This is a genomic window from Kocuria rhizosphaericola, assembly GCF_044462205.1.
GTDB lineage: Bacteria > Actinomycetota > Actinomycetes > Actinomycetales > Micrococcaceae > Kocuria > Kocuria rhizosphaericola.
In genome coordinates this window covers 1-56,707 of the sequence record NZ_JBISWK010000033.1, presented here as the reverse complement: position 1 = coordinate 56,707, position 56,707 = coordinate 1, and the positions used below count along the sequence as shown (strand labels likewise).

At 71.9% G+C, this 56,707-nt stretch carries 54 protein-coding genes and 1 pseudogene (1 of these 55 cut by a window edge); 33 read left to right on the top strand and 22 right to left on the bottom strand.

Annotated elements, in window-relative coordinates; all coding sequences use genetic code 11:
• From ACH9D2_RS03225 to ACH9D2_RS03205, 5 genes are all read left to right on the top strand, one after another.
• Window positions 1–110 carry the final stretch of a hypothetical protein gene (locus ACH9D2_RS03225; protein WP_396361312.1) on the top strand. 850 nt of this gene lie to the left of the window's left edge, so the window shows 110 of its 960 coding nt (coding positions 851–960); its start codon lies beyond the left edge, outside the window; it ends in the stop codon at window positions 108–110.
• An 83-nt stretch (window positions 111–193) separates the two neighbouring features.
• The gene (locus tag ACH9D2_RS03220; protein ID WP_396361311.1) at window positions 194–1,246 is read left to right on the top strand and encodes a zinc-dependent alcohol dehydrogenase family protein; all 1,053 of its coding nucleotides are present in this window, start codon (window positions 194–196) and stop codon (window positions 1,244–1,246) included.
• A gap of 33 nt (window positions 1,247–1,279) precedes the next feature.
• Complete coding sequence (locus ACH9D2_RS03215; protein ID WP_396361310.1) at window positions 1,280–1,783, top strand: hypothetical protein; 504 nt, start codon at window positions 1,280–1,282, stop codon at window positions 1,781–1,783.
• Between the two features lie 114 nt (window positions 1,784–1,897).
• The gene (locus tag ACH9D2_RS03210) at window positions 1,898–2,089 is read left to right on the top strand and encodes a CsbD family protein (protein ID WP_396361309.1); all 192 of its coding nucleotides are present in this window, start codon (window positions 1,898–1,900) and stop codon (window positions 2,087–2,089) included.
• Between the two features lie 170 nt (window positions 2,090–2,259).
• Entirely contained in the window at window positions 2,260–3,927 is a 1,668-nt protein-coding gene (locus ACH9D2_RS03205; protein WP_396361308.1) for an NERD domain-containing protein, read from the top strand.
• A gap of 55 nt (window positions 3,928–3,982) precedes the next feature.
• On the opposite strand, the gene ACH9D2_RS03200 is transcribed toward ACH9D2_RS03205, so the two are convergent.
• Complete coding sequence (locus tag ACH9D2_RS03200; protein ID WP_396361307.1) at window positions 3,983–5,005, bottom strand: DUF368 domain-containing protein; 1,023 nt, start codon at window positions 5,003–5,005, stop codon at window positions 3,983–3,985.
• A 162-nt stretch (window positions 5,006–5,167) separates the two neighbouring features.
• Between ACH9D2_RS03200 and ACH9D2_RS03195 the strand changes: the two genes are divergently transcribed.
• From ACH9D2_RS03195 to ACH9D2_RS03160, 8 genes are all read left to right on the top strand, one after another.
• Complete coding sequence (locus ACH9D2_RS03195; protein WP_396361306.1) at window positions 5,168–6,610, top strand: sodium/glutamate symporter; 1,443 nt, start codon at window positions 5,168–5,170, stop codon at window positions 6,608–6,610.
• Window positions 6,611–6,616: 6 nt separating this feature from the next.
• Window positions 6,617–7,375 carry a dienelactone hydrolase family protein gene (locus tag ACH9D2_RS03190; protein WP_396361305.1) on the top strand — a complete coding sequence of 253 codons (759 nt, stop codon included), beginning with the start codon at window positions 6,617–6,619 and terminating at the stop codon, window positions 7,373–7,375.
• Window positions 7,376–7,641: 266 nt separating this feature from the next.
• Window positions 7,642–7,863 carry a hypothetical protein gene (locus ACH9D2_RS03185; RefSeq protein ID WP_298584530.1) on the top strand — a complete coding sequence of 74 codons (222 nt, stop codon included), beginning with the start codon at window positions 7,642–7,644 and terminating at the stop codon, window positions 7,861–7,863.
• 103 nt (window positions 7,864–7,966) lie between these two features.
• Window positions 7,967–8,839, top strand: coding sequence for a BadF/BadG/BcrA/BcrD ATPase family protein (locus tag ACH9D2_RS03180; RefSeq protein ID WP_396361304.1), 873 nt, complete (start codon window positions 7,967–7,969; stop codon window positions 8,837–8,839).
• 33 nt (window positions 8,840–8,872) lie between these two features.
• Entirely contained in the window at window positions 8,873–9,787 is a 915-nt protein-coding gene (locus tag ACH9D2_RS03175; protein ID WP_396361303.1) for an EamA family transporter, read from the top strand.
• A gap of 45 nt (window positions 9,788–9,832) precedes the next feature.
• Window positions 9,833–10,039 carry a hypothetical protein gene (locus ACH9D2_RS03170; RefSeq protein WP_396361302.1) on the top strand — a complete coding sequence of 69 codons (207 nt, stop codon included), beginning with the start codon at window positions 9,833–9,835 and terminating at the stop codon, window positions 10,037–10,039.
• 55 nt (window positions 10,040–10,094) lie between these two features.
• Entirely contained in the window at window positions 10,095–11,213 is a 1,119-nt protein-coding gene (locus ACH9D2_RS03165) for an FAD-dependent oxidoreductase (protein WP_396361301.1), read from the top strand.
• 87 nt (window positions 11,214–11,300) lie between these two features.
• The gene (locus ACH9D2_RS03160; RefSeq protein ID WP_396361300.1) at window positions 11,301–12,329 is read left to right on the top strand and encodes an ion channel; all 1,029 of its coding nucleotides are present in this window, start codon (window positions 11,301–11,303) and stop codon (window positions 12,327–12,329) included.
• Here ACH9D2_RS03160 and ACH9D2_RS03155 read toward each other — a convergent pair.
• Together ACH9D2_RS03155 and ACH9D2_RS03150 are read right to left on the bottom strand one after the other, a co-directional pair.
• Entirely contained in the window at window positions 12,272–13,150 is an 879-nt protein-coding gene (locus ACH9D2_RS03155; RefSeq protein WP_396361299.1) for a hypothetical protein, read from the bottom strand. The genes ACH9D2_RS03160 and ACH9D2_RS03155 overlap by 58 nt on opposite strands.
• A complete protein-coding gene (locus tag ACH9D2_RS03150) occupies window positions 13,147–13,941 on the bottom strand; it encodes a ferritin-like domain-containing protein (protein ID WP_396361298.1) in 795 nt (264 codons plus the stop codon). Before ACH9D2_RS03150 ends, ACH9D2_RS03155 begins: the two co-directional genes overlap by 4 nt.
• 161 nt (window positions 13,942–14,102) lie before the next feature.
• Between ACH9D2_RS03150 and ACH9D2_RS03145 the strand changes: the two genes are divergently transcribed.
• Window positions 14,103–15,065, top strand: a complete 963-nt coding sequence (locus ACH9D2_RS03145; protein ID WP_396361297.1) for an ABC transporter ATP-binding protein — start codon at window positions 14,103–14,105, stop codon at window positions 15,063–15,065.
• On the top strand, window positions 15,062–15,856 hold the full coding sequence (locus ACH9D2_RS03140) for an ABC transporter permease subunit (RefSeq protein WP_396361296.1): 795 nt from the start codon (window positions 15,062–15,064) through the stop codon (window positions 15,854–15,856). Before ACH9D2_RS03145 ends, ACH9D2_RS03140 begins: the two co-directional genes overlap by 4 nt.
• 85 nt (window positions 15,857–15,941) lie before the next feature.
• On the opposite strand, the gene ACH9D2_RS03135 is transcribed toward ACH9D2_RS03140, so the two are convergent.
• The 3 genes from ACH9D2_RS03135 to ACH9D2_RS03125 form a co-directional block, all read right to left on the bottom strand.
• Window positions 15,942–16,748 (bottom strand): alpha/beta fold hydrolase, encoded by an 807-nt coding sequence (locus tag ACH9D2_RS03135; RefSeq protein ID WP_396361295.1) that lies wholly within the window; start codon window positions 16,746–16,748, stop codon window positions 15,942–15,944.
• 73 nt (window positions 16,749–16,821) lie between these two features.
• Complete coding sequence (locus ACH9D2_RS03130) at window positions 16,822–17,004, bottom strand: PspC domain-containing protein (RefSeq protein WP_396361294.1); 183 nt, start codon at window positions 17,002–17,004, stop codon at window positions 16,822–16,824.
• 84 nt (window positions 17,005–17,088) lie between these two features.
• Complete coding sequence (locus ACH9D2_RS03125) at window positions 17,089–17,574, bottom strand: pyridoxamine 5'-phosphate oxidase family protein (protein ID WP_396361293.1); 486 nt, start codon at window positions 17,572–17,574, stop codon at window positions 17,089–17,091.
• Window positions 17,575–17,771: 197 nt separating this feature from the next.
• Here ACH9D2_RS03125 and ACH9D2_RS03120 point away from each other — a divergent pair, with 197 nt between their 5' ends.
• Window positions 17,772–18,380: a flavodoxin family protein gene (locus tag ACH9D2_RS03120; protein ID WP_396361292.1), complete on the top strand. Its 609-nt coding sequence runs from the start codon at window positions 17,772–17,774 to the stop codon at window positions 18,378–18,380.
• 25 nt (window positions 18,381–18,405) lie between these two features.
• Here ACH9D2_RS03120 and ACH9D2_RS03115 read toward each other — a convergent pair whose 3' ends face one another.
• The 3 genes from ACH9D2_RS03115 to ACH9D2_RS03105 all read right to left on the bottom strand — a co-directional run bounded on the left by ACH9D2_RS03115 (window position 18,406) and on the right by ACH9D2_RS03105 (window position 20,909).
• Complete coding sequence (locus ACH9D2_RS03115; protein ID WP_396361291.1) at window positions 18,406–18,993, bottom strand: hypothetical protein; 588 nt, start codon at window positions 18,991–18,993, stop codon at window positions 18,406–18,408.
• Window positions 18,990–20,009: a bile acid:sodium symporter gene (locus ACH9D2_RS03110; protein WP_396361290.1), complete on the bottom strand. Its 1,020-nt coding sequence runs from the start codon at window positions 20,007–20,009 to the stop codon at window positions 18,990–18,992. The genes ACH9D2_RS03115 and ACH9D2_RS03110 overlap by 4 nt, the downstream gene beginning before the upstream one ends.
• Before the next feature lie 318 nt (window positions 20,010–20,327).
• Window positions 20,328–20,909 carry a TetR/AcrR family transcriptional regulator gene (locus tag ACH9D2_RS03105; protein ID WP_396361289.1) on the bottom strand — a complete coding sequence of 194 codons (582 nt, stop codon included), beginning with the start codon at window positions 20,907–20,909 and terminating at the stop codon, window positions 20,328–20,330.
• 583 nt (window positions 20,910–21,492) lie between these two features.
• Between ACH9D2_RS03105 and ACH9D2_RS03100 the strand changes: the two genes are divergently transcribed.
• From ACH9D2_RS03100 to ACH9D2_RS03090, 3 genes are all read left to right on the top strand, one after another.
• A complete protein-coding gene (locus tag ACH9D2_RS03100; RefSeq protein WP_396361288.1) occupies window positions 21,493–21,948 on the top strand; it encodes a hypothetical protein in 456 nt (151 codons plus the stop codon).
• 724 nt (window positions 21,949–22,672) lie between these two features.
• Window positions 22,673–23,437 carry a CPBP family intramembrane glutamic endopeptidase gene (locus tag ACH9D2_RS03095; RefSeq protein WP_396361287.1) on the top strand — a complete coding sequence of 255 codons (765 nt, stop codon included), beginning with the start codon at window positions 22,673–22,675 and terminating at the stop codon, window positions 23,435–23,437.
• A complete protein-coding gene (locus ACH9D2_RS03090) occupies window positions 23,434–24,885 on the top strand; it encodes an AMP-binding protein (RefSeq protein WP_396361286.1) in 1,452 nt (483 codons plus the stop codon). The genes ACH9D2_RS03095 and ACH9D2_RS03090 overlap by 4 nt, the downstream gene beginning before the upstream one ends.
• A 140-nt stretch (window positions 24,886–25,025) precedes the next feature.
• Here ACH9D2_RS03090 and ACH9D2_RS03085 read toward each other — a convergent pair whose 3' ends face one another.
• From ACH9D2_RS03085 to ACH9D2_RS03065, 5 genes are all read right to left on the bottom strand, one after another.
• Window positions 25,026–25,811 carry a hypothetical protein gene (locus ACH9D2_RS03085; protein ID WP_396361285.1) on the bottom strand — a complete coding sequence of 262 codons (786 nt, stop codon included), beginning with the start codon at window positions 25,809–25,811 and terminating at the stop codon, window positions 25,026–25,028.
• Between the two features lie 251 nt (window positions 25,812–26,062).
• Window positions 26,063–26,872, bottom strand: a complete 810-nt coding sequence (locus ACH9D2_RS03080; RefSeq protein WP_396361284.1) for a CPBP family glutamic-type intramembrane protease — start codon at window positions 26,870–26,872, stop codon at window positions 26,063–26,065.
• 45 nt (window positions 26,873–26,917) lie between these two features.
• A complete protein-coding gene (locus ACH9D2_RS03075; RefSeq protein ID WP_396361283.1) occupies window positions 26,918–28,498 on the bottom strand; it encodes a DUF4389 domain-containing protein in 1,581 nt (526 codons plus the stop codon).
• A 123-nt stretch (window positions 28,499–28,621) separates the two neighbouring features.
• A complete protein-coding gene (locus tag ACH9D2_RS03070) occupies window positions 28,622–28,789 on the bottom strand; it encodes a hypothetical protein (protein WP_396361282.1) in 168 nt (55 codons plus the stop codon).
• Window positions 28,790–29,422: 633 nt separating this feature from the next.
• A complete protein-coding gene (locus ACH9D2_RS03065; RefSeq protein WP_396361281.1) occupies window positions 29,423–30,322 on the bottom strand; it encodes a hypothetical protein in 900 nt (299 codons plus the stop codon).
• 634 nt (window positions 30,323–30,956) lie between these two features.
• Here ACH9D2_RS03065 and ACH9D2_RS03060 point away from each other — a divergent pair.
• The 3 genes from ACH9D2_RS03060 (at window position 30,957) to ACH9D2_RS03050 (ending at window position 34,307) form a co-directional block, all read left to right on the top strand.
• Complete coding sequence (locus ACH9D2_RS03060; RefSeq protein WP_396361280.1) at window positions 30,957–32,762, top strand: MBL fold metallo-hydrolase; 1,806 nt, start codon at window positions 30,957–30,959, stop codon at window positions 32,760–32,762.
• A 241-nt stretch (window positions 32,763–33,003) separates the two neighbouring features.
• Window positions 33,004–33,741, top strand: a complete 738-nt coding sequence (locus tag ACH9D2_RS03055; RefSeq protein ID WP_396361279.1) for a hypothetical protein — start codon at window positions 33,004–33,006, stop codon at window positions 33,739–33,741.
• Window positions 33,738–34,307 carry a flavodoxin domain-containing protein gene (locus tag ACH9D2_RS03050; RefSeq protein WP_396361278.1) on the top strand — a complete coding sequence of 190 codons (570 nt, stop codon included), beginning with the start codon at window positions 33,738–33,740 and terminating at the stop codon, window positions 34,305–34,307. The genes ACH9D2_RS03055 and ACH9D2_RS03050 overlap by 4 nt, the downstream gene beginning before the upstream one ends.
• Before the next feature lie 292 nt (window positions 34,308–34,599).
• Here ACH9D2_RS03050 and ACH9D2_RS03045 read toward each other — a convergent pair whose 3' ends face one another.
• From ACH9D2_RS03045 to ACH9D2_RS03030, 4 genes are all read right to left on the bottom strand, one after another.
• Complete coding sequence (locus ACH9D2_RS03045; RefSeq protein ID WP_396361277.1) at window positions 34,600–35,301, bottom strand: hypothetical protein; 702 nt, start codon at window positions 35,299–35,301, stop codon at window positions 34,600–34,602.
• A complete protein-coding gene (locus ACH9D2_RS03040) occupies window positions 35,189–36,964 on the bottom strand; it encodes a M28 family peptidase (RefSeq protein WP_396361276.1) in 1,776 nt (591 codons plus the stop codon). The genes ACH9D2_RS03045 and ACH9D2_RS03040 overlap by 113 nt, the downstream gene beginning before the upstream one ends.
• Before the next feature lie 256 nt (window positions 36,965–37,220).
• Complete coding sequence (locus ACH9D2_RS03035) at window positions 37,221–37,616, bottom strand: hypothetical protein (RefSeq protein WP_396361275.1); 396 nt, start codon at window positions 37,614–37,616, stop codon at window positions 37,221–37,223.
• Between the two features lie 371 nt (window positions 37,617–37,987).
• The gene (locus ACH9D2_RS03030; protein ID WP_396361274.1) at window positions 37,988–39,637 is read right to left on the bottom strand and encodes a serine hydrolase; all 1,650 of its coding nucleotides are present in this window, start codon (window positions 39,635–39,637) and stop codon (window positions 37,988–37,990) included.
• Window positions 39,638–39,722: 85 nt separating this feature from the next.
• Here ACH9D2_RS03030 and ACH9D2_RS03025 point away from each other — a divergent pair, with 85 nt between their 5' ends.
• The 4 genes from ACH9D2_RS03025 (at window position 39,723) to ACH9D2_RS03010 (ending at window position 43,567) form a co-directional block, all read left to right on the top strand.
• A complete protein-coding gene (locus tag ACH9D2_RS03025) occupies window positions 39,723–40,292 on the top strand; it encodes an FG-GAP repeat domain-containing protein (RefSeq protein ID WP_396361273.1) in 570 nt (189 codons plus the stop codon).
• A gap of 279 nt (window positions 40,293–40,571) precedes the next feature.
• Window positions 40,572–41,204, top strand: a complete 633-nt coding sequence (locus tag ACH9D2_RS03020; RefSeq protein ID WP_396361272.1) for a dihydrofolate reductase family protein — start codon at window positions 40,572–40,574, stop codon at window positions 41,202–41,204.
• Window positions 41,205–41,687: 483 nt separating this feature from the next.
• Window positions 41,688–42,803: a ribosome small subunit-dependent GTPase A gene (gene rsgA, locus ACH9D2_RS03015; RefSeq protein ID WP_396361271.1), complete on the top strand. Its 1,116-nt coding sequence runs from the start codon at window positions 41,688–41,690 to the stop codon at window positions 42,801–42,803.
• A 17-nt stretch (window positions 42,804–42,820) separates the two neighbouring features.
• Window positions 42,821–43,567: an SAM-dependent methyltransferase gene (locus tag ACH9D2_RS03010; RefSeq protein WP_396361270.1), complete on the top strand. Its 747-nt coding sequence runs from the start codon at window positions 42,821–42,823 to the stop codon at window positions 43,565–43,567.
• Here the strand turns inward: ACH9D2_RS03010 and ACH9D2_RS03005 are convergent.
• Window positions 43,554–44,126, bottom strand: a complete 573-nt coding sequence (locus tag ACH9D2_RS03005) for a hypothetical protein (RefSeq protein ID WP_396361269.1) — start codon at window positions 44,124–44,126, stop codon at window positions 43,554–43,556. The two genes, ACH9D2_RS03010 and ACH9D2_RS03005, sit on opposite strands and share 14 nt — an antisense overlap.
• 685 nt (window positions 44,127–44,811) lie before the next feature.
• On the opposite strand from ACH9D2_RS03005, the gene ACH9D2_RS03000 reads away from it, so the two are divergent.
• Window positions 44,812–46,035, top strand: a complete 1,224-nt coding sequence (locus ACH9D2_RS03000) for an FG-GAP repeat domain-containing protein (RefSeq protein ID WP_396361268.1) — start codon at window positions 44,812–44,814, stop codon at window positions 46,033–46,035.
• Window positions 46,036–46,106: 71 nt separating this feature from the next.
• Window positions 46,107–47,381 carry an FG-GAP-like repeat-containing protein gene (locus ACH9D2_RS02995; RefSeq protein WP_396361267.1) on the top strand — a complete coding sequence of 425 codons (1,275 nt, stop codon included), beginning with the start codon at window positions 46,107–46,109 and terminating at the stop codon, window positions 47,379–47,381.
• A 634-nt stretch (window positions 47,382–48,015) separates the two neighbouring features.
• Here the strand turns inward: ACH9D2_RS02995 and ACH9D2_RS02990 are convergent.
• A complete protein-coding gene (locus ACH9D2_RS02990) occupies window positions 48,016–48,378 on the bottom strand; it encodes an STAS/SEC14 domain-containing protein (protein ID WP_396361266.1) in 363 nt (120 codons plus the stop codon).
• A 353-nt stretch (window positions 48,379–48,731) separates the two neighbouring features.
• A pseudogene (locus tag ACH9D2_RS02985) lies at window positions 48,732–49,226 on the bottom strand (recombinase family protein); the annotation flags it as partial.
• Window positions 49,227–49,673: 447 nt separating this feature from the next.
• Between ACH9D2_RS02985 and ACH9D2_RS02980 the strand changes: the two are divergent.
• A complete protein-coding gene (locus tag ACH9D2_RS02980; protein WP_396361265.1) occupies window positions 49,674–51,002 on the top strand; it encodes a serine hydrolase domain-containing protein in 1,329 nt (442 codons plus the stop codon).
• On the opposite strand, the gene ACH9D2_RS02975 is transcribed toward ACH9D2_RS02980, so the two are convergent.
• Window positions 51,003–51,863, bottom strand: coding sequence for an LssY C-terminal domain-containing protein (locus tag ACH9D2_RS02975; protein ID WP_396361264.1), 861 nt, complete (start codon window positions 51,861–51,863; stop codon window positions 51,003–51,005). It lies immediately after the preceding gene.
• A 408-nt stretch (window positions 51,864–52,271) separates the two neighbouring features.
• Here ACH9D2_RS02975 and ACH9D2_RS02970 point away from each other — a divergent pair, with 408 nt between their 5' ends.
• The 4 genes from ACH9D2_RS02970 to catA form a co-directional block, all read left to right on the top strand.
• A complete protein-coding gene (locus tag ACH9D2_RS02970; RefSeq protein ID WP_396361263.1) occupies window positions 52,272–53,243 on the top strand; it encodes a helix-turn-helix domain-containing protein in 972 nt (323 codons plus the stop codon).
• A gap of 182 nt (window positions 53,244–53,425) precedes the next feature.
• Window positions 53,426–54,007, top strand: coding sequence for a flavin reductase family protein (locus tag ACH9D2_RS02965; RefSeq protein WP_396361262.1), 582 nt, complete (start codon window positions 53,426–53,428; stop codon window positions 54,005–54,007).
• An 81-nt stretch (window positions 54,008–54,088) separates the two neighbouring features.
• Window positions 54,089–55,729: a 4-hydroxyphenylacetate 3-hydroxylase N-terminal domain-containing protein gene (locus tag ACH9D2_RS02960; protein WP_396361261.1), complete on the top strand. Its 1,641-nt coding sequence runs from the start codon at window positions 54,089–54,091 to the stop codon at window positions 55,727–55,729.
• 133 nt (window positions 55,730–55,862) lie between these two features.
• Window positions 55,863–56,707: catechol 1,2-dioxygenase (gene catA / locus ACH9D2_RS02955; protein ID WP_396361260.1), on the top strand; the 845-nt coding region annotated here is incomplete at its 3' end.

Here is a 56,707-nt window from a genome sequence, read left to right as displayed (position 1 = left end):
AGGGGATCCGGATGGCGTGGAAGAACTTCTACGACGAGGACACGCCCACCTTCACGCCGGAGGAGACGTCCGCGATCGAGCCGCAGCCATGGTTCGTCTCCTACCAGTAACCCCTCGGCCCCCGGCGCCTCCCTGCCTACGATGAGCACGAGCGGCCCGGCAGCCCGCCGGACCGCCGACCGAGGAGGACCCCATGAAGGCACTCGTCTACCACGGACCCGGCAGCAAGGCGTGGGAGGACGCCCCGGACCCCACCATCCAGGACCCCACCGACGTCATCGCGAAGGTCGACACGACCACCATCTGCGGCACCGACCTGCACATCCTCAAGGGCGACGTCCCGGCCGTCACGGACGGCCGGATCCTCGGCCACGAGGCGGTCGGCACGATCACCGAGGTCGGGGACGCCGTGACCGGGCTCGAGCCCGGAGACCGGATCATCATCCCGGCCGTCACCAACTGCGGGAAGTGCTCCTACTGCAGGAACAACCAGCCCTCCCACTGCCAGACCCTCGGCGGGGTCGGATGGGTGTTCGGGCACCTCATCGACGGGACGCAGGCCGAGTACGTGCGCGTGCCGTTCGCGGAGACCTCCGTGCACAAGGTCCCCGAGGGGCTCGACGACGAGGACGTCCTGTTCCTGACCGACGCCCTGCCCACGGGCTTCGAGATCGGGATCCTCAACGGCAACACGAAGCCCGGCGACACGGTCGCGATCGTGGGCGCGGGGCCCGTGGGCCTGGGCGCGGTGATGACGGCGAACCTCTGCGGCGCCGGACGGGTCATCACCGTGGACCTCGACGAGAACCGGATGGACAAGGCGCTCGAGCTGGGGGCCACGGACAAGGTCAACGCCGGGGACCCGGACGCCGTCGAGCGGATCAGGGCGCTGTCCCCGGACGGTCTCGGCGTGGACGTGGCCATCGAGGCCGTGGGCGTGCCGGAGACCTTCCGGACCTGCCTGGACGTGGTCCGGCCCTACGGCACGGTGGCCAACGCGGGGGTGCACGGCAAGCCGGTGGAGCTGCCCCTGGACCGGATGTGGATCTCCAACGTCCGCATCAACATGGGTCTCGTGGACTGCCGCACCGTGGGCAACCTGCTGAACATGGTGCGGTCCGGCCGGCTGGACGCGAAGGCGATGGCCACCCACCGCTTCACCATGTCCCAGATGGAGGAGGCCTACGAGCTGTTCGGCAACGCGGCGCAGCACCAGGCGGTGAAGGTGGTCATCACCGCCGACTGAGCAGCCCGGCCCGGCGCTTGCTAGCGTGTGGCCGTGCGGACCGACAGACTCCAGAGCCCCCGGCAGCGGAGGACCATCGACCGGCTGGCCCGGTGGCTCGTCCGCGCCCACGGGGCCGAGCCGGGCTGGGACGCGCTCGTGCTGGACGTCCTGAGCGTGGGCCGGGACCTGCGCCTGCAGGTGCGGGAGGTCCGCGGTGATCGCACGGTCCGGCGCCCCGTGGCGGTCGAGGGCCTGCGCAACGCCCCGCGGCGGCTGACCCGGGCCCTCCAGGACGACTACGCCGATCTCGTCGACGGGTCGTGGTTCTCCGCCGCGCTGATCGTCACCGTGGCCGAGCGGCGCTGGCAGCACCCCCGAGTGGAGCTCGTGCTCAACTACGAGGACGACCCCGTCCTTCCGGCGCACGCCCCGCACCCGGTCGCCGCGGAGGACTGGCGGAGGCACCTCGGTCACTACCGGCGGATGGACCGCAGGATCCCGGGCTGGCTGCGGGACCGCCTGGCCCGGGCCGGGCTCGACGTCCCGGAGCGCTGAGCGCGCGCTGTTCGCCCTGGGGGAAAGCCCGTTCCCGGAGCGCCTCCCCTGTTCCCTCAGCATGCTGACCGGTCTACGCTGGGAACACCTGTTGACCGACCGGAGGGAGAGCCCATGGGACTCGGAGACAAGATGAGCAACGCCGCGGAGAAGGCGAGCGGCACCGCGAAGGAAAAGGTCGGCGACGCCACCGACAACCGCGACCTCCAGGCCGAGGGCCAGGCGGACAAGCTGTCCGGCAGCGCCAAGCAGGCCGGCGAGAACGTCAAGGACGCGGGCAAGAACTTCAAGGACGGAACCAAGTAGCACGGTTCAGCCGTCGAACCACCCGGAGGGCCTCGGTGTCGCAGTCGACACCGGGGCCCTCCGCCGTGCTCCGCCTTTCGCTCCGGGAGCGCGGGCCGCTGGTCGCGCCCCGTCACACGGTGGCGCACCACCTCCCGGTTGCAGTGGCACATCCCGGATAGCCTGACGCCATGCCACAGACCTTCCCGGAGTCCCCCGAGTTCCCACCAGGGTCCGGAGCGGAGCAGTGCGTCTGGGAAGCGCTGCGGGCACAGCTGCCGGAGGACGCGGTGCTGATCTCAGGACAGCGCATCACCGGGGACGAGACCGAGGCGGAACTGGACCTGCTCGTGCTGTGGCCCGGCGTGGGCAACGCGGTGGTCGAGGTGAAGGGAGGCCGGCTCTCGGTCCGTGACGGACAGTGGTACCAGTCCGGCAGGGATGGGGCACACCGGCTGAAGCGGTCCCCGCTGGAGCAGGCCCAGTCGGGGATGCACGCCCTCCTGGACTACCTGGCCCCGCGGCTGTCCCGCGGGGGCGGGCGGACCACGTTCTTCGCGGCGCTGCCCTACACCCGCCTGCCCGAGGACTGGGACGTCCCCGACGCCCCGCGGGACCGGTTGCTCGACAGCACCGACCTGGACGGTATCGCGGGACGGTTGAACCAGGTGCTGCGGCGCAGCACGCAGGCCTACCGGCCCCCGGACCCGGCCACCGTGGCGCTCGTCGTCAAGAACCTGCGCCGCACCCATCTGTCCCTGCGGAACGTGCAGGACCTCGCCCGGGAGCTCGAGGACTCCGGCAACCAGCTCACCCGGGAGCAGGAGCGCACGCTGTCCCTGCTCCGCCGGCAGCACCGGGCTCAGATCACCGGAGGCGCCGGCTCCGGCAAGACCCACCTGGCCATGCTCAAGGCCCGCCGGCTCACCCGCGACGGGCACCGCACGGCGCTCGTGTGCTATTCCCGGGGGCTCGCACGGTATTTCCAGCTGATGTCCCGGGCGTGGCCGGAGGAGGAGCGTCCGGCGTACATCGGGCTGTTCCACCGGCTGCCCCTCGAGTGGGGTGCGGAGCCCGGCGAGGACGACGACCCCGACTACTGGGAGCAGCGGCTCCCCCAGCAGCTGCGGGAGCTGGCCGTCGCCCGCCCGGACGGGAGCCGGTTCGACGCGATCGTCGTGGACGAGGCCCAGGACTTCGGGGAGCTGTGGTGGGAGGCGCTCGTCCAGTGCCTCGAGGACCCGGACCAGGGCGTGCTGTTCGTGTTCGCCGACGAGCACCAGCGCATCTTCGACCGGGACGGGCACGCCCCGATCGATCTCAACCCGTTCCCGCTGGACGACAACCTGCGCAACACCTCGGCCATCGCCCGGGCCTTCGCCCCGCTCGCCCGCGAACCGCAGCGGTGCCGGAACGAGGAGGGGCCGGCGGTGCGGTTCGTCGACGTCGAGCCCGGGGCGGTCCTGGATCTCGCCGACGACGCCGTGGTCGCCCTCCAGGGAGAGGGGTGGGACCCGGGCCGCATCGCCCTGCTGACCACCGGCAGGCGCCACCCGGTGCAGCGGGAGGTCGTGGAGACGGAGGGCTTCGGCGCCTACTGGGACGGGCACTTCGCGGAGGAGGACGTGTTCTACGGACACGTCCTGGGCTTCAAGGGCCTCGAGCGTTCGGCCGTGGTCCTGGCGGTCAACGGGTTCCAGGACATGGCCCGGGCCCAGCACATGGTCTACGTGGGCATGTCGCGGGCGAGGTCGCTGCTCGTCGTCGTCGGACCCCGGGAGGTCGTGGGGGAGGCCGCCGGCCCGCAACTGCTGGCCGCGCTCGACGCCGGCCAGGCGTGGCGTCCGCCCCCGGGATGACCCGGAACCGCGTCGGCCCGCAGCAGCCCTCTGCGGCTGAGCGGCCCGCGGCCGACTACCGGGGGCTGTCGGTGGCCTCGTCGCCGGACTCGACACCGGCGAGCTCCTCCTGGGACCCGTGCCCGGTGCGCGCCCGGGTGCGGGCGTCGACGGCCAGCAGGGCGAGGACGACGACGCAGCCGGCCGCGGCCGCGAGCAGCTGGACCCACCAGTCCCCCTCGGGGGAGAGCAGCGTGCGGTCCTCGAGCTGCCAGGGCCACAGGGTGCGCAGGGCGCCGAGCATGAGCCCGGTGAGCGCCAGCATGGTGACGCGGTGGTGGTGGTCGAGGAGCCACTGCAGGCCCTTGACGATGACCACCATGCCCAGGGCGGCGCCGAGGAAGAACAGGGACAGGTAGCCGAGGTCGAGCTCGTCGACGGCCCGCAGCGTCGGCTGGTAGAGCCCGATCGTCAGGAGCAGGAAGGAGCCGGAGAGCCCGGGCAGCAGCAGCGCGGACACCGCGACCATGGCCGCGAGCACGACGAGCAGCGGCGCGGGCGCGACCGTGGTGGGCGGGACGGACACGAGCACGAACGCGACCGCCGCCGCGAGCGCCACCACGGCCGCGTCCCGGGCCCGCAGAGCCCCGCCCGCCAGGCGCAGGGGCACCCCGATGGAGGCCATGACCATCCCGAAGAACAGCGCCCGCATGGTGACCGGGTACTCCTCGACGAGGTGGCTCATGGGACCGGCCACGGTGAGCAGGGCCGCGACCATGCCGATCACCACGGGCAGCACGATCCGCCAGTGGACCAGGGCGAGGTGGTGCCGCACCCCGGCGGCGCGGTCGGGCCCGAGGAGCGCCCGCTTGCCGGCGGACACCACGTGCCCGGCGGAGTTGATGAGCTCGTCGTAGATGCCGACCACGAGGGCCACGGTGCCGCCGCTGACGCCGGGGACGGTCTCCACCACGCCGATGAGGGCGCCGCGCACCACGTTGCCCGGGATGCTGCGGCGGGGCTCCCCGCCGGCGGTGGCGGTGGGCGTGGTGGTGGTCGGCGGTGTCGAGGGACGGTCCGGGGGCGACGAGGGCGTCACGGGTGCTCCTGGGCGGTGGAAGAGGGGTGGACAGGGCAGGGAAGAGGGGACGCCTGCCAGGGTACCGGGGCGGACGCCCGTCCCACCGGCTCCTGGTGTGCCGTCGGCCACTCGTGCATAGACTGGGCCCGACCGCCCGCGCTGTCGACCCAGGAGTCCGCCATGAGCCCCGACCACGTCGGTTTCGCCCTGATCCTGCTGGCAGCGCTGTTCCTGGTGGGGAAGTGGTTGCGGGTCCGGGTGCGGTGGATCCAGAAGATCTTCCTGCCCAGCTCGATCATCGCGGGCGTCCTCGCCCTGCTCGCCGGCCCCCAGGTCCTGGGCCGTCTCGGCGAGGCCGCCGGCGTCGACGGGCTCGCGGACGGGGGCGTCTTCACCCCGGAGATCCTCGAGGTCTGGTCCACGCTCCCCAGCCTGCTCATCAGCGTGGTCTTCGCGACGCTCTTCCTCGGGGCGTCCATCCCCGGCCCCCGCCGCGTCGCCCGGCTCGCCGGTCCGCAGCTGTCGGTGGGTCTCGCCCTCGGCTCCGGCCAGTACGTGGTCGGCCTGCTGCTGGTGATCATGGTCCTCGGGCCCCTGTTCGGGATCTCCCCCATGGCCGGCGCCCTCATCGAGATCGGCTTCGAGGGCGGCCACGGCACCGCGGCCGGGATGCGCCCCGTCATGGAGGAGCTGGGCTTCGAGGACGGCGCGGACCTGGCCCTGGGCATGGCCACCGTCGGCCTCGTGAGCGGCATCGTCATCGGGATCGCCGTCATCAACTGGGGCGTGCGCACCGGGCGCACCAAGGTGATCAAGGGCAACGTGGAGCAGTCCATCGAGGAGCAGAAGGGCCTCTACCGCCGGGACGAGAACATCCCCGCGGCCATGATGACCTCCCGGCCGGCCTCGATCGAGCCGCTCACCCTGCACGTGGCCGTGGTGGGCATCGCCATCCTCATCGGCTACCTCATGCTCACGGCCCTGCAGTGGATCGAGCAGGCGCTGTGGGCGGACACCGTGGAGCTGCTCGCGTTCGTGCCGCTCTTCCCGCTCGCCATGCTGGGCGGCGTGGTGGTGCAGCTGGTCATGGACCGGCGGGGCATCGGCCACCTGCTGGACCACCAGATGATGCTGCGCATCCAGGGGCTCGCCCTCGACTTCCTGATCCTCGCCGCCATCGCGACCCTGTCCCTCACCGCGATCGCCGCGAACTGGGAGGCCTTCCTGATCCTGTCCCTCTCCGGCGTCGTCTTCTGCACCGGCTTCCTGATCCTGTTCGTGCCCAAGATCATCCCCGACTACTGGCTCGAGCGCGGCATCGCGGACTTCGGCCAGTCCATGGGCGTGACCGCCACCGGCCTCATCCTGATGCGCATCGCCGACCCGCACGACGAGAGCCCGGCGATGGAGGCCTTCGGCTACAAGCAGCTGTTCTTCGAGCCGTTCTTCGGCGGCGGACTGATCACCGCCGCCTCGGTGCCGCTGATCTACCAGTTCGGCCCGTGGCCCCTGCTCGCCGTCATGTCGGTGCTGTTCGTGGTCGCACTGGCCGGCGGCATGGCCTACCGCCGCCGGCTCGTGGCGGCCGGCACCGCCGACGCCGTCCACGCCCGGCAGGCCTGAGCGGTCATGAGCGACGTCGTCGTCGCCACCGACCACGGGGAGATGCCCGTCCACGTGGCGGTGCCCGACGGTCCGGGGCCCTGGCCCGGTGTGGTGCTCGTGCACGACTTCACCGGGATGAGCCAGGACCTGCGCCACCAGGCGGAGTGGCTGGCGGGCGAGGGCTTCCTCGCGGTCGCCCCGGATCTCTTCCACTGGGGTGGCCGGCTCCGCTGTCTGCGCACGATCATGAAGGACATCGGCGCCCGCCGGGGACGCACGTTCGACGACGTCGAGGCGGCGCGGTCCTGGCTCGCGGCCCGCCCCGACTGCACCGGCCGGATCGGGGTCATCGGTTTCTGCATGGGCGGCGGCTACGCGCTCGCGCTGGCCGCGGAGCACGGGTTCTCGGCCGCGAGCACGAACTACGGCGGGTGCCCCGAGGGCGCCGAGCAGTGGCTCCCGAGCGCCTGCCCGATCGTGGGCAGCTACGGCGGGGCGGACACCACGCCCCTGGGCGGGGACGCCGGCCGCCGCCTGGAGGGGATCCTCACGGAGACCGGGGTGGAGCACGACATCAAGATCTACCCCGGCGTGGGCCACGGCTTCATGAACGACCACGACCCCGAGGACCTCTCCCCCATGCTGCGGGTCCTCGGCCGGTTCAGCCGCACCGCCTACGACGATCCCGCCACCCAGGACGCCCGGCGCCGGATCACCGCGTTCTTCGACCGGCACCTGCGGGAGCAGACCGGCCCGGACGTCCCGCAGGACTCGGCCGGCTGAGCCGCCGGCGGGCGCTCGCGACACGGATGACGGCGTGCGACGACGCCTGTCCGACGTGTTGATGTTCACGCTCCCGGCCGGGACGCCCGTCACAGATCACGGCCCTCCACGAGCACGGACAACCGGTGCAGGTTGCCGACCGGGCGGGGGTGTGACGAAGGTCAAGACGAACGAGGCGTTTGTCAAATCGGACCGGCCGCCCAGGTCGCCCCGGACAGTGCACCATGGAGGAGTACACAGACAAGAACGTGATGGGAGGTGGCGACATGACCGCTGCTGAGAAGTGGATGACCGATCTGAGCCGGATCCAGCCCGGTGACCGGCTCGAGATCTGGGACGAGTTCTACGAGAGCTGCATCGGCACCGTGGGGCAGGTCTCGCACCCCCTGGGAGTCCTGTGGATCCTCGAGGCCGGCACCGGCGTCCGCCGGCTGTTCTCCTTCGAGGGGTGCCGCCTGCGCCCCGCGCCCCTGGCCCTCGCGGCCTGACCGGACACGGTCCACGACGCCCGATCGGGCCGGTTCGCACCGGCGTCCGGTCGGGCGTCGTCGTGCCCGGGGTCCGCTCGGCCGCGCACGGCAGGATGGACCCATGAGCATCCTCATCGGCCTGGACATCGGCGGCACCACGACCCACGGCCTGCGGGCCGAGGACGGCCGCCCGGCGCGGGAGGCGGTCGGCGGCAGCGCGAACGTGCAGAACGTCAGCGCCGGCGAGGCCTCCCGCGCCCTGGCGCGCGTCCTCGGGGAGCTGGACGCCTCCGAGGCCGACGTGGTCGTGGCGGGGGCCGGCGGGGTCGACACCCCCGCGGACGCCGAGGCGCTGCGCGCGCTCATCGCCCCGCACGCCGGCGCGGCGCGGATCGTCGTCGTGCACGACACCCGGCTGGTCCTGGCCGCCGGCGGGTGCAGCACCGGCATCGCGGTCATCGCCGGCACCGGCTCCGCCGCCTGGGGCGCCGCCCCGGACGGCCGGGAGGCCCGCGCCGGAGGGTGGGGGCACCTGCTGGGCGACGAGGGCAGCGGCTACTGGCTGGGCCGCGAGCTCGTGCGCCGCGCTCTCGCCCGGCTCGACGACGGCCTGCGGCCCGACGCCCTGGACCGGGCGGTGCTGGCCCACTGCGGGCTCACCGAGCCCGGCCAGCTCATCGAGCGGTTCCACGGCGGCGCGGACCGCGGGTTCTGGGCCGGGCTGTCCCGGGTCGCCTTCGAGGCGGCGCCGCACGACGGCGACGCCCTGCAGCTGGTGGACCGCGCGGCCGGAGCACTGGCCGACCTCGCGGCCACCGTGTCCCGGCGGCTGGAGCTGACCGGCCCGGTGGTGGTGGGCGGTGGCCTGGCGCGGCACCAGCCGCTGCTGCGGCACCGGCTGCGGGAGGCCGCCGCGGCCCGCGGGCTCGGGGAGCTGCGGGTGCTCGACCGCGATCCCGTGCACGGCGCACCGCGCCTCGCCGGCCGGCGGTGAGCGAGTGGCGCGGCGGAGCCCTACCCTGAACGGGTGACCGCCCTCGCTCCCTCCCGCAGCCCCAGGCTGCGCCCGACCGTCTACGTGCTGGCCGCCGTCGTGTCCGTCCAGTTCGGCGGGGCCCTCGCCGCCGTCCTGGTGCCCCTGATCGGGGCGTCCGCCACGGTGACCATGCGGCTGCTCATCAGCGCGGCGATCATGCTGGCCGTCATCCGGCCGCGGCTGCGCGGCCGGAGCCGGCAGGCGTGGCGGTCCGGCCTGTTCTTCGGGGCGGCCCTGGCGGGGATGAACTTCGCGTTCTACCAGTCCCTGGCCACCCTGCCGCTGGGCGTGGCCGTGACCATCGAGTTCCTGGGCCCGCTCACCCTCTCGGCGGTGCTCTCCCGCCGCCCCCGGGACGTCCTCGCCGTGGCGGCGGCCCTGGCCGGGATCGTGCTCATCTCCCAGGCCCTCACCGTGCCGTGGGCGCAGCTGGACCTCACCGGCATCGCCTGGGCGGCACTGGCCGGGGCGGGCTGGGCCGCCTACATCCTGGGCAGCCGGTCCGCGGGCCGGCACTTCGACCAGCTGGACGGTCTCGCCGTCGCGCTGGTCGTGGCGGCCGCCCTGGTCACCCCGGTGGGCGTCCTCACGGCGCACGCCCCCGCCCTGACGTGGGGCGTGCTGGGCGCCGGGGTGGGGATCGCGATGCTCTCCTCCGTGGTCCCCTACTCCCTCGAGCTGCTGGCGCTGCGGGCCATCCCGCCCAAGGTCTTCGGGATCCTGCTGAGCCTGGAGCCCGCGGTCGCGGCCCTCGCGGGACTGCTGGTGCTCGGCCAGGGACTCACCGGCCTCCAGCTCGTGGGCATGGGCCTGGTGGTGGCCGCGAGCGCCGTGGTCATGGTGGGCGGCGGCACGCCCGAGCTCGGCACGGACGCCGCCGCCGGGGCCGAGCCCCGGCAGAAATGATCAGCCCCCTGTTCAACCACTGACGTCTCGTGATGGGATGGACCCATGGAAGCCAACGAGATCATGGACCGCATCCGCTCCGCCCGCGACCACGCCCTGGAGCAGGAGCGCGAGGAGCGCAGCAACATCGCCGACGCCGACACCGCGGACAAGCAGGGCGCCGCGAGCGTGCGCCTGGCCACCCGGCAGGCCGTGCGCGAGGCCTTCGACGACATCCTCGGCGAGAGCTCCGACCCCGAGCAGGACGGCTGAGCACCCGGACGGCCGAGCGTCCGCACGCCATGACGAGCATCCCCGGAGCACCCCGATGACCCGCACGGCCGTGGTGGGCGCCGGCATCGTGGGCCTCGCCGCCGCCCACGCCCTGCGGGCCCGCGGCGCCGACGTCACCCTTTACGAGTCCGGGCCGCCGGGCGGCGGACAGTCCGCCGGGCAGTCCCGGATCTTCCGGCACGCCCACGAGGACCCGCGGCTCGTGGCGCTGGTCGCCCGCAGCCGGGCCCTGTGGCGGGAGTGGGAGCAGGAGTTCGACGTCGAGCTGGTCTCCCGCGACGGCGCCGTGGCGATCGGGGACGGGATCGAGGACAAGCTGCGCACCCTGGAGCCGTTCGCGGAGATCCCCGTGCGGCGCCTCCCGCCCGAGGAGCTGCACGACCGGCTGCCCCTCCTGGCCGACTGGACGGGCCCGGCGATGCTCGACGTCGACGGCGGCGCCATCCGCACCCTCGCCGCCGTCGGCGCGCTGACGCACCGGCTCGAGGGCTCGATGCTGCGCGAGCACGTGCTCTCGGTGCGGCGCACCGAGGGGCAGAAGATGGAGGTGCGCACCGGGACCACCTGCGAGACCTACGACCACGTGGTGCTGTGCGCCGGCCGGGGCACCGCACCGCTGGCCCGCGGCGCCGGGCTCGACCTGCCCGTGGAGGTCGGCGCGCACGTCCGCCTCACCTTCGCGATGACCTCCGGCGGGCCGGCCCCCGACCGGCCCGGGACCGGCCGCGGACTCCCCACCTTCCAGGACGGCAGCGGGGCCTTCGGGGAGACCGGCGTCTACGCCGCCCCGTACCCGGACGGCCGCCACTACTCCGTGGGCCTCAGCGCCGACACCCCGGCCCACCCGGACGGGGGCCTCGGCGATCCCGCGGCGCTCGCCGCCCTGGCCGACCGGACCGTGGCCTACGTGGAACGCGCCCTGCCCGGACTGGACCCCCACCCGGTCGACCACGTGCACTGCTGGGTCACCCGGCTGCCGTGGGGCGACGACGGGGTGGGCGTCTGGTCCGAGGACGGGCTCACCGCCCTGGCCGGGCACAACCTCTTCAAGCAGGCCCCCGCGCTCGGCGAGGCGCTCGCGGAGACCGTGCTGACCGGCACGGCCCCCGGGCACCTCCACCACGAGGAGCGGCTGGGCCGCTCGGCCGGCTGACCACCGCCCGGCCACGTGGTGGTGGCCACCGGCGCGGATCGGCGTAGGGTCACGGGAGGTGCCCCGCGATCAGACAGGAGACCACCGGTGCCGATCTTCCTGTTCCGCCTGGTCCGCAGGCTCGGCCGTGTGCAGGCCTGGGGGCTGCCTCTGCTGATCATCCTCACCGTGTTCCTGACCAGCTGGCCCCTCATGGCCTGGGCGGAGCCGTCCGAGAACACGATCACCGCCGCGGAGAACTACTGGTGGTGGTTCCTGGTCACCGCGTCCACCGTGGGCTACGGCGACTTCTTCCCCACCACTCTCGGCGGCCACCTGGTCGGCGTGTACGTCATCATCGGCGGCATCGCCACGCTGACCATCATCTTCACCAGGATCGCCACCGCGATCGAGACCGCGAAGGGACAGCGCATGAAGGGCCGGATCGAACTCGGCATGTCGGACCACCTGGTGATCCTCGGCTACACGTCCGGCCGCACCGAGCGGCTCGTCCAGGAGCTCACCGGGGACGGCACCGCGTCGATCGCGCTGTGCGCGTGGGAGGACGTGCCGCAGCACCCGATGCCCGAGCACCCCGGCGTCGAGTTCGTCCGTGGCGACCTCGCCGACGAGTCCGTGCTGCGCCGCGCGGGTCTGCACCGCGCGGCACGGGTCCTCGTGGACGCGCGCGACGACAACGAGGCGCTCACGCTCACCGTGGCGGTCACGCACGTGACCCCGGACGCCCACGTGGTCGTGACCCTGCGCGACATGGGCCGGGCCCGCAACTTCTCCTACGTCGACGACGACGTGCGGTGCGTGCAGTGGCACTCACCGCGCCTGGCGACCGAGGAGCTCCAGGACCCGGGCATCGCCGCGGTCTACGCCGAGCTGATGACCCACGGCGGGCGGAACACCTACAGCGCCCGGCTGCCCTCGGGGCTGGCCGGCAGGGCCTTCGGGCGGGTGCAGGAGGCCATGGGACGCGGTCTCGGCGCGACCGTGCTCGCCGTCCAGCACGACGGCGGGCTGCTCGACCCGGACTGGGAGGCCCCGCTGCCGGAGGGCTCCGTGCTGTACTACGTGGGCCGGCGCCGGCTCTCGCCCGAGGAGATCGCCGACTGCTGCTCGGCCTGAGGCCGACGCCCGGGGCCCCGGCCGGCGCCGCATGCCCGGTCGAGGCGCCCCAGCGCCGCGGCGACCGGCCGGGCGCCGGCCAGACCGGGAAGGACCGCGAGATCCTCGTCGAGCCTCAGCAGGTCGGCACGGGCGGCGGGATCGGCGAACAGCCGGCGGACCCACGCGCCGGCCGGACCGGGGGCGCAGTAGCGGGTCCCGGGCCAGCGCCACCTGGCCGAGCCGGAGCGCGCGAGCCGGCGCGCGCTCGCGCTGCCGGCCAGCCGGGCCCCGGCCTCCTCGGCGAAGAACGCCAGGTGCCGTTCCTTGAGGCGCACGATCTCCTGCGCCGTCCCGGCCAGCCGGGGTTCGGCGGCCCCCAGCCGGCGGTAGACCGCGGCGAGCACCGCGGTGTCGAGCCCTCCGGTGGCCATCTGCCCCCCGGTGAGGTCGGCGCCCAGGAGATTGCTCGCCACCGCGCCCAGCGCGGGCCGGGCCCGCTCGTCCCAGGTCCGCCACAGCCGCCCCCCGGCCGTGCCGGCAGGCTCGCGGGGTGTGCGCCCGTGCGCGGCCAGGATCGCGCCGAGGGACTCGGCGAGCCAGTGCTGCTCGTAGGCCCACGTGGTGAGGAAGGCGGTCACCCGGGACTCGGCGTGGGTGGGGGTCACCAGGATGTCCCGCAGCCGGTCCAGCTGCCCGCGCTCGACGCACCACAGGTGCGCCAGCACGTCGAGCGTCTCGGGCGCGAGTCCGCGCAGGGTGTCCGGGTCGAGGTCCGCGGGGCGCAGCGCGTGCGGGTCGCGCAGATAGGCCCGCACGTCGAACCCGGCGGTCGCGCTCACGCCGGCACGCCCCGGGCGTCCAGGGCGTCGGCCACCACGGCCAGGCCCGCCATGCCGGGCAGCTTCGCGATCTGGCAGTCGATGGCCTCGATCTCCTTGCGGCCGTCGGCGCCGGAGAAGAGGTGGCCCATGACGTGGGTGACCTCGTCCTCGGGCGAGACGCCGGAGCCGACCGGCTGCCAGGCCGTGCGCAGGGCGAGGCGGGCCAGCTTCTGCGCCTTGGGGTTGTCCTGCAGCCGGGCGCGGGCCTGGGTGGTGTAGAACGCGATGTGCTTGGTCTCCTGGGCGGCTATCCGCTGCAGCAGCGGGGCGAGCACGGGGTGGTCCTCGAGCGCGGCCAGACGCCGGTACGCGGCGGCGGCCGACCGCTCGTTCACGGCGCCCCAGAGCATGTGCACGGCGACGAAGTCGTGTCCCACGATGTTGGACAGCAGCGACTGCTTGACCGGGCCGACGCGGTCGCGCCAGCCGAGCTTGACCCGCTTCGCCTTGACCTCGTCGAAGGCCACCGTGATGCCGTGCAGGGACAGGACGTGCGCCAGGGCCTCGCCGTGCCAGAACTCCTCCCGGTTCCACATGGTCATGAAGGTGCTGACCTCCGGGTCCTTGCGGGAGGGGCTGACGAGCATGTCGCGCAGGTAGCAGACGGTGTGGAACTCGACGTCGCACATGTACCGCAGCGTGCGCAGCGTCTCCGGGGGCAGGGGGGCCTCGCGCAGCGCGTCGAGCCCCAGGTCCTCCCAGTGCAGGCTGGTGGACTCGTCGGCGAACCGGTCGATGTCGAAGGCCATGGCTCCTCTTCTCCTCGTCGATGTGGTGCTCTCGCGAGGTTGTTCGGCACCGGTGGCCGAGCGGACGGGTCGGCCGGGCCCCGAACCGTTCGGGAACCCCCTGCTCTAGGATGTGGTCATGCGGTCAGCCGGGAGCGTGCGCGAGGTCGGGGAGCGCTGACATGACACCGGCCGTCCGAGCGCGCGGACTCGTCAAGGACTACGGGCGCACGCGCGCCCTGCACGGCGTGGACCTCGAGGTCCAGCCCGGGGAGGTGTTCGGCTTCCTCGGACCGAACGGCTCCGGCAAGTCCACCACCATCCGGTTGCTCATGGACCTGCTGCGCCCCACGGCGGGCAGCGTCGAGATCTTCGGCACCACCCCCGCCACCGGCGGACCCGGGCTGCGGGCACGGATCGGCTACCTGCCCGGTGAGCTCTCCTTCCCCGCCCGGATGAGCGCCGGGGAGTACCTCGGCTACCTCGCGGCCCTGCGCGGCGGCCGGGGCGGACGGCGCACCGGCGAGCTCGCCGAGCGGCTCTCCCTGGACCTGTCCCGTCCCCTGCGAGCGCTCTCCAAGGGCAACAAGCAGAAGGTCGGGCTCGTCCAGGCCTTCATGCACGATCCCGAGCTGCTCGTCCTGGACGAGCCGACCAGCGGCCTGGACCCCCTGCTCCAGCGGGAGTTCCTGCTCCTCGCCCGCGAGGCCAACGCCGGCGGCGCCACGGTCTTCCTCTCCAGTCACATGCTCCAGGAGGTCGAGGACGTCGCCGGACGCGTCGCCATCATCCGCGAGGGCCGGGTGGTCGATCTCGACGACGTCCGCGCCCTGCGCGCCCGTGCCGGGCAGCACGTGCTCCTGCGCTTCGCCGAACCGGTGCCCCTGGCGGAGTTCGCGGACCTGGCCGGGGTGCAGGACGCGGTCCTCGACCCCTCCGACGGTGTGACCCTGAGCTGCCTGCTCCGCGGTGACCCGATGCCGCTGCTGACCGCGGCCACCCGGCACCGCGTGGTCCGCTGGCAGGCCGAGGACCGTGAGCTCGAGGACCTGTTCCTGGACTTCTACCGGCGGCCCGCCGAGCCCACCGCCCCGGACCGCCCGGCGCCGGGCTCCGGGACCACGGGCCCGGAGGTCGTGCGATGACGGCTCGCGGGACCGTCCTGGGCGGAGTGCTGAGGACCAGCCGCCGGTCGCTGGTGCTGTGGGCGCTCGCCGTCGCGGCCGTCACGGCCCTGTACACGGCGTTCTATCCCAGCGTCGGCGGCGGCCAGATGGATGCGATGCTCGAGTCCATGCCGTCGGAGTTCATCACGGCGATGGGCTTCGACAGCATGACCACGGCGGCCGGCTACGTCACCTCGACGGTGTACTCGCTGCTCGGCGCCGTCCTCACCCTGGTGTGCGCCATCGGGCTGGGCGCACGCCTGATCGCCGGGCAGGAGGAGGACGGCACGCTCGAGCTCGAGCTCAGCGCCCCCGTCTCGCGGCGGAGGATCTACGCCGAGCGGCTGGCGGCCCTGTGGCTGACGGTCCTCGTGCTGGTCGTCGCCCTGAGCGCCGCCCTCGGCGTCCTCTCCGCCGCGCTGGAGCTCGGCCTGTCGGCCACGAACGTGGCCGCGGCGAGCACCGGGCTGCTCCTCTTCGGCGGCGCCCTGGGCACCGTGGCGTTCGCGGTGGGGGCCGCGACCGGCCGGCGCGGGACCGCGCTGGGGGTTGCCGCTGCGGTCGCGGTGGCCGCCTACCTGCTCAGCTACCTCTCCCCCATCGCGGAGGCGCCCTGGATGGAGCAGCTCTCCCCCTTCCACTGGTACATCGGCGCCGAACCGCTGGCCACCGGCTTCGACTGGCCGGGCCTGGCGCTGCTGGCCGCCCTGGCGGCACTGGCGGCGCTCGGCGGGGCCCTCTTCTTCACCCGGCGCGACCTCATGGTCTGAGGCCCAGCATCGTCGCGCTCCGGCTCGAAGGTCGTGGCCACCATGGACCACAGGGCCTTGAGGGTGCCGGAGACGACGCCGGCGGTCAGCTGGAAGACCGTGCTGAACGGCCGCCGGCAGGTCCTTGCGGGCCGCCGGACCGGGCGTCCCGTCCGTGCACGGCGACGAAGCGGGCGCAGGCGGCGGCGACCTCCTGCGGGCTGGTGTGCTGGACGGCGTGCGCGGCCCCGGGAATCTCCAGGTACCGGGCGTCGGGGGCGGAGCGGGCCAGGCGCAACGCCCAGTCCCGCCGGGAGACAGGGTCGTCCTTCCCGCGCACGACGAGTCCCGGGGCCGCGCACCGGCGGATGTTCTCCTCGATCCGGTCGTGGAGCAGATAGCGGGCGGTGCGCAGGAATCTCACCAGGCCCATCCGCAGATAGCTGCGGATCACGACGGCGACGGTGTCCAGGGGTTCACGCAGTGCATCCCGCAGCAGTCGGCCCGCCTGCACCAGCAGGCCACGGGCCTCCGGATCCACGGCCGGGCTGAGCAGGACGTACGCCGAGCACAGACCGGGATGGTCCTTGACGGTGTGCACCGCGATCTGGCATCCCATCGAGTGCCCGACGACGACGGGCGAATCCAGCCGCAGCTGCGCGATCACGGCCGCGACGACGTCCCCGAGCTGGGCGACGGTCAGCGGACGCCGCGGCTTCGGCGTGGTCCCGGAGCCCGGCAGATCCAGCGCGTACACGTCGTGGGACCCCGCGAGCTCCCCTGCGAGGCGCAGGAAGTAGCGCCCTGACACCCCGATACCGTGCACGAGCACGACCGGGGGCAGCGCGGGGTCGAAGGATCCGCGCACATCGACCGCGAGAGGCCCCACGGCGACGCGGCGCTCCACGAACACCGGGTGCCTCCGGGCCTCTCCGGTGCGGTCGCCGGGTCCGGGGACGCCCCGGCACCGGTGGTCGCCGACGAGGTCAGCCCTCCTTGGGGATCATGATCCACAGCGCGATGTAGACCAGCTCCCCCACGCCCACGAGGCCGAAGATGACGAATCCGAGGCGCACGAGGAACTTGGGGAGGCCGAAGCGGGCCGCGAGGGCCGCGCAGACGCCGGCGATCAGCTTGCCGTTGCGGGGTCGGACGAGTGCAGTGCTCATAGCTCGAAGTCTACCCGCGGGCTCCGGGACACGCCCGGGCCGGGGCCGCCCGGGCCGGGCGGAGCGGACGGCCCCGGGGAGGCGTCAGAGGTCGACGACGCCCTTGTCGCCCTTGATCGTGTCGCCGGTCACCTTGGCCTTCACGAGGTTGGCCACCTGGGTGACCTTGCCGCCGCCGGGGGTGTCCCAGTACTCGGCGGAGCGGCCGGTGACCTCGATGAGGACGTTGTCCGGGTTCTCGGGCCCGCCCTCGAGCCAGGCCCCGGTGAAGCTGTCCCACAGCTCCTTGAGCTTCGCCTCGTCGTTGAGCACCAGCGCCGTCCCCGTCAGGGAGACCCAGGCGCCCTCCCCGGCGTAGGCGACGTTCACGGCGGGGCGCTGCTGCAGGTCCTGGACCTGGTCCGAGGTGCGCTCGGCGATGAAGTAGACGGTGCCGTCGAAGTCCACGTCCTGGGTGGCCATCGGCTTGGAGATCAGGTTCCCGTGCTCGTCCGCGTGGGTGAGCATGGCGATCCGGGTGTTCTTGATGAGCTCGCGCACCTTGGCGGTGCCGTCGTCCTGGTCGGTCATGGGAAGGTCCCTTCTCTCTTCGGCTGCTGAACTGGTCGACAACTGAACTTCTCGACATCCGAACTGCGGGTCCGCGGCGCGGAGGGCCAGTCTACGAACGCGGGGCGCCTCGCACGAGGGGTGCTCCGGTGATCGGTCACGGATAGGTTGGAGCGGACACCCGCCCGACGCCAGCTCCGTCCCGGAAGGACGTTCCCATGCACCAGCTCTCCGCCGTCGCCCTCGTCTGCACCCTGACCCCCTCGCCGAAGCCCTCGAGCAGCGAGCTGATGGCCCGCCACGTGCTGGACCAGCTCGAGCAGCACGGGGTGCGCACGTCCTCGGTCCGGGTGGTCGACCACGACGTGAAGCCGGGCGTGCAGGTGGACATGGGCGAGGGGGACGAGTGGCCGGCGCTGCGCCGGCAGGTCCTGGACGCCGACATCCTCGTGCTCGCGACCCCCATCTGGATGGGACACCCCTGCAGCGTCGCCCAGCGGGTGGTCGAGCGCCTCGACGCGGACCTCGCCGAGACCGACGACCAGGGCCGGCCCATCATGTACGACAGGACCGCGATCGTGGCCGTGGTGGGCAACGAGGACGGCGCCCACAAGACGATCGCCGACATGACGCAGGCCCTCAGCGACATCGGCTTCACCGTCCCCGCCCAGGCCGGGACGTACTGGGTGGGCGAGGCCATGCAGTCCGTGGACTACCAGGACCTCGATCAGGTGCCGGAGAAGGTCGCGGCCACCACGGCCGGGGCCGCCCGCAACGCCGCGCACCTGGCGCGGCTGCTGCGCGCCGAGCCGTACCCGGCGGTCTGAGACCGGCCCCGGGCCCTCCGGGGGTCTACCGGCCGCGCGGCGCCTCGGCCGCGTCCGGGACCACCGTGTTCTCGGCGGTGCCGGCCGGCAGGTTCACGGGGCACGCCATCTGCCCGGCGAGGCGGTGGACCACGGCGAACGCGCTCAGGGCCAGTGCCAGCACCCCCAGCCACGGCTGGACGGGCGCGAACCACGTCAGGGCCCCGGCGGAGCCCAGGGCCAGCAGGGCGAGCTTGTTGCAGACCGGGCAGCCCACGGCGAACCAGGCGGCGAACGTGCCGACTGCGCCCAGCCGGGCACTGCGGCGCGCGCCGGACCCGACGGCACGGGCCACGGTGGCCGCGGCGACGTCGTCGTCGGGGAGCGGGGTGCCGCCGGCGACGGGCGAGACGTAGGAGGCCACGAGGACTCCGGTGAGCGCCGAGGTGGCGGCCCAGACGGGATAGTTCCACCACACCGGCGGGATCTCGCGGCTGAAGATGCTGTTGGGGATGAGCACGGTGGCCAGGCCCAGTACCAGGGCGGTGGCGAGCCCTGCGAGCACGGCGACGCCCCACTGGCGCGGGCCCCACAGCCGGAGGGCCTGGACGGCGGGACGGAGGCGCTGCGTCATGGGCGGGGGGCCTTTCGGTCGGACGGGATGCTCTCCCCACTGTGTCGTGGATCTAGTCCCCGCACCAGCGCGGGGACGAGCCGCACCAGCAGCACCATCCCCACCAGCTCGACCAGGGTCTGGGCGACGACGACGAACGGCGTGAGCGCGAGCCGCTCCGGCAGCGCCAGGGCCAGCGGGAGCACCACGAGGGAGTTGCGGGTGACCCCGCCGAAGACCAGGGCCCGCGAGACCGCCACGTCCAGGCGGGCGAGACGCGCGGCGAGGATCCCGATCGGGACCATGAGCACCAGGAAGCCGATGTAGAGGGGCACGACCACCGCGAGGCCGGCCAGCTGCTCCCCCACGCCGCGCACCTGTGAGGCGATCACGGTGAACAGGGTCAGCGCCATCAGCGGCACCATGGCCGCGGCCGCCGCGGACTCCAGCCGCCGTGCCGCGGCGGAGCGGGACATGGCCCGCTGCACCGCCGCGGCCGCGGCCAGGGGCAGCAGGATCAGGAGCACGAACGCCTCCAGGAAGGGGCCCAGCTCCACCAGGGCGACCGCCTCCGGGCCGGCGAGGAGCAGCAGGTAGGCCGGCAGGAGCAGCATCTGCGCGAGCATCAGCAGCGGGGCGGCCGCCAGCAGCCGGTCGGCGGCGCCCCCGGCGAGACCGGTGAAGACGATGACGTAGTCCACGCAGGGAGCCAGCAGCACCAGCAGCACACCCAGCAGCAGCGCCTCGTGCCCCGCGACCGCCCGGGACAGCCCGAGGACCACGACGGGGACGACCGCGAAGTTCACCACCAGCAGCGCCGCCAGGAAGCGGAGGTCGGCGAAGGCCCGGCCGAGCGACGCGAACGGCACGGCCAGGAACGTGGCGAAGAGCAGCAGCCCCAGGACCGGGGTGATGACCGGGGCGAGCACGGGAGCGCCGGGCACCGTCCAGCCCACGAGGACCGCGACGGCGACGGCGGCCAGGTACACGGCCACCTGGTGGTGCTCCGCCCACGCGGCTGCTGTCAGTGCGTTCACCCGCCCCAGCCTAGATGCGGGTTCTCGGGGGAGGTCAGTGGTCGTCGGCGGCCAGGGACGGACGGGAGCAGGTGGACGAGCCGTCACCGAGGACACGGTCCGGCCGGACCGTGTGCCCGCCCCCGCCCACCGTGGCCGTCACCAGCACCCGGGAGTGCGGCTGCGCACCGAGCCCGAGCCCGGACGGTCATCGAGGCGCCTCTCGACGCCCGGGGCGACGAGCACCGCATCCGTTCATCGCGCCGGCGCGGCATGCCCTCCGCACCCGGCCGGTGGTGCCACGGCACCGCTCCCCCGGTGACGGGGGCTGCCCGGGGGTCAGTCGCGACTGTGGGCTTGAGCTGCTGAGCGGGCCAGGCGGCGGCCGACGTCGATCGGTGACCGGGGGGTGCCCCGGAGGAAACCGGTCAGGGCTCCGCTGTAGGCCAGGAGGACCTCGTCGGCCAGGTCCGGGGCGCCGGCCCCGGCGAGGGGGCGCGAGAGGTGCAGGAGGCGTTCGGTGAGCAGAGCGGTGTCGCCGGTCAGGACGTCGCTGATCTCGTCCGCGGCCTCGGGGAGCTCGGTGGCGGCGGCCAGGAAGGCGCACCAGCGTGACGGGTGGTGCTGCTCGCCCCGGTAGGAGGCCAGGGCGTCGAACACCGCGAGCAGTCGCGCCATGTCGTCGCCGGCCGCGACGATGTGCTGGTCCCAGACCGCCCGCCAGTCCGCCAACCGGACCCGCAGCGCCTCGGCCACCAGGGCGTCCTTGCTGCCGAAGTGCGTGTACAGGGTGGCCGCGGAGACCTCCGCCTGGCGCAGCAGCTCGTCGACCGGCGTGGCCCGGATGCCGTGGTCGAACAGCACGCGGTCGGCCGCTTGGAGCAGCCGATCGCGCGCGGAAGTTCGCTGGGCCGTGGTCACCGCACCAGTATAGTGATCACCATTTCAGAACGTACGTTTTGCTCCAGTGCGATGAACGTTCTGCCTCGCCGCGGCGCTCGCCTCGCGCATGGGCGCCCGTCCGTGCCTGGTCATCCTGTGCGCGGGGGTGACGGCCCCTCCGGGCTCGGCACCAGCTGCACCGCAGCGTGCGGTGTCCCCATCGTCTGGGCCACGCGCGTCGTTCCCCACTGCGCGGCCGGTGGCACCGCCGCGACACCGGTCAGGACCATTCCGGCCGTGACCAGCGCAACGACGACCACGCCCCTCATCCTCTTCCTGGCATGGACCGGGCCCTGCCTGTGGCCCTGGTGCTGTGCGCCCGGACCACGGCGGAAACCCGTGCCTCCTCCGTGGGACGGCCCGACGACGACGAGCCCTTGGCCACTGAGCAGGATGGCCGGTGATGACTGCCCTGTCACAGTGGCGGTTGCGGTGGTGCAGGTGCGGACCCCGTGGTGGAATGCGTCTCACCGGCCGTCGACCGCGACGCCCGACGTGGGGGCCTCCGCGGGCGTTCGTCGATGACCAGGCCGGGGGACGAACGGGGGACACCGTCATGGGCTTGGGGGCAGACCGACACCGCCGCACCAGCGCCGCGCACCGGCGCCCCGACCGGGGGCGGGACACGCGCGGGGGCTGGGCCCTGGCTGCCCGGGCGGTGGGGGTCTATTTCGCCGGCTCAGCGGCGCTGAACGCGGTGTACACCGTGCGCCACGCCCACCGGTTGATGAGCTGGTTCCGTGACAGCGCCTGGCTGCCGCCCTACCGTTCGGTGCTGGGCGCGCTGGAACCGGCCGCACCCGTCGTCGTCACCGCCACCGTCGTGTTCGAAGCCGTCGTGGGCTACCACCTGCTCCGTCTGCACCGGATCTCCCCGGCCCTGCGCTGGGCGCAGGCCTGGGTGCTGGGTCTGGTGCCGGCCCTGCCCTGGCCCTACTGGGTTCCCAACGCGGCCTCAGCGGTGGCGTTCGAGGCCGTCCGGCGCGGGGCCCACGCTTCTGTGCCGCGTGGGCGGTGACGCCGTACGAGCGATCACGGGGGCGGCGCCACACGGCGACGAGCAGCGGGGCTCCTCGGCTCGCGGGACTGAAACGTACAGGTTCGGAGTCCGGGCGCCGCAGCCTTCGCCCCGCCGTTCCGGCGCAGGTCCCGGAGAGCGCATCGGGACCGCCGCACGACCTCTCTTCCAGCGACGTCCGCCCGGCCCACGTGCGCTGGTGGGAGGCGCGGTGACCCTCAGGATCGCCTCTGCGGTCTGGCAGCCGCGGGGTGGCGTCTCCACGGCACACGGCGGGTGGGGGATGCTGACCGGCGAGCTGGGGCTGTGGCGGCAGTGGCTGCAGCACAGACTCCCTTCGCGGACTGGATCCTGCCCGACGTGGCGTTCCCGCTCTTCCCCCGGGGCGGTGAGCTGTTGGCCGCGGCGGCCGTGCTGATGCGCCGGCACCGTGCCCGGTTCCTGGCAATTCTCTCGGGAGGCGTCTGTGTCCCGGTCCACCACGAGCCCCGTCAAGGGGAAAGGACGTGACGCCGTCCTGCCTGGTGGGCGCCGCGTCACGGACCGCGCCGTGCACGGCGGGGGCACTATGCTGGCGTCCCACACGGGCCGGCCCGACGTCTCGGCGCCCAGGGACGGGCACCGGCCGCGTCTCCTGCGGAGGTCGATCATGACAGGTGCTTCGAAGAACGCGAGACCACCACACGAGTCCGGCAGGTCCGCCGCGTCCGGGCCGCGGGGTTGGGTGGGCACCCACCCGGTCATCGGCTACCTGCTGCTGACCTACGCGTTCTCGTGGTCGTCGTGGGGGCTGGCCTCGCTGATCGGTGGGGCGGGGGCGGTGGTGCTGGTTGTGGTCGGCGGGTTCGGCCCGCCCGCCGCGGCCGCGGTGATGCTCCGGCTCACCGGCCGATCGCTGCGGGACTGGGGCCGGACCATCGTGGCCTGGCGGGTGCCGTGGCCGTTCTACGCCTACGCACTGCTGCTGCCGGTGTGCTTGCAGCTGGGCGTCACCACCGTGCTCTCCGTGAGCGGTGCGGAGGTCGACTGGGCAGCCCTTCCCGGCCGCCTGCCCGGCTACGCGGCGTCGCTGGTCGTCACGGCGGTGCTGTTCGGCGGCATGGAAGAACCAGGCTGGCGCGGCTACGCCCTGCCGCTGCTGCAGGACCGGCACCGGCCCGCGGTGGCCACGCTGCTGTTGGGGCTGGCGTGGGGGATCTGGCACGTTCCGCTGTACGGGCCGGCCGGATTCGTCGTGCCACTGGTGCTGGCGTTCTTCTACACCTGGCTCTACAACCGCACCGGCAGCGTGCTGCTGTGCATCCTGCTGCACGGCAGCTTCACCGCCGCCCAGGACACGTTGTTGCTCACCGCGGACTCCCCCACGGTCGACCTCACGATCCTGTCCCTCTACGTGCTCGGCGCCGCGCTGCTGCTGGCCGCCACCCGGGGACGGCTCGGCCGTCCCGGGGACACGGACACCGACGGCCGCCAGGGGACTGGCCGATGAGCACCGGCGGGCCGTTGGGCCGCGCGGTCGGTGTCGCGTGGGATCTGCACCGGGCGTCCCGCGCCGGTCCGGCCGGGATCGCCGCCCGGCAGGCAGACCGTCTGGCCGGTCTCCTCGAGTACGCCAGGGGAGCTTCCCCGTACTACCGTGACCGGCTCGCCGAGGTGGGCGGCACCGACCTGACCGCGGTGGCGCCGAGCACCAAGCCCGAGCTGATGGCCGACTTCGACCGGTGGGTCACCGACCCGGTGGTCACGCGGGCCGCAGTCAGCGAGTTCGTCTCCGACCCGGACCGGGTCGGAGAGCGTCTGCTGGACCGGTACGCCGTGTGGACCAGTTCCGGGACGACCGGCACCCCCGGGGTGTTCGTGCACGACGCCCAGGCGCAGGCGGTCTACCAGGCGCTGACGGTGCGTCTGTACGCCTCGGTGGTCTCCGGGCAGCTCATCGGGCGGCGGCTCCGCGGCCGGCGCCGCACCGCGGCGATCTTCGTCACCGGCGGACACTTCGCCGGTGCCGCGGGCATCGCCCGCGCCCAGCGTGAGCACCCCCGGCTGGCCGCCGGCAGCCGGCTGTTCTCCGCCCTGGACCCCCTGCCCCACCTCGTCGCGGAGCTCAACGACTTCGCCCCGTCCCTGCTGGCCGGCTACCCCTCGGTCCTGGACCTGCTCGCCGCGGAGCAGGCCGCCGGGCGGCTGCGGCTGCGCCCGGCGCTGCTGCTGGCCGGTGGGGAACGGCTGGGTCCGTCCGCCCGGCAACGGATGGGGGCGGCATTCGGATGCCCGGTGCGCGACACCTACGGCGCCTCGGAGTTCCCCGGGATGGCCTATGACTGCGGCCACGGCTGGCTGCACCTGCACGCCGACTGGGTGGTCCTCGAGGCCGTCGACGCCCGCCTGCGTCCCGTGCCCGACGGGGAGCTCTCCGACACCGTGCTGCTGACCAACCTGGCCAACCGGGTCCAGCCGGTGATCCGCTACGACCTCGGCGACCGGGTGCTGTTCTCCCCCGATCCCTGTGGCTGCGGCAGCCCGCTTCCGGGACTGCGGGTGGAGGGACGCACCAACGACACCCTGACGTTCCCCGCCGCCGACGGCGGCACCACGCAGGTGCTCCCGCTGGGGCTGGTGACCGTGGTCGAGGACATCCTCGGGGTCCGCCGCTGCCAGCTCGTCCAGACCGCACCGGCCACGATACGGGTCCGCCTCGAGAGCGAAGCGGATGCCGACCCGGTGCGTACCGAGGCCATCTGGGCGGCGGTCATCGATCGGCTCCAAGGCCATCTGCACCGGCAACGGGTCGCCGCCCCCACCGTGGAACGCGCGGCGGAGCCGCCGCAGCCGGACCCGCGCAGCGGCAAGCTGCGCCAGGTGTACGCAGCGCTGCCCACCGCCGGGGGCCGCAACGGCTGGCCTCCTTCCGGGCGTGGCCGACCTCGAAGTCCGTGACCCGGCCCTCGGGCCCGGTCCCAGGGAGCCGTGCCTGCAGAAGGTGGCCGCCGGTGCCACGGCCACGTGGCACCGGCAGCTGGGGCCGCCCTCCCGAGCGTGCTGGATCCGGCCCGCCGGCAGCGCCGCTGGCGGGGAGCTCAGCGGCGGATTCCGCGGAGAAAGTACAGGGTGGGCCCGACGAGATTGACGGCGATCACTGCCGCCCACGAGGCCTTGCGGCCGTTGACCTGCTCGGCGGGGCGGAAGGCCAGGTCGGTCCATGCGGCGACGGCCAGGGACACCTGGAGCGATGCCAGAGTCAGCACCGCGGTCTGCTGGCCGGAGCTCAGTTCGCTCCAGCGCCGGACCTGCGTGCTCGTCGTCTTCCCGGTCATGGTGGTCCTCTCGCTCGTGCGGTGGGCGGTCCCGGCCAGGGCCGTGATGTTGCGCAGCATCTCCTGGCTCATCACGAAGCTGATCGGTTCGATCAGGGCCGGGGAGGTGAACAGCTTCTCCGGCCAGGTGGATCCTGCCCGGAAGCTCAGCCGCTCCACCAGTCGGGTGGTGCCCTCCGGGGTGGGACGCAGGTGGAAGGACCACAGCCCTTCGGTGACGCGTTGCTGCCGCGCCGGAGGTCCGGAGTCCGCCAGCACGAGGTCCCTGCCGGGTTCCACCAGGGCCACGGGCAGAGCCGCCTGGGGGTGCAGCCGGATCTGCCCGGCGGCGGTCGGATCCTGGTGCTCGGCCAGCACCCGGTCGGTGTTGGCCATCCGGCAGCCGATGAGGTTCTCGAGGCGCTCGAAGCTGTAGAAGCCCCCGCGCCCCTGTCCGAGCTGGGCCAGCCACGGCCACACATCCTCCGGTGAGGCCTGGATCGTCACGGCGTGGGTGACGGTCCACGACGGAGCCGGGAGCAGCTCGTCCCCGGGCCAGGCCGTGGCCACCTCCTCCGGTGTGGGCGCCCCAGGTGCGGCGGTAGGGGCGCAGCAGCGGTCCGGTGAGCAGGTGCCCGGCCATCCGGGCGACGGCGGCCGCGTTGCGCCCCCAGCTGCGTCCCACGTCCAAGGTGAACCTCTCCCGTCGTGACGGCCGTTCCCCGGTGGAACCGGTCCGGGCTGCCCATGGTGGAACGTCCAGCCCCGGGCGTCAACGCCACCATCCTCTGCCGCCGTCGCCGCCGCGTCACGGGAACGTGTCACGGCCGTCCCGCCTCCTCCGGGTCTGCGCGTGGCAGGGTCCGGGAGGACAACCGGGTGCCCAGGACCAGCACGAGGACGACTGCCAGGGCGGTCATGACCACCGCGTCCACAGTGTGGAAGGCTTCCCACAGAGTGGCGTCGTCACCGAAGAACACGTCCCCGGCGGCATTCCCGGCCCCGTGGAGCAGAGTGAGGATGAGGACACTGCCGCCGGTGCTGTTGAAGACCCAGGTGTAGACGACGCTGGTCGCGAGCACGGAGAACGCGTAGAGGACGACCGGGGACGCGGACATGACGTTGTCCCGGTCCAGCAGCAGCGGCAGGTGCCACAGCGCCCACACCACCCCGATGATCAGACTCGCCCCGAGTCCGCCGTACCGGGCCTGCCACCGGGGCAGGGCGAACCCGCGCCAGGCGACCTCTTCGGGCACCGCGGCAAGGAGTCGGATCACGAGCGCCCAGGCCCACATCCAGGACACTTCCAGATCCGCCAGGACGGCATCGAGCCGGCCGGTGGTCGCCAGGGCTCCCACAGCCGGCAGCACCGGACCGGCCAGGGCCAGCAGGTACCAGCCCGGATGGACCCGCCACCGTGCCAGCGGGGCGAAGAGCCGCCGCTCCGCCGCCGACCCGTGCTGGTTCCGCAGCACGATCCAGGCGGCCACCATGGGTCCGATCCCGCCCAGCAGGTACAGCGGCCCCTCGGCAGCGCCGAGCTCGATCGGGAGCAGTCCGTGGGAGTCCGCCGCGGCCGGTGCCCAGGCGGCCCACGTGATGCCCAGTGCCAGCAGGACGAACGCGGTCATCGGGTGCGCGCTGATCCACCCGGCCACCGGCGCGGCCACTGTTGCTCAGGCGTCCCAGGGCGGGCGGTTCCCGCCCTGGGAGGCGGGCCGCTCGGAACGGCCGGGGGCCGGAGCCGGCTCGTGACCGGCGCCGGACGCCGGGTGGGGACCCGGCCGTGGACTCACGGGGTGGGCCGGGGGCTCGGTGGGGCCCTGGTCGAGGCGGAAGGGCGGGTACTCGTCGCGCAGCAGCAGCACGTAGGCGCCGACCCGGTAGATCCAGCGGTTCAGCCCCATGATCAGGGCGAAGAGCTCGTGACGGTAGCGGCCGGTGAACAGCAGGATCACCGCGGCGATGAGCACCAGCAGCCCCAGCAACGAAGGCCCCCAGCTGGTGGTGGTCGCCCGCCCGCTCTCGTCCCACTCGCTGCCCCAGGTCCCGGTGCCGCTAGTGAGGACCCCCACGATGAGCAGGTGCGGGATGGCCAGCAGCCACCACTTCACCAGCACCAGCCCGCGGGACAGCCGTGCCGGATAGGCCACGTCGAGGTCGGCCGGGTAGTCGGTGGTGGCCAGGGTGAAGGGCGGGTAGCGGTCGGTGCCCAGCGCCGAGTAGGCGTAGAACCCGACCCGCCAGGACCAGCGCAGCACCCCCACGGAGAAGGCGAACCAGGACCGGGGGTAGCGGCCGGTGAACAGGACGGCGAGCCCGGCCGCGATCGTGGTCACCACCAGGGCGACCCACAGCAGGGCCAGGACGATGTAGTGCGGGATCGCCAGCAACCACTTGACCAGCCACAGCCCCCGCGACAGCCGCTGGTCCAGGAACCCGCTCACCCGCACCGGATACCCGATCGCTGCTGCACCGCTGGGCCCGGGGTGCTCGGCCCGGGCCGCTCCGGGGCCGCGCCCGCGCCGTGGTGCGCCCGGGTCGATGTCGCGCCCCAGGCCCCTCGTCCCGAGCAGCAGCAGCGGGATCCCGAGCACGAGCCCGGTCAACCCGCCGATGAGCAACCCGGTGCCGACCGGGCCGAGCAGCTCGGTGCGGGCTCCGGCCTGCAGGTCCACCCACACCGGGCGGGAGGCGTCGGCGTTCATCACCACCAGCGACCACTGGCCCGGTTGCAGGTCGAAGGTGATCTCCTGGGTGCCGGCGCCGGAGGCGGACGCCACCCAGATGTCCTGGGCGGCCGGATCCTCCGGGACCCGTGTCCCCGCCGTGGTGCGCTCATCGTCGTCGCCGGGCCGGGACAGAGCACCGGGCCGGGGGTCGGCCGCACTCCAGGAGACGTCCCCGAGAGAGGTCTGGGGCACGTCCTGCAAATAGGCCGAAGCGTCGGAGGCCTCGGCCAGACCGACGAAGATCTCCTGGTCCGGGACCACCGGGGCGGCACGCACCTGCACGCTGGCCAGCTCCCCGACCGGTGGCACCCCGGGCATCCCGGCCTCGCCCGGGTCGATCACCACCGAGGGGGTGGTCAGGGCGTAGCCGGTGCTCTGGTACCGCTCCGTGTCGCCGGTGAGATAGCGGCCCTCGCGCTGAGCCGCATCAGCACCGGCCAGCACCGCCCCGCCGATGCCGGCGCCCAGCCCCAGCACGGTCAGCAGCACGCCGAGAACCAACAGGACCCAGTGCCCCGCTTTCATGCGCGGCGGAGGACCGGAGCGGGAAGGTGGGACGTTCCTCGGGACAGGCGGGGCGGTCATGGTGATCCCTTCGGTGCGCGGGTCGGTGCCGTCACCGGTTGTGCTCGATGACGGTGTGCGGTGTCAGATCCTGGTCGCCGGCTCGGCCCCCCACGGGCGGGCCCGGGCTTCCTCGTCGGGCAGCAGCTGGTGGGCAGACGAGACCGGGAAGCTCCCGGGCGCGGCCACCAGCTCGTACCCGTGGCGGCGCAGGGCCGTGGCGATCGCCTGACTGGCCCGGCCGGTGAGCACCGCCGGTCCGTCGGCCCGGGTGCCGGTGGCCGCCGCTGCACCGCCTCGACGGAGAGGACCTCGACCGGGGCGCCGGCTCCGGTGAGGCCGTGGCCGAGGGCTCCGGCGATCCGAGGGATGCTGCCGTACACGGGCTCAGAGACCACCACGGTCATCGTGGCCCTCCTTCTGCTCTGCTCTCAGCATTCCGGCCCGAGGGCTCCCCACCAAGGAGGACCGGATTTGTGACTCACCGTCCGGAAGCGGGGCCCGGAACAGCCGGATGAGCTGCCACAGGGCGCCGGGGGCGGTGACGAACCACAGCGTGCCGACCACGATCGCAGGCGGCGCCCACAACGGGGCGACGACCATCGGGGCGAGGATCCCGTGGGCCAGGAACCACCGGCGTGCGGACCGTTCGCCACGACCAGCGCCAGGGGCAGCACCAGGGACGGGGCGATGATCAGCAGGTCGCTCCAGGGGGGGAGGACAGCACGGGCAGCAGCGAGGGCGAGAGGATCTGCGCCACGCTGTAGGCCACAGCGGACAGGAAGGCTGTCCAGGAGGCCCAGGACCCCCACCTCAGCACCGGCTCCGTCATCGGCGGGACCGGATGACGGCCCTGTGGTCCCGGACCGGCGCTCTGCCGGGAGGTCACCGTGGCCCATCCGCCTGTGCCCGCGGTACCCGCTCCGATCGGGGCGCCGCTGCGGGAACCGACCGGAGGATCACCCGCAGCACCGCGGCCGCCGCCACGGCCAGGACCACGAAGCCGATCATGGGTCCGATGATCTCCGGCAGGGTGAAGGTCACCCCGGCGCGCAGCTGCAGGACCGTCTGGGCGATGATCAGCGGCGCCAACAGGATCTCCAGCACCAGCAAGGACACCGCGATCAGGTATCCCCGCGGGTCCCGGCGCAGGATCAGCACCCCGGCCCAGGCAGTGGCCGGGGTGATCACCGCCAGATCCAGGGCCTCGGTGAACTCGGTCGAATACGGACCCAGCCCCTCCGGGGCCGCCCCGGTCACCGCAGCACTCATCAGCGGGGTGCCCCAGACCACCACCAGCACCACGGTGCTGGTGAACATCAGCACGGCCGGTCCCCGCCGCGGCGTGTCGGGCGGGAACAGCCGGGCCGGATCCTGCCGGAGGAAGGCCGCGAAGACCAGCACGAAGGCATACAGGGCGGTGGAGAACAGCACCACGTAGAGCAGGAACAGCTGGTTGTAGGCGATCGCCCCCAGTGCGTAGCCGGCATAGACGTAGAGGAAGTACCCCAGAGTGCCCAGCAGCACCAACCCGGACCGTGCGCTGCCGCGCCACCATCCCTCCGCGGCGGCCACGAGCAGGGGGATCCCGATGCCCAGGGTCACCAGATCCGTGGCCTGGTTGCCGGCGGCGGTGAACACGGTGTCATAGCGGTACAACCCGCGCCCGGCGATCTCCACCGTCTGCCCGCGGACCGTCCCGGCCGGGAAAGGACCTGGCCCACCCTGCTGCAGCAGCCCCACGGCCACAGCGATGCCGGCCAGCACCGCAATGCCGGCGCACAACCACAACAGCGGGCGAGCCGGACCATCGGGAGCCTCGCTCCTGCCGCGCCGGGGACGGTTCTCAGGCTCGGCACGCATCAGCTCAGGGACCTTCCGCGGCCGATCGCGCGTCCAGTTCCTGGGCGATCCGCCGGGCGAACTCCGAGGTCGAACCGTGCGCGCTGGCGTACCCCACGAGAATCCGCATCCCTGCCCCCTTCTCAGGTCTGTTCCCAGCGTAGGCACGTGAGCGGCCGAGTGCCCCAGGACCGGATCGATTGTGACAACGCCCGGACCCCACCGGCGGCCGGCCCCCACCGGCCCCAGGGCGGCCTGCGCGCCGGCCGAGGACATGTTTCGAGACGATGCCGGCCGGCGGCTCGCCGGCCGCCCTGGCTCTCTAGCCTGGAGCACGAGGGGTCCGGTCCCGGGAGGCCCGGCCGTGGGGCGGCTCACGGCAGTGCTGCCGCGATCCCGGCGCCGACGCGTGCCGGGGAGGAGGACCGGCGAACGCGGTTCAGGACAGGTGCGGTCGACCTCCGGACCACGGTCCGCACCACCACGTCAGGCGGGACGCAACGATGCTGGGGACCCGGCCGGCCATGGGAAAGGCGGACAGGCGGGAAAGGCGGACAGGCGGGAAAGGCGGACAGGAATGACCAGGAGAGCCTCGCAATCGGTGATGGTCGCCGAGGGAGTGCACCAGGTGCGCACCGGGCGTGGCCGGTGGGCTTCCAACGTCTATCTGGTGGTCTCCGGGGCCGGGTGGGTGCTGGTGGACGCCGGGTGGACCGGCCAGGAGGAGCTCATCGCGACGGCGGCGGAGTCGTTGTTCGGTCCCGGGGCCCGGCCCGCGGCGATCGTGCTGACGCACATCCATCCCGACCACTCCGGGGCGGCCCCGGAGCTGGCCCGCCGGTGGGAGGTGCCGGTGTGGGTGCACCCGGACGAGCTGCCACAGGCGTCGGGGAAGCTGCTGGACGAGTACGCCAATCCCCTGGACCGGTGGCTGATGCGGCCCCTGCTGCGGCTCCTGCCGCCGGGAGCGATCCAGGAGTCGGACATGAGCGACGTCGTGCGCCCCTTCGACCCGGCCGCGGGCGTGCCCGGCCTGCCGGGGTGGCGGTGCGTGCCCACCCCGGGGCACACCCCCGGCCACGTCGCCTTCCACCGGCCCGAGGACGGGGTGCTGCTGACCGGGGACGCTGTGCTGACGGTGGACCCCAACTCGGTGCGCGGGCTGCTGGCCCGGGCGCCGCGGGCCGGCGGGCCACCGTGGATCGCGACCTGGGACCGGCCGGCCGCGGAGGCTTCGATCGCCGTGCTCGCCGGGCTGCGGCCGCGGGTGCTGGCCACCGGCCACGGACGCCCGATCACCGGCCCGGAGGCCGCCCGGCAGCTGGCCGCCCTCGCCGACCGCTGTCCCGTCCCGAGCACGATGCGGCAGACGCCGCCCGCACAGTACCGCAGCGTGGCCGCCACCCGCCGCGGCGGCCCCGAGGTGCTGGAGGTCGTGCGCCGCCGTCTGAGGACGCCGCGCCGGGGCGAGGTCAGGGTGCGGGTCGAGGCGTGCAGCGTGAGTGCGGTCGACGTGCAGGCCCGACAGGGGGTCTCGACGTATCCGCCGCGGTTTCCGTTCGTGCCCGGCTACGCCGTCGTCGGTGTGGTGGACGCCGTCGGGGACGGTGCCACCGCCGTGACCCCCGGGGACCGGGTGGTGGCGATGACCGAGAAGGGCGGCTACGCCGAGTACGTCTACGTGCGCCGCCATCCCCTGATGCGGGTTCCCGCCGGCCTGGACGCGGGGGAGGTGGTGGCCGTGGCGCTGAACCATCTGGTCGCCCACCAGGTGCTCTCCCGGATCGCCCGGATCCGGCGGGGTCAGGCGGTGCTGATCACCGGGGCGGCCGGCGGGATCGGCACCGCCCTGGTGCAGCTCGGGCGGATGCTGGAACTGAGGATGTACGGCGTCGACGTCGCCGCCAAGCACCCGTGGCTCGCTGCCCACGGGGTGGTGCCCCTCGACGTGGTGGGTGAGGACGTCGTCGAGGCCCTGCGGCGCCTCGAGCCCGAGGGGGTGGACGCGGTGCTCGACGGGGTGGGAGGGAACTGGGTGGACCGGGGCCTGGCCGTGCTGCGGCGCGGCGGCGTGCTGGTGGCCTACGCCAACCCTGGTACCCCGGCCGCGACCCTGCGTCTGGTGGGCCGGGCGGCCGGGCACCGCTTGGTCCCGCGCGGGACGAGGATCCGGCTCTACGGGACGACGTCGTGGCGGCTGGACCGCCGCCCGCTGCTGGAGGCCTGGGCCACCCTCTACGACCTCCTCGAGGCCGGACGGATCCGCCCGGTGATCGCCGGCCGTCTCCCGTTGCCGGAAGCCGCCCGCGCCCACGAGCTCCTGGAGAGCGGGGACGTGGTGGGCAACCTCGTCCTGCTCGTCTCCGCCCCGGATGTCACATGATTCCGCACCGTCGGCACAGGCATGTCCCGGGGAAGGACCTCATGACCCCCGGCCGGGGACTGTCGAGGGGCGGTCGAGGGGCGCAGAGGATGATGACCCGGGTTCGGATCCCTCGCACGACGGTCGGTCCTGGCCGGAGACCTGGTGCGCGCCACTGCCGCCTGGTGCCGGGTGAAACATCGGTGTTCACCATCCTCGAGGCACCGGCCGTGGACCTACCCTGAGGCTGGAGGTGGGGACGATGTCGCGCAAGGTCGTGGGGGCCGTGTTCGGTGCGCTGCTGTTGGTGGCCGGGGTGCTGTTGCTGCTCGAGGCGGTCGGTGTGCTGATCGCCGCAGGATCGTTCTGGCGCGCGCTGTTCGTCGTGGCCGCGGCGGCCTTCTGGTACCTGTTCGTCACCGACCGGCAGGCATGGTGGGCGGCGATTCCCGGCGGTGCCCTGGCCGGGCTGGGTCTGGTGATGTTGGCCGATGAGGCCGACATGGCCGGCAGCGACCAATGGGGCGGGGCACTGTTCCTGGCGGGGATCGGCGTCGGATTCGCCGCGGTGTATCTGCGCGACGGGCACCGCTGGTGGGCGGTGATCCCCGCCGGGGTGCTGATGACGCTGGCACTGCAGGCGGGCCTGACCGAGGCCGGACTGGCTGAACCGCTCCAGGGGGCCTTGTTCTTCGCCGGGCTGGCACTGACCTTCGCGCTGGTGGCGGTGCTGCCCGGAGGGCGGGGACGGTGGTGGGCGTGGATCCCGGCGGCCGTTCTGGCGGTGCTGGCAGCGTTCAGCGCACTGGAGGCCACAGCGCTGCTGGCGGTGCTCAACTTTGTGTGGCCCCTGGCCCTGATCGCCGCAGGAAGCGTGCTGCTGTGGCGGGCGGTGGGAGGGCGTCGTCGCTCGTCCCCCTCCCAGAACCCCACGGCAGGGCCCTCACCGCGCGAATCCGCACCAGCCGAAGGACCGCATACCAGAGAGGACCTGTCATGAACGTTCTCGTCGCCTACGCCAGCCGGCACGGTGCCACGGCCGGGATCGCCGAACGCATCGCCGCCGCTCTGCGCGCCACGGGTCTCCGGGCGGAGGCCCACCCCGTGGCCGAGGTCCGCGACCTCGGCCCCTACGACGCCGTAGTGCTCGGGGGCGCCGCCTACATGTTCCACTGGCTCAAGGACGCCACCGCCTTCGCCCGCCGCTACCGCGCCGAGCTCGAGCAACGACCGGTCTGGTTGTTCAGCAGCGGCCCGCTCGGCACCGACCGCACGGACGAGGAGGGCCGCGACGTCCTGGAGGCCACCCGCCCGAAGGAGTTCGACGAGCTCACCGACATGCTCCACCCCCGGGGGGGAGCAGGTCTTCTTCGGGGCGTTCGATCCGGACGCGCCACCGATCGGGCTCGGAGAGCGGCTGGTCCGCCACATGCCCGCCGCGAAGGACGCCACCCCGGCCGGCGACTTCCGCGACTGGCCGGCGATCGACGCCTGGGCCACCGCGATCGCCGCCGAACTCGGCGCCGGCAAGGATGCCCGCCCCTGAGCGCATCGGCCAGCCTCTGACCGCGCCGAGGAGAGGGGCCTCAGCGGCCGGCGTGCACCGACGCCGTGGACGCGGCCGGCGGTGCCGGGCCCGTATCGCCGACGCGGAAGTCCTGGCCGCCGAGGAGAAGGACCCGAACCTGCGGCTGAGCCAGGAGGAGCGGGAGGCCTGCCGCGGATATCGCTGTGCGACCCGCGGCGCCGCGTCGGTGCCTCAAATGGCTACGGACCCGATCGGCAGTGCCTGCAGTTCCTCTGAGTGCGCTCCTGCGGCGCCCGCACCGCCGAGGCAGGCGGTCCTCGAGGCGGATCCTCATATCCGGACGCTGGTCTGCACAGAGGTGGGGTCGCGGAAGTCGTAGGGGGCGGGCATGTGGTCGGCCGGGCGGGGCCGGATCGTCATCCCCGGCACCGGGGGGAGGCCGTTGCTGTAGTCGGTCAGCGTGCCGGTGATGGGGCCGGCACCCCGGGTGGAGACGGTGATCCGCAGTCCTTCCTCCCCCAGGTTGTACGCGGTGATCGGCAGCTCGCGGAGGGCCTGGCTTTCGGGGACGAGCAGGTCCTGTCCCTCCACGTCGGCGGCGATCAGGTCGCTGGGCAGGTCGAGATCCAGGTGCGCCGTGGGTGCCCCACGGGGAGAGGTCAGACGCATCGTCACCGTGCGCACCCCGGCCTCGATGCGCTCCTCGACAAGCTCGATCTCCGGTGGAGCCAGCTCGATGGACGGGGCGGGGGCGGTGACGACATCGATCGACTGACCGAAGTAGTAGCTGGGAGAGAAGGCCAACCGGTCTGCGGTGTAGCCCTGCGCGAAGAACTGCTCGGTCCAGTCGTCCGGGGCCGTTCCGGCCGAGAGCCACTGCGCGCGACCTGTCTCGGCGTCAAGGGCGTATTGGATGTGGTCAGGTCGCGGTCGCTCGGTGTCGAAGCCGGCAGCGGCCTGGCTCGCGATGCCCAGGGCTCCGGTCGTGGCGAACAGGGCGGCCGGAACGACCCAGCGGCGACGGGCCAGCACCAGGAAATGGGCCGTGAGGGCGCCGCCCAGCAGGACGACGACGACCGTGACCACTGATGCGAACACCGACTGCAGCACCGAGGTGCCGTTCGCCAGCAGGTACACCACGGGCACGGCCACGATCGCCACGACGACGCCCACGACAGCCAGCCCCGCGGTGAGCGCCCACGGCCGTTCGGCCTGGTGCGGTACCAGCACCCGCCAGGTCAACAGGGCCGCGGCGGCCAGCGCGGGCCAGGTGAAGACGTAACTGGCGGCGGGCAGGCCCGCCGCCGGTGACCACAGCGGCCGCCGTCAGCACGACGAGCGGGCCGGTCACCATGCCCAGGACGCGCTGGGCGGTCCTGAGCAGGCGTGCCGCGCCGAGGTACACCGCCGCGGAGCAGGCCAGGCCCAGAGCCACCAGGAGGAGCGCACGCCACCCGTAGCCGTAGGGGTTGCGGGCGAAGTGCACCTCCGGCCGCAGCATCACGGTCACGGCCGCGGCGAGAGCAGCGGCGAGCACGGTGCTCACCGTGCACGCGAGGATCCCGCTCAGCGCCCCGGTCAGGGTCAGGACGTGCCGCCGCCGGCCGACGGCCATGGCCACGACCACGAGGGCCCCCGCGGCGGCGGCCAGCGGCAGGGCCCAGGACACCGGGTAGGCGACCACCCGACCGGGACCGGCGCTGAAGGCCACCAGGCCCTCTGTGGGGGCCGGGGCGGTGAGGTCGACGGCCCCGAAGTGGCGCACCAGCGCCAGGGCGGAGTCGCCGCTGGACTGCAGGCTGCCCAGGGCGGTCCGGTCAGGGCGGTCGAGGTCGGTGTGGTAGCCGGAGGTGTCGCCGATCTGGGCGAAGCTCAGCGCGGCGATGTCGGTGCCGGCCACGGCCGTGGCGAGGTCCGGACCGGCGCCCAGGGCTACGTCGTTGAACAGGAGAACCGGTACCGGCCGGGGCAGGACCTCCAGGGCGTCATGCAGCCAGCGACCCTCCTCCGTGCTGAACGACCCGCCGCTGAGCTGCACCCCCGTGCTCTCCCCCACCGCCTGCGGTGGCAGCGGTGTTCCGGGATGACCGGTCCCGGCGAAGCTGAGCAGGCTGGGGCCGCGGGTGCCGATGCCTCCGAAGGCCAGGGCCAGTTCGACGTCCTGGAACCACCGGTGGTCCGTGAGGGCTTCGGTGTTCATGGCGGTGGTCTCGTCGGCGTCGCCGAACCACACGATGACGTCGTTGCGCACCGGGCCAGTGGCGCGGATCGCGCGGATGGTCTCGAGGGCGGTCACGCCTCCCCGGCCGCCGTCGTTGGCGGCCGGGGAGGCGGGCACCGAGTTGAAGTGGCTCATGAGCAGCACCGCACCGGTGCTGTCGGTACCGGGAATGCGGGCGATGACATTGCGCAGCCGGGCCGCGAACACGGTCCCGAAGTCGGGCCGGGCGACCACCTTCTCGACGACTTCGGACTCCACGCCCAGATCGGCCAATTCGTCCTGGAGGGTGGCGACCGCCTCCTGGTGGGCGGCCGATCCCATGGGACGTGGCCGGGGGGCCACGCGCTGCAGATCGGTCATCGCCCGCTCCGCGGAGAACTGGTGGGCCGGCGCGGCGGTGGGCACCGGGCTCGGCGTCAGGCTGAGAGGCAGGTACGCCAGCACGGCAGCGGCCACGACGACGAGCAGCAGCACGACTACCGCAGGCCACGGCAGGCCACGCGTGTCCGCCGCTTCGGGTCGGCGCGCATCCGACGAGCGTCCGCCTCGGGATGCCGCAGACGCCGGTCCTCGCGCCCGGTCCGCGTCACGGGGATGGGAGCCAGAACGGTGCTCGATCTTCATGGACTTCGGCCTTCTCGCGCTCTGCCTGTCCGGCTGTTCCGCAGAGGGTGCCCTCCCCGGCTCTCGTCATCGGTGCGCGGTTGCGGAGCTGGAAGGATCAGCCACCCTACAGATGCTCCGTGACCCAGCTGCGGGCCGCCGGCAGCAGTGCGACCGCGATGACCGCCGCGCTGCCCAGGACGTGCATCCAGAGGTTGATCTGCACCCCGAGATCGCCGAGACCGACTTCGAGCCGGCGTTGCCCCAGGACGAACGGCACGACCGCCACCAGCCCGATGATCCCGGACACCAGCCCGGCGGTGTCCCACCATGCGTACTGCTTGAAGACTGCCCACGCGGTGACGGTGAATCCGATCACCGCCAGGAAGGCCAGGACGTTGGCCAGTGTCCAGGCCGCTCCCTTGGGGGGCACCGCCTTGCCGGCCATGGCGGCCGTCATCCACAAGAAGGTCGTGCCGAACAGGAACAGGCCGATCGCCACGACGTTCCGGAAAGTCCACATCACGCCTCCTGAGGCTTGCATGGGACAGACAGAGCAGGGATACCCCAGGGCGTCCGCGCGGGTGCCCACCGATCCGGACGGAATGCGCCTGAGCCGGACCTCGGCGGTGCGGTCGGCGACATCGCACCGGGCATCAGATCCTTCACCACATGGTGCGGCATGGGCCTGACGGGCGGAAGGAGCTTCCGGCTGGTCGATCGGATATTTCGGTCCCCGTCCCCACCGGCCGAGCGACGCGACTCACCCACCGTGTCAACGGCCACTGTCGGCCCGCTCCGGACGGTGGTGTGGAGACAAGGCCAGGACGGAGGACTCGACCCGCACAAGGTCCTTCCGCGCCGGGCGCCCTCGGAGACCGGGCGCAGGACGGCTCAGCGAGAGTCGGTTGCCGGAGGCCGCTCCGGGGCCGGGCGCCTTCTCCGGGCGAGTTCACGCGCCAGCAGCACGCCGCGGACCAGCCCCACGGCCAGGAGCACCCCCGCGACCGCGGACAGCCACAGCACCAGGTCCGGGACGGCGGCCCACGCGTTCCGCCACGAGGCGGACAGCTCCGATTCCAGGGCCGGCGCCAGGGCCAGCTCCGGCCCCAGGGCCAGTGCGGCCACCGGCAGGAGCAGCTCGACGGCCACGCGAAGCACGGTCAGGGTGGTGCGCCGCCCCGGGTTGCCGGTCAGGAGACGTCGTCGCAGGCCGCGGTACCACCGCGGCAGGCGGACCGCCGCCGCCAGCACGGGCAGCGTCAGCGCCGCCAGGACCAGGTCGAGCACCCGGTAGGTGTATCCGATGCTCGGCCGCCCCAGCGGCACGGGCTCCTTCCCGTCGAGCAGGCGCACCACACCCGAGGCGATGTGCGCCGTCGGCTCCGAGCCGGTGAGGTAGTCGCCGGAGTTCACGAGCAGAGCCATTCCCCACCCGTCCTCGGCCATGACCAGCATGGCGCTGTTGCGCAGGTCGCCGCCGCCGTGCCAGACCGCCGGGACCCCGTGCATCTCGCCGGTGAACCACCCCATGGCGTAGCCGCCGCCCGTGTGCTCGACCCCGGGGATGCCGGGAACCGACGCGCCGGGACCCGGTGCGTGCAAGGTCTCGATGCCCTCCGGGGAGAGCACCGACACGCCGTCGTAGCGGCCGCCCTCCATGTGGGTGATGAGCCAGTGACCGAGGTCCTCGGCGCTGGCGCTGAGGAACCCGGAGGAGACGTATCCCGGGACGTACCGATCCGGCACGGCCACCGGCACCCCGAAGAACCACTGGTGACCGACGGCGAGCTCGCCCCGGCCCTCACTCGTCGCAGTGGCGAAGCTGTGCCGCATCTGCAGCGGGTCCAGGACGTGCTCCCGGATGTAGTCGGCGTAGGACTGCGCGCTGACTTCCTCGAGCAGCAGCCCCAGCACGGCGTAGTTGGCGTTGGCGTACTCGAAGGACTCGCCCACGGGCCGATCGGGTGCCACTTCCGCCAGCGCGCGGACGGTGTCCTCCAGCGTGCGGGCCGGGTCGAACAGCGCGGCGCCGCCGGCTGTGCCGGGGATGCCGCTGGTGTGGTGCAGCAGGTGGGAGACCGTGATGCGCCCGGCGGCCTCCTCGTCGGCCAGGGTGAACCAGGGCAGGTAGCGGCGCACGGGTGCCTCCAGCTCCACCGTTCCGTCCTCGACCAGCTGCATCACCGCGAGGGCCGTGAACGACTTCGTCACCGAGCCGATCCGGAACGGCGTCTGCGCCGTCACCGGGCGCCCCTCACCATCGGCGCGGCCGTACCCCTTCGCGTGCACGATCCGCCCGTCGCGCACGACGACGAGGGCCGCCCCCGGCACGTCCCGGTCCTCCATCGCCTGGGCGACGTAGGAGTCCACACGTTCCAGGTCCGCACCGGCCCCGTGCTCCAGGGCAGCCGCCGGAGCGGCGAGCAGCAGCAGTGGTGCCAGCACGGTCGCCACCACGACCGTCAGCCGCACCACGATCCGTTTCCCCCCGAGCAGTGTCGTCCGCACAGGGCCACCCCACCACACCGGATCGCGGTTCACCGTCACAATCCTTCGCACCTGCTGCCCCGCCCCTGTCGGGAGGAGAATTCCTCCTGACAGGGGGCTTCTCTGGTGGGGGGCGACCATGGAACTTCCACTGACGTCGAGGCTGGTCACGGTCGCGTCGGTCGCCGGGCTGGTGGCCGCCGGGGCCGCGGTGGCCGGCCCGGCCCAGGCCGCCGCCCAGCCGTCCTTCACCTACGCCAACGGGTGGCGGGTCGATCAGCACGTGAGGGAACTGGCCGACGTCAACGGCGACGGCCGCGCCGACGTCGTCGGCTTCGGCCACCGCGGGATCCACGTGGCCGGCTCCATCCCCACCCCGCCCAGGAACATCAATTTCTCCCCCACCGCCCTGGAGGTGGCCGACTTCGGGGTGGCCCAGGGCTGGCGGGTGGACCGCCACCCGCGGGCCCTGGCCGACCTCACCGGGGACGGGGTGGCCGACGTGGTCGGCTTCGGCAACGCCGGCACCTGGATCTCCGACGGCAGCGCCGATCCCCTGACCGGACCACGGCTGCTGACCCCCGAGTTCGGGCACAACACCGGGTGGACCCCGCAGAGGTACCCGCGGCTGCTCGGCGACGTCAACGGCGACGGCCGGGCCGACATCGTGGCCTTCGGCCACTCCCGGCTGAGCGTGCGCCTGTCCTGATCCACGAGAACCCCGCACGGCACCCGATGCCCCGACCACGCAGGCCTGACGTGAGCCGCGCACCGACCCACCGGGCGACCGCCGCCGCGTGCGCCACCGCACTGACCCGGTGCGGCCCGGCCCCGGGGAGCACCACCTGGACGGCGCCGTAGGAGTTCGCCCATTGACGCAGAGCCCGGTGACCAGCCCGGCCGGCGACAGATGGCTCTTTCCCCGAGTGCGCCGAGCAGTCATCATCGTTGGGACGACCGAGTCACCGAGATCGAGGGAGCACCAGCCATGTCACTGGCCCGCGTCCACAGCTTCTCCGTCTCGCTCGACGGCTTCGGCACCGGTGAGGGCCTGAGCCAGGACGCCCCCTTCGGGCACGCCGGACAGCGGCTGCACCAATGGATGATCGCCACCCGGTGGTGGGATCCGGGCGGCAGCGGTGGCGTGGACGACGCTTTCGCCCAGCAGCACGGTGTGGGGATCGGCGCCGAGATCATGGGGGCGGGGAAGTTCGGCTATCCCGGGTGGCACGAGGACCCCGGGTGGAGGGGCTGGTGGGGTCCCAACCCTCCGTTCCACACGCCCGTCTTCGTCCTCACCCATGAGACGCGCCCATCGATCGAGATGGAGGGCGGGACCACGTTCCACTTCATGGATGCCTCCCCCGCGGAGGCGCTCGAGACGGCGCGCCAGGCCGCGGACGGCCGGGACGTGCGCATCGGTGGAGGACCCACCATGGTCCGCGACTTCCTTGCGGCCGGGCTCATAGATCATCTGCACGTGGTGGTGGTCCCGATCCTGCTGGGCCGTGGCGTGCGCCTCTGGGACGGGCTCGAGGGTCTGGAAGCGAACTATCAGGTCGAGGCCACCTCCTCGCCCAGTGGAGTCACCCATCTGACCTTCACCCGGACGAGCGTCTGAACCGCCTCGGTCGGGAATCCGGCGGCTGTCGCCGCTCGACGCGGCGATCATGGCCTCTCAGCGGTGCCGTCATGGCCCGACTTCCCTCAGGTGTTGCGACCATGACGAGAAACCACCCCGTCGTCGACGCCCTGTGCACCTGGAGCGGAGACGCCTGCACCGCACCGGCATGCGCACGGTCCACGAAGGTTGGACCGCTCCCCACGAAGGCCCGCGTCCGCCGCGTCCCCATTTCCAGCGTGCCGTCCCGACGGCGTCGACGTCCACGGCGGCTGTTATATTGGGGGTGTAGCGAGAAGCCGTTCGCTTACGGAGATTCAAGGAGGTGAGTTGATGACTGTCGTGGAGACCATCGCTGCATGCGATGCCCGGATCATCCTCACTTCCCGGGTCTCGTCCTGACCTTCGCTTGCCTTCCTCCCCTGTGGGAGTAGTACCGGCACGTCTGCCGTCCGGCGAGGCCCCTTTTCAAAGGTCTCCACGTTGTTTCATCAATCCGGTTCACACCAACCTGCTTTCCCATCTTCTGCGCGCGCCCTGGCTCTGGCCGACTACGGCTGGGACGCGGAACGTGAGCGCTCCTTCACTCCGTCGCGGACCGACGGGCTGGTTCCGGGCCGCGTGGTGCGGGCCGAACGCGGCCTGTGCGACATCGTCGCCGAGACAGGGCCCGTCCGCGCGATGGTCGCTCCTCCGACGGATACCAGTGACCGGCTGACGCCGTGCACCGGTGACTGGGTGGCCGTCCGGCCGGCCACGGCGGCCGCCTCCGCCACCGTCGTGGAGGTACTGGAGCGCCGGACCGCCGTGGTCCGCTCCACTGCATCGCGCACTTCCCAGGCCCAGGTACTGGCCGCGAACGTCGACACCGTGGCGGTGACCGTCTCGCTCGTCGACCCGCTCAAGCACGGGCGGATTGAGCGGATGCTCGCCCTGGCCTGGGGCAGCGGCGCCGCACCTGTGGTGGTGCTCACCAAGGCCGACCGGTGTGCCGACCCGGTGTCGGCGATCTCCGAGGTGGCCGCGGTGGCCCCAGGTGTGGAGGTGCTGGTCACCAGCGCCGCCACCGGGGAGGGCCTCGACGTCCTTGCCGCTGTCCTGACGAGCACGGTCGTGCTGCTCGGGCCCTCGGGAACGGGCAAATCCACCCTCGGCAACCGCCTACTGGGCGAGAACAGACTGGCCACCGGCGAGGTGCGCAGCAGCGATGGCAAGGGCCGGCACACCACCGCTTGGCGGGAACTTCTGCCGCTGCCCCACGGCGGGGTCTTGCTGGACACCCCAGGGTTGCGAGGCGTGGGCCTGCACGATGCCGAGGAGGGTCTGGACCAGACATTCGCCGAGATCACCGAGCTGACGCGGGAATGCCGTTTCGCGGACTGCGCCCACATCACCGAACCGGGCTGCGCTGTGCTGTCCGCCATCGAGGACGGCCACCTCGCCCGGCGGCGCCTCGACAGTTACCACCGGTTGCAGCGCGAGAACGCCCATGCCGCCTCCCGCACCGACGCGCGGCTCCGCGCCGAGCTGGAGCGGCCCACCAAGGAGATCGCGCGCATGCGACGTGCCATCAACCGCTCTTCCCACCGCAGGGCATGACGGAAAGGAATCTGGTCATGGACCTTCCCCGCATCTTCACCATCCGTGAGAGCACCCACCGGATCCACAACCCGCTGACCGCGGACAAGCTCGCCGCCCTGGGCGAGGCGCTCCGCCTCGCCCCCGGGACACGGGTGCTCGACCTGGCCAGCGGCTCGGGCGAGATGCTGTGCACCTGGGCACGTGACCTGGGCTTCACGGGCACCGGGGTGGACCTCAGCACGGTCTTCACCGAGCAGGCCCGGGCCCGCGCCGCCGAACTCGGCGTCGCCGACCACGTCGAGTTCGTCCACGGTGACGCCGCCGGCTATGTCGCGGACCAGCCGGTCGACCTCGCCGCTTGTGTCGGCGCCACGTGGATCGGCAACGGCGTCGCCGGAACCGTTGAGCTGCTCGACCGCAGCCTCCGCTCGGGAGGAGTGATGCTGATCGGCGAGCCCTACTGGCGGCGGACCCCTCCGGACGAGGACACCGCCAAGGCATGCCACGCCACCGGCATCGCTGATTTCCTGCTCCTCCCGGAACTGATCGCACAGTTCCAGGATCTCGGATACGACGTCGTGGAGATGATGTTGGCCGACCAGGACAGCTGGGACCGCTACGCCGCGGCCCAGTGGCTCAACATGCGCCGCTGGCTCGACCAGAACCCGGACGACGAACTGGCCACCGAGGTGCGGGAAGAACTCACCACCGAGCCCGCCCGCTACGCGCGTTCCACACGTGAGTATCTCGGCTGGGGGGTCTTCGCCCTCATGAAGCGCTGATCCCCGTTCTGCGCGGGTCCCGGGCGCCCCACCGTCCGGGACCCGCACGGGACATGTCGTCACCGCGGCACAGCGTCGGCAGCATGAGCGAGCCGGACCCCGGCTCTCTCCAGGCCTTGGCCTGCCGGCGAAACTGGGAATCCGTTGCGACGCGCGTGGGCGGACGGGACGGAGACGACCAGCGCGGACGGGGTTCGGCAGATGTCCGCTGCCGTGGCGGGGCCGAGACCCCACGGAGACAGTGACCACCCTGCTGCACCGGCACCGGATGCAACCCCGTTGACCAGATCCTGGTATCCGCTCCCCCGATCGGCCCGACCTCGGCGCTGCTCCGGATCCGTCGACGGGCGTCCCGCAGGCGACCGGTACGGGAAGTTCCCGGATCCGCCGGTACAGGCTCGCCGTCGACGTCCCCAAGGGCGTCCACTGCCTTGTCGGACTGCGCACGGGAAGCACGCCCTCCGGACACGCCAGGATCGACATCGAGATCATCGCGCCGTACGCCTGCATCCGGGAGATCGAACACTTGACGGTCCGCGTCCTGCTGCCGTGTCGACACCCGGGCATACCTCCGTTGGTGGGTGGCTGGTCCGCGGAAACATGCGGGCGGGTGTCATTTTCCAAAGTTGGCAGCACAGGTTTCCGAAGTCCTCCGCACCGAGGGAGCAGGCGCCGCGACCCGCTTCACGAAGGCGATGCAACGTCACAGGGCGAACTCATCAAACGATCCTTCGGCGGGATCGGAACTGGTGGCACGCCGACGCTACGCGCGGGTGAGTTCGGCCGAGCGGGACACGGCACTGCAGATCCGGGACCTGGAAGCCGCCGGCTGTGAGCGCATCCAGGTTCAGGAACTCCCATTGCCACGTCAACTCCGTGGAACGTGTCCGGTAGCCGGCCATATCCAAAACGAAAGGGGATTGAATCGCGATCAATTATCCCCTGATGGTGCGGCAGTCCCCCACGCCCCTCCCAGGGTCAGGGCAACGGACCTTACGCCTCCATAACGAAGAGCCATGGAGTTTCGCACTGATGTTTGCACGTGCACGACGGGCGGCCTAGCCTGGACGGACCGGCGCGCCTGTGATCTCCGGCACATCGGACCCGTCACACGGACGGTCCCGCGGGACGCCGGAACGAACGACGGAACGCTCGGCCGCCACGAGAAGCGACCGAAGAGGGTGATGATGCCGCCGGCATTCCGTCCGTGCCAACCGAAGAACTCCACCATGGGGGGATCAGAAGTGAAGCACCCAAAGACCTCACGACTCCTGGCCGGCGCCACGACCGCTGCCCTGGCCGCCGGGGGTGTCGCCGCGACGGGCACCGCCGCCCACGCCGCGGCCCAGCCCTACTTCACCTACACCAACGGCTGGCGCGTCGACCAGCACGAACGGGAACTGGCCGACGTCAACGGTGACGGCAACGACGACATCGTCGGCTTCGGCGACCAGGGCACCTATGTGGCGTTCGGCCGCGACGACCGGACGTTCACCGCACCCGAACTCGTGCTGGACGACTACGGCTACAACCAGGGCTGGCGCGTCGACCAGCACCCGCGCGAGCTCGCCGACATCAACGGCGACGGCAACGCCGACATCGTCGGCTTCGGGGCCGCCGGCACCTACGTCTCCTACGGCAGGTCCGACGGCGACCTCACCGACCCGGCCCTGGAGGTTCGCGACTTCGGCACCGCCCAGGGCTGGACCACGGACGAGCACCTGCGGGTACTGGGCGACGTCGACGGCGACGGCACCGCCGACATCGTCGGCTTCGGCAACGCCGGAACCTACGTCTCCTACGGGGTCCCCCTCCACAGTCCCACCGCACCGGAGCTGAAGCTCGGCAGCTTCGGCGCCGACGGCGGATGGGACGAGGACCAGTACCCGCGGACGCTGGCCGACGTCAACGGCGACGGGCTCCAGGACATCGTCGGCTTCGGCTACGCCGGCACCTACGTCTCCTACGGCCAGCCGGACCGCACCTTCACCAGCCCGGCCCTGGAGGCGGAGGACTTCGGCTGGGCCCAGGGCTGGCGCGTCGACAAGCACCCGCGCAAGCTCGCCGACGTCAACGGGGACGGCACCGCGGACGTCGTGGGCTTCGGCAACGCCGGCGTCCACGTCTCCTACGGCCAGATCGACGGTGCCCTCATCCATCCGGACCTGCTCGTGCGCAACTTCGGCTGGGACCAGGGCTGGCGCGTCGACCAGCACCCGCGCGAGCTGGCCTATGCCAACAACGACGCCACCGCCGACATCGTCGGCTTCGGCAACGCCGGCACCTACGTCGCCTACGGCCAGCCGAACGAGACGTTCACCGACGCCAACTTCTGGCTGGACGAGTTCGGCTACGACCAGGGCTGGCGCGTCGGCATGTATCCGCGCAAGCTGGCCGATGTCAACGGCGACGGGCGAGCCGAGGTGGTCGGCTTCGGGTACTCCCGGACCCTGACCGAGATGCTCTGACGCACAGGTCCGCTGTCGCGCCGCCCCTGCCCGAGGGCGGGGGCGGCGCCCCGGTCCCTGAGAGGAACACCATGAAGCTCTCCACGCCTGTCCGCCTGGTCGCAGGCGCCTCGACGGCGGCGCTGGTCTCGACCGGCCTGGCGCTGGGGTCCCCGGCCCACGCCTCCCACACCACCACCGCGTTCCCGATGTTCTCCTACACCGACGGGTGGCGCGTGGACCAGCACGTGCGGGAGCTCGGGGACGTCAACGGCGACGGCATAGCCGACATCGTCGGCTTCGGCGACCCCGGGGTGTTCGTCGCCTACGGCCAGTCCGACACCACGTTCACCGCCCCGACGCTGACGGTACAGAACTTCGGCACGGCACAGGGCTGGAACAACTCCCAGCACGTGCGCACGGTCACCGACGTGGACGGCGACGGCCGCGAGGACCTCGTCGGCTTCGGCGACGCCGGCGTCTACGTCTCCTACGCCGAGGCCGACGGCTCCTTCACCCCGGCGGTGCTGAAGGTCGAGAACTTCGGGTACGACCAGGGCTGGCGGGTCGACCGGCACCCACGCGAGGTCGCCGACCTCGCCGGGGACGGGACGGCGGACATCGTCGGCTTCGGCAACGCCGGCGTCCACGTGGCGTTCGGCCAGCCCGCGATCGGTCAGACCGACCAGCAGTTCGAGGACCCTGTGCCGCGCAGCCAGTACTACGGGTACGACGACGGCTGGCGCGTGGACCAGCACCCCCGCGAGCTGGCCGACATGGACGGCGACGGGGCGCTCGACATCGTCGGCTTCGGCGACGCCGGCGCGTACGTGTCGTACTTCACGATCCCCTTCGACCCCTTCACCTCCCCGGAGCTGAGGGTCCCCGACTTCGGCTCCGACCAGGGGTGGCGCGTGGGGCAGCACCCCCGGGAGCTGGGTGACGTCAACGGAGACGGGGCCGCGGACATCGTCGGCTTCGGACATCGCGGGGTCCTCGTGTCCTACGCCGAGGCCGAGGCCGAGCGCAGCTTCTCCACGGCCTCGCTCGAGGTCGAGGACTTCGGCTACGTCCAGGGGTGGCGGGGTGACCGGCACCTGCGCACCCTCGGCCGCCTCAACGCCGACGAGACCGCGGACGTGGTCGGCTTCGGGGACACGGGCGTCCACGTGGCTCACGGTCTGACCGACAACACCTTCGGGGACCCGTTCCAGGAGTACCACGTGTTCGGCTACAACGACGGCTGGACCGAGGACCGGTACCCCCGCAAGCTCGCCGACGTGAACGGCCGCGGCCAGGACGAGGTCGTCGGCTTCGGACACTCGGCGACCTACGTGGGGGGCAAGCCCACCCCCGCCGCCGGCTAGGAAATGCTCTCAACGGCCCAAGTCCGGGGGCAGCGAAGCCCGCGGGTCGATGACGATCATGATTCCCATGACGAGGCAGAGTCCGTCCCAGCGACTGGTCATCGACCAGTTGCCGGGACATGCTCGAACCGTGGATCCTGCCGCCTCCGCCGGCGAAGAACGGGAGAAGCGGGCGGCCACGGGCCAATGACCGTGCCTCTCTGGAGGGCACCCTGTTCGTGACCGAGAACGGCATCGCCTGGAAAAGAGTCCCATACAGCTGGGCTTCGGTTCGGGAATCATCGGCTGGCGCCGGCTGCAGGCCTGGCAGGAGGGCCGGGGTGTGGGAGGAACTCCACCGCGCTGTACTTCAGGAACTAAGCCGGCAGGGCCTGCTCGACTGCTCGAGGGCCTGCTTGGAATCGGTCAGCGTCTGGACAGAAACCGGACAGGAAAGGGACGAGCTGACCGACCCCAGCTCCACCGACGGCGGCAAGAAGGGCACCGAAGATCACGTGCTGGTCACCTCCGAGAGACCACCTTTGGCCGTGGCGATCACTGGGGCCGATGATGTGCACCGCCGAGACCCGCGGGCCGTGTAAAAGGGAGTCAGATCCCGGTGCTGGTGCTCGCCGGGGGCTTCAGCGGCCCGCAGTCAGGCTTGGGCAATCCAGGCCAGCGCCGAGTTGTGCTGGTCGGCCGGGAAAGTGCGGACGGATACGTGTGCCAGCTCGGCGGTCGACTCGATCAGCTTCGACACCCAAGCCGCGTCGGAGACCACCGCCAGGCGATCCATCCGCTTAAGGTATCCAGCGGCCTTCATATCCATCCACGCCGCCTTGGGCTCGACTGCCGAAACGTCGATCGAGCCGAGGACTGCCAGTACCCGCAGATCGCCGTGGTCCCGGAGCACCTCGTCGAGCACCTGGCGCATCCGCTGCTCATCCTCGACAGTGAGGCCTCCGCGGTAGTCGATGGTGACGATATTGGTGCCGGGCTGCACCGTGGTCTCCAACATGCCCAGTCCCCCTGCTCGCTCGCGTAGTTTTGCGGGTTGCACGTTTGACGCTAGTCGTGGCAAAGCTCGGTGGACAACCCTCACCAAGCTGGTCGCTACCTTCGCCGGCGGAAGACTCTTCCGCGAGCAACTGCCCGGGCTGGTCATCCTCCTGGCCCTGATCGCCGGAGCCGCCGTCGGAGGAGTCGTGGTCACCGCTCTCCCCTGGCTCGCACCCGTGCTCATGCTCGCCCCTCTCATGGCCGTCATCATCGCAGCGCCATTCCTGCACCACAGATAGAACAACCGCACCTGACACTTCTGATGGAGCACGGGTCTGGGCAGCGCGACAGGAAAGTCTACTGACTGAGCCCTCAGCCTGCCGTCGCTGGCAACTCCCGGATCCGCCGGTAATGGGCGGCCCGGGACATCCCCAGGTCCCGCGCCACCTGGGTGGCCGGCTCCCCGTCCTCGATGAGCCGCAGCGCGTGGCGAATTCGGGAGTCGGTGAAAGTTTGGCACCGCCCGCCGAGGTCCTTGCCGGCCGCCCTCCTTTTGGCCACGGAGTCGCTGACTCGTTCGCGTTTGATCTCCAGCTCCATCTGCGCCAGGGCGGCCATGACGGTGAAGACCATCGATCCCATCGTGGGGTGTGCGTGTCCACGTCTACTCTCACCGAGGTTCAGCACCCGCAGCCCGGCACCTCTCCCCCGCAGCGCCTCGGCGAACATCAGCATGTTCTGCGTCGACCGACCCCACCGGTCCAGCGTGGTGATCACCAAAGTGTCGCCCTACTCGAGCACTGCCACAGCCATATCGAAGACCGGACGCGAGGCCCGGACACCACACGGACCATGGGCGATGTACAAGGTAGTCGCACCGTGCGCCGACCGTTAACAGGCCATGTGTAAAACGGAGAGGTCCGGGTCGATCTCGCATCTGCTGCCCACGTGGCTCATTCGCTGTTTGGTCGTCTCCACGACCCAGGTGGCGCCCCGGCCGCAGAGGGGGCGTGACATCTTCGGTGGTTGGGTAACGATCCGGGGCAGGTCGGCCGGCCGGTCCGGAAGGCCGTCCTACGCTGGGGGCACCGCCTGTCCCACGCGTTCGCCGGGGCCGGTGCGTGATCCGGGGCCGTGGACCGGTCCGTGATCTCATCGATTCCATGGCCCGTGCGTGCTGTCGGGATGTGCCTTCGCGGTGGAGTGCGGCGCAGGGGTCGACGTCGTCGCCCATGACGACTGAGCCTGAAGCACTGTTCTCCGGGTGCAGGCCCTCCCCGGAAGCGGCCTGCGCCGATCGAGAAGGAAACGAAGATGTCCTCACCTGCACGATCCACGCGTCACACGTTCGCCGCCGCCACGGCGGCGGTGCTCCTCTTCGGGACCGGCGGGGCAACCGCCGCGCTGCCCTCCCCGGCCGGGCCGGCGGCCACTCCGGCCGCCGCGGCGGCACCGTCGGCTTCGGCCACGGGATCGGAGGCCTGTGTCACCGATGTCGACGACGTCGTCACCCGAGAGCCCTCCGCGCAGATGGCCGAGCCGTTGCCCGAGGAGCTGGCGACGACGTTGGACGCCGCCGCTCGGGCCTCGTTCGCCCAGGCCTCCGCCCCCGGTGCGGTGGTGGGGGTCTCCACACCGGAGGGCACCTGGACGGCCGCTTACGGGGTGGCCGACCCGGCCACCGGGGAGCCCATGGAGGTGGGGGTGCACACCCGCGTCGGATCGGTCACCAAGCCCTTCACCGCCACCTTGATCCTGCAGCTGGCCGAGGAGGGTGAGCTATCCCTGGAGGACCCCATCGCCGACTACGTCGACGGCATCCCCAACGGAGAGCAGATCACCCTGCGCCATCTGGCGGACATGACCAGCGGGGTGGCCAGCTACACCCGCAGCACCCAGTTCACGGACCGCTTCTTCGCGGATCCGCAGCAGGTCTTCGCCCCGGAGGAGCTGGTCGCCGTCGGCGTCTCGGAATCCCCGCTGTTCGCCCCCGGTGCCCAGTTCGACTATTCCAACACCAACTACATCCTGCTGGGCCTCGTCGTCGAACAGGTCACCGGCCAGCCGGTCGGGGAGGTCCTGGAGGAGCAGATCTTCGACCCGCTGGGGCTCGACGAGACCGTCTGGCCCGGGGTGTCCACCGAGATGCCGGACCCCTTCGCGCAGGGCTTCACGCTCCAGGGCGACACCGCGACGCCGGAGGCACCGGCCAACGCCACCCACTGGAACCCCAGCTGGGGAGCCACCGCCGGGGCCCTGATCTCGGACGTGGACGACCTGCTGGCCTACGGCCGGGCACTGGGCACCGGGCACGGCCTGCTGGAACCGGAGGCCCAGCGAGAGCGCCTCACCTCGTTCCAGCCCCCCGAGTCCGGGTACGGGCTGGGCTTCGGGTGCATCGACGGCTGGGTCGGGCACACCGGGACGCAGCCCGGGTACAACACCACCGTCTACTACGACACCACCACCGACACCACCGTGGTCGTGCAGGCCACCAGCGACATTCCCTCCGGGGCCTGCCCGGAGTCCCCGGTGCTGGCCGATGACCCCAGGACCCTGCCGTGCGCCACCCCGGCCACACGGATCTTCGCCGAGGTCTCCACCGCCCTGGGCCACACCTTCACCCCCAACCCAGAACGCTGATCATCCGCTCCACCGATTCGGGCGGACATCGATGATGGGCAGGTCGCCGTCCGTCTCGATGGCGTCCCCGCCTCCGTTGCGGGCGTGATAGCCGGCGGAGTACTGCTCCACGACGTGGACCGTGGCGCCGACGGCATGCAGGGACGAGACGACGAGGTCACGCTCGCGGTCGGTGTCCGCGGCGATCTTGTGCGTGATCTGGAGGGTGAACAGGGACAGTCCCACGCGCCGGTCGAAAGTGGCCGCCCCGATGAGGTCGACGGCGTACCCGCCGGGGAGCCTCCACCCCGGCGGACAGATCCAGAACCGGACGTGGTGGCGCTGGGCCGGACTGCCCGCCACCTCCCGCTCGAACGCCAGGGACTGCCTGGACCCGAAGGCGAACAGGGGGCTGACGGGCGCCGCCGGGTAGCTCCGGCGGAGCAGGGACGCCCGCACGATGTGCCAGCCGGTGCCGAGGGTCAGCGGATCGGCGGCGGTCCAGCCGGCCCCGACCATCGCGGCGGACAGCTGCGCGGGGGTACCGACCACCGCCAGGTTGACCGGGTCCCCCAGCAGGCCGTCGGAGGTGCGGGCGCGCCCGATGAAGTAGCTGGGGACGTAGATGCCGGTGAGCAGACGATTCAACCGGGGCAGGAGCACATAGGCCGACAGCACCCAGAGGGGCAGGAACAACCAGGGCAGACGCCCGTCGTCGTCGACCTCCTCGAGGACGAGATGATAGACGCCCCAGCCGGACAGCACGCTGGTGACGAGGAAGCCGGACCGGTGCGCCCACAGCACCACGGTGGCCCGTCGGGCACCGCCCCCGGGCAGCGGGCTTCGCTCGTCGCTGTCGGGGTGCCCACGTCCTGCATCCATCTCGTGCTCCCCGCCCCGTGTCCCGCACCGGACGTCCCCGGCGCCGGTCGTGGTACCCCCAGGCTAGTGACGGCACCAGCACCGGTGGAAGCGCCGCGGGGGCCTGCCGCAGGACCGGGCGCTGTCCGAGTCAGCTGATGGCCGCTATCCGGGCCATACGTTAAGTAGCACTGCTTCCTGCTTCCCCTGTGACATGGCGAGGGAGGATCTGGCAGGTCTTGCCGACCGAACGTGCTTGCCGCGGCGGGAGGCGTGGAAAGCGCGGAGGGTGAAGTCAGCGGAGGGTGAAGTCAGCGGAGGTTGGCGGTGGTTGTCCCGGGGCAGTCGTCCCTGCAGTGGATTGATGTCCCCGGAGTCTCTATAACTAGGGAGTGTTGTATCTCACACGTTCGTCGGAGGGATGATGCAGTGACGGAACTTCAGGGCGCTCACCCGCCCTCGGGCTTGGTCAGTTTTTCGACGGCCCAGATTCCGGCCATTCACCGCATCGAGTACTGGGAGTCCCATAACGCCAAGGCGCTCATCGGCCTGGACATCCGCACCCTGGAGAACGCCCCGCTGGTGGCGGAGGAGGTCAACCTCTATTTCCCTGCCCTACGATTCGCCGGAGTGAGGGGCTCATCCCAGATCGTGGAGCGATCGGAACGGATCATCGCTGAGCACCCGACCGGTGATGTGGCGATCTTCTTCGCCCTGAGCGGTGAAGCCTTCTTCTACCACTCCACGGGGATGATCCTGCTCAGGCCCGGCCAAGCGGTGCTCTACGACGCCGACCGGCCGTTCGTACGCGGGTTCTCCCGCGGCCTGCAGGAGCTGGTGCTCACCGTTCCGCACGAAGAGTATGTGCGCTTGACGCACGGAAAGCCTTTGAAGGAGCCGGTGGTCTTCGATTTCGCCACGGGCGGGGGGAGCCCGGGCCAGGACCCGGCGGCTACGAGTTTGGCCTCGCTGATCAACTCCGCTCTGCGCCGGCCCCAGGAGGACCCGCACCGGGTGGAGCAGGAGGCCTTCGGGCTGGTGGAGCGGTTGTTGGCTCGCGCCACGGACACTGGAAGGGATTCGGCCTATCGACGGGCGGTGCAGGAGATCGAGCACCGCTTCGCCGATCTCGCACTGGACCGCGCGCAGGTCGCAGCTGCCGCGGGGGTGAGCGAACGCCAGCTCTCCCGCCTGTTCGCCGCGCAGAACAAGACGTTCGCCGATCATCTGCAGGCCCACCGGTTGCAGGCCGCGGAGGCCCTGCTGGTCTCCGAGCCGCGCACGACGGTCGCCGAGATCGCCCGCCGGTGCGGCTTCGCCTCACCCTCGCACTTCGCCCGTGTCTTCAAGGCTCGCACCGGGGTGAGTCCGCTGGAGCTCCAGCGCGCAACGGAAGCGTAGACCACGCATCGATTCCTCCGGCGTCTCAATACGAGGGTCGGAGATATCACGATGGCCTGCCCGGGACATGGCCTGTCCCGTAGAGGACAGCCTCTTCATGGTCGCCCTGTGATGCAGAACACTTCTGGGCATGACCGGATGGCACCGCTCTCCGGTGCACGACCCAGGAGGAGGACACTTCCATGAGCGAGACCGCTGCAACCGAACCACAGGCGCCGGCCATCGATGCACGACAGTTGCGCAAGGCGTTCGGGAAGTTCGCCACCGGGGTCACCGTGGTCACCTGCCGAACCCCAGACGGCACCCCGCACGGGGCGACCGTCAACGCCTTCACCGCTGTGTCCCTGGACCCTCCCCTGGCTCAGATCACCCTGATCCGCGGGAACAAGGCCTCCCAGTACCTCGAAAACGCCCCGTTCGCGATCAACATCATGGCCGCCGACCAGCTGGCGACCTGCCTGCACTTCGCCGGCAAGCCCATGAAGGATCCCCCCGCCTGGCGCTCCGATGAGGGCATCCCGGTCCTGTGCGGCAACGCGGCGACCATCGAGTGCAAACCCTGGCGCATCTACGACGGCGGTGACCACCTCATCGTCATCGGCGAGGTCATCGACCTACAGATCAACGACGCCGACCCGCTGCTGTTCGTCTCGGGCAAGTTCCGCGAGGTCGGCGGCTTCTCCGGGGGCAGCCCGTGGGAGGCCTCCGGGGACAGCATGGCGATGGGCTGGTTCGAGGGCTCCACCTCGTTCCCGTCCTTCTGAGCCCCGGCCGCCTCTGATCCACACGTTGACCCACGATCCACCCCTGGACCGCACCACCGCATCGAAGGAGACGAAGAGACCATGACCACTACCCCGGAGACCGACCGCCAGACCCGTACCGGCGACATGTCCGAGCGCACCACCCCGGCGAACCCGTTGCTGCCCATGACCGGCGATGAGTACATCGATTCCCTCAAGGACGGCCGAGAGATCTACCTGCACGGCGAACGCGTGGAGGACGTCACCACCCATCCCGCTTTCCGCAACTCGGTGCGCATGGTCGCCCGGATGTACGACGGCTTCCACGACCCCGCGACCTCCGACAAGCTGCTCTCCGACACCGACACCGGTTCCGGGGGCAAGACCCACCCCTTCTTCAAGGTCCCGAAATCCGTGGAGGACCTCAAGGAGTCCCGGGTCGCGATCGAGACTTGGGCGCGGATGAGCTACGGCTGGTTCGGCCGCTCACCCGACTACAAGGCCGCATTCCTGGGCACCCTCGGGGCGATGCCGGAGTTCTACTCCCCCTACCAGGAGAACGCCCAGCGCTGGTACAAGGAGTCCCAGGAAAAAGTCCTGTACTGGAACCACGCGATCATCAACCCGCCCGTGGACCGACACCTGCCCCCGGACGATGTCGCCGATGTGTTCATGAAGGTGGAGAAGGAGACCGACAACGGGGTCATCGTCTCCGGGGCGAAAGTCGTGGCCACCGGCTCGGCGATCACCAACTTCAACTTCATCTCCCACTACGGGCTGCCGATCAAGAAGCCCGAGTACGCGATCATCTGCACCGTGCCCATGGACGCCCCCGGCATCAAGCTGATCTCGCGGACCTCCTACGCCCAGAACGCTCAGGTGACCGGCACCCCGTTCGACTACCCGCTGTCCTCGCGGATGGACGAGAACGACGCGGTGTTCATCTTCGACAAGGTCCTGGTCCCGTGGGAGAACATCTTCGCCTACGGCGACCCGGACCAGATCAACGGGTTCATGCCCCAGACCGGCTTCATCCAGCGCTTCACCTACCAGGGCTGCATCCGCCTGGCCGTGAAGCTCGACTTCATCGCCGGGCTGCTCCTCAAGGCCCTCGAGATCGCCGGCACCCAGGACTTCCGTGGTGTGCAGGCCAGGGCCGGGGAGGTCATCGGCTGGCGCAACATGTTCTGGGCCCTGGCCGATGCGATGATGCTCAACCCTGACGAGGGCCCCAACGGGTCGGTGCTGCCGAAGATGGACTACGGGCTGGCCTACCGCATGTTCATGGCCCAGGGCTACCCCCGGGTCAAGGAGATCATCGAACAAGACGTCGCCTCCGGACTGATCTACCTGCCGTCGGGGTCCCTGGACTTCAAGAACGCTGAGATCCGCCCCTACCTGGACAAGTACGTGCGCGGCTCCAACGGCATCGAGGCCGTGGACCGGGTGAAGCTGATGAAACTGCTGTGGGACGCGATCGGCTCCGAGTTCGGCGGCCGCCACGAACTCTATGAGCGCAACTACTCCGGCAACCACGAGAACGTGCGTGTGGAGATGCTCATGAACGCCATGCACAACGGCACCACCGACACCATGCACGGCATGGTCGAGGACTGCATGGCCGAATACGACCTCGACGGCTGGACCGTGCCCGACCTCTTCGACGGCTCCGACGTCAACGCCTACCTCCAGCGCGACCGCGACCGCGCCGCCGGTCACGGCAACTCCCTGCGAGACCGCTGAGCCCGGCCCCATGCTCCCTGCGGCCCAGGGAATCCGTCTTCCCGGGGCCGCAGGGCACCACGTACCCGTCCGACGGTGCACCCGTCGACCATTCCCATCTCCCCGACAACGAACCACCAGGAGTGTGAAGACCATGACGAACACCCAGACAGAAACCGACGCGGCAACGCGCAAGGCAAACGAGGGCACCGCGGTCGAGGCCGGGTCCAAGGCGACCGAGCGGTTCACCGCCTCGGGCAAGCTGGCGAAGCTGGAGGTGCCCCAGGAGCGGGTGTCCCTGCTGGCCGGTGCGGCGATCAAGGCGATCAACGACATCGCGATCGAGCACGAGGTCACCTACGAGGAGTACCACGCCCTGAAGGCCTGGCTGATCAAGGTCGGCACCGACGGGGAGTGGCCGCTGTTCCTGGACGTGTGGCTGGAGCACACCATCGAGGACGTCAACTCCAAGGAGCGCCCCGGAGCCGTGGGCACCATCGAGGGCCCCTACTACGTGCCCGGCGCCCCGGAGCTGCCCACCCCGGCGACCCTTCAGATGCGCGAGGACGAGCCCGGCACCCCGCTGCTGTTCAAGGGCCGGTTCACCGACACCGACGGCAACCCGATCCAGGACGCCCAGGTGGAGATCTGGCACGCCGACGCCGACGGCTTCTACTCCCAGTACGCCCCTGAGCTGCCCGAGTGGCTGTTCCGGGCCACCGTGAAGGCCGACGAGAACGGCTACTTCGAGATCAACACCAAGCGCCCGGCCCCGTACCAGATCCCCACCGACGGGGCCTGCGGGCAGCTGATCGCCGCGGCCGGCTGGCACGCCTGGCGCCCGGCGCACATCCACATCAAGGTCTCCGCACCCGGGTACCAGCTGGTCACCCAGCAGCTGTACTTCCCGGGGGACCCGCACAACGAGGACGACATCGCCTCGGCGGTCAAGGCCGAGCTGATGCTGGACCCGGCCCCGCGCACCGACGGCGGGGCGGG

Bases quoted from the DNA above. Each gene is read 5' to 3' on its own strand.
- ACH9D2_RS03190 (WP_396361305.1), top strand. From the start codon at position 6,617: ATGAGCGACGTCGTCGTCGCCACCGACCACGGGGAGATGCCCGTCCAC.
- ACH9D2_RS03195 (WP_396361306.1), top strand. From the start codon at position 5,168: ATGAGCCCCGACCACGTCGGTTTCGCCCTGATCCTGCTGGCAGCGCTG.
- ACH9D2_RS03080 (WP_396361284.1), bottom strand. From the start codon at position 26,872: ATGACCGCGTTCGTCCTGCTGGCACTGGGCATCACGTGGGCCGCCTGG.
- ACH9D2_RS03115 (WP_396361291.1), bottom strand. From the start codon at position 18,993: ATGACGCAGCGCCTCCGTCCCGCCGTCCAGGCCCTCCGGCTGTGGGGC.
- ACH9D2_RS03185 (WP_298584530.1), top strand. From the start codon at position 7,642: ATGACCGCTGCTGAGAAGTGGATGACCGATCTGAGCCGGATCCAGCCC.
- ACH9D2_RS02975 (WP_396361264.1), bottom strand. From the start codon at position 51,863: ATGGATGCAGGACGTGGGCACCCCGACAGCGACGAGCGAAGCCCGCTG.
- ACH9D2_RS02995 (WP_396361267.1), top strand. From the start codon at position 46,107: ATGAAGCTCTCCACGCCTGTCCGCCTGGTCGCAGGCGCCTCGACGGCG.
- ACH9D2_RS03130 (WP_396361294.1), bottom strand. From the start codon at position 17,004: ATGAGCACTGCACTCGTCCGACCCCGCAACGGCAAGCTGATCGCCGGC.
- ACH9D2_RS03055 (WP_396361279.1), top strand. From the start codon at position 33,004: ATGTCGCGCAAGGTCGTGGGGGCCGTGTTCGGTGCGCTGCTGTTGGTG.
- ACH9D2_RS02980 (WP_396361265.1), top strand. From the start codon at position 49,674: ATGTCCTCACCTGCACGATCCACGCGTCACACGTTCGCCGCCGCCACG.
- ACH9D2_RS03020 (WP_396361272.1), top strand. From the start codon at position 40,572: ATGTCACTGGCCCGCGTCCACAGCTTCTCCGTCTCGCTCGACGGCTTC.
- ACH9D2_RS03125 (WP_396361293.1), bottom strand. From the start codon at position 17,574: ATGACCGACCAGGACGACGGCACCGCCAAGGTGCGCGAGCTCATCAAG.
- ACH9D2_RS03075 (WP_396361283.1), bottom strand. From the start codon at position 28,498: ATGAAAGCGGGGCACTGGGTCCTGTTGGTTCTCGGCGTGCTGCTGACC.
- ACH9D2_RS03205 (WP_396361308.1), top strand. From the start codon at position 2,260: ATGCCACAGACCTTCCCGGAGTCCCCCGAGTTCCCACCAGGGTCCGGA.
- ACH9D2_RS03210 (WP_396361309.1), top strand. From the start codon at position 1,898: ATGGGACTCGGAGACAAGATGAGCAACGCCGCGGAGAAGGCGAGCGGC.
- ACH9D2_RS03120 (WP_396361292.1), top strand. From the start codon at position 17,772: ATGCACCAGCTCTCCGCCGTCGCCCTCGTCTGCACCCTGACCCCCTCG.
- ACH9D2_RS02960 (WP_396361261.1), top strand. From the start codon at position 54,089: ATGACCACTACCCCGGAGACCGACCGCCAGACCCGTACCGGCGACATG.
- ACH9D2_RS03220 (WP_396361311.1), top strand. From the start codon at position 194: ATGAAGGCACTCGTCTACCACGGACCCGGCAGCAAGGCGTGGGAGGAC.
- ACH9D2_RS03165 (WP_396361301.1), top strand. From the start codon at position 10,095: ATGACCCGCACGGCCGTGGTGGGCGCCGGCATCGTGGGCCTCGCCGCC.
- ACH9D2_RS03145 (WP_396361297.1), top strand. From the start codon at position 14,103: ATGACACCGGCCGTCCGAGCGCGCGGACTCGTCAAGGACTACGGGCGC.
- ACH9D2_RS03180 (WP_396361304.1), top strand. From the start codon at position 7,967: ATGAGCATCCTCATCGGCCTGGACATCGGCGGCACCACGACCCACGGC.
- ACH9D2_RS03060 (WP_396361280.1), top strand. From the start codon at position 30,957: ATGACCAGGAGAGCCTCGCAATCGGTGATGGTCGCCGAGGGAGTGCAC.
- ACH9D2_RS02965 (WP_396361262.1), top strand. From the start codon at position 53,426: ATGAGCGAGACCGCTGCAACCGAACCACAGGCGCCGGCCATCGATGCA.
- ACH9D2_RS02990 (WP_396361266.1), bottom strand. From the start codon at position 48,378: ATGTTGGAGACCACGGTGCAGCCCGGCACCAATATCGTCACCATCGAC.
- ACH9D2_RS03140 (WP_396361296.1), top strand. From the start codon at position 15,062: ATGACGGCTCGCGGGACCGTCCTGGGCGGAGTGCTGAGGACCAGCCGC.
- ACH9D2_RS03025 (WP_396361273.1), top strand. From the start codon at position 39,723: ATGGAACTTCCACTGACGTCGAGGCTGGTCACGGTCGCGTCGGTCGCC.
- ACH9D2_RS03050 (WP_396361278.1), top strand. From the start codon at position 33,738: ATGAACGTTCTCGTCGCCTACGCCAGCCGGCACGGTGCCACGGCCGGG.
- ACH9D2_RS03150 (WP_396361298.1), bottom strand. From the start codon at position 13,941: ATGGCCTTCGACATCGACCGGTTCGCCGACGAGTCCACCAGCCTGCAC.
- ACH9D2_RS03170 (WP_396361302.1), top strand. From the start codon at position 9,833: ATGGAAGCCAACGAGATCATGGACCGCATCCGCTCCGCCCGCGACCAC.
- ACH9D2_RS03090 (WP_396361286.1), top strand. From the start codon at position 23,434: ATGAGCACCGGCGGGCCGTTGGGCCGCGCGGTCGGTGTCGCGTGGGAT.
- ACH9D2_RS03035 (WP_396361275.1), bottom strand. From the start codon at position 37,616: ATGTGGACTTTCCGGAACGTCGTGGCGATCGGCCTGTTCCTGTTCGGC.
- ACH9D2_RS03010 (WP_396361270.1), top strand. From the start codon at position 42,821: ATGGACCTTCCCCGCATCTTCACCATCCGTGAGAGCACCCACCGGATC.